Origin of the sequence: Roseimaritima sediminicola (genome assembly GCF_009618275.1) — a bacterium.
In the GTDB taxonomy this organism is placed as follows: Bacteria; Planctomycetota; Planctomycetia; order Pirellulales; family Pirellulaceae; genus Roseimaritima; species Roseimaritima sediminicola.
In genome coordinates this window covers 1-57,671 of the sequence record NZ_WIAD01000008.1, presented here as the reverse complement: position 1 = coordinate 57,671, position 57,671 = coordinate 1, and the positions used below count along the sequence as shown (strand labels likewise).

Here is a 57,671-nt window from a genome sequence, read left to right as displayed (position 1 = left end):
GAACTGGATCGTCTGCGCCGCGAAGTCGGCGATCTGGGACAACATTCCGACGACCGCCTGGTGGCCGTGCGGCTGCGCTCCGCCGAACCGCTTCAGTGGCAGTTGCGGGTGCGGGTGCCGGAGCAGGGGCGGTATCGAGTGGCCTACAGCGCCTGGTGGCCCGCCGATACGGCCGCGCCCCAGTGGTTTGCGGCCGTCGCGTTGGAGCCGGGCGAATCGGTGATCACCGCGCGCATCGGCCCCGATCCGCGAGACGGTCGCTGGAAACTGAGCGTCGTGGCCAGCCACGCCCTGGGCGATCGACGGATGGCGTCGACGCTGGCCGAACCGCTGGCCGACGTGTTTCGCGGTTCGCATCAGGTCATCCGTGCCGGTGTGGATACACAGCCCATCGCCGTGGGCCCGGAGGAATCGATTCGCTTGCTCGAAGACCGCTACCTGGTCGGCGACGGGGCTCAGCGGCTGTACGGCGCGGCGCCGCCGGAGGACGACCAACCCGGCGTGTTCCTCGAGCTGCAGCCCGATATCGCTCCGTTGTGACTGGCGGACTTGTACGCCACAGAAAAATGCGGGAAAGTGTCGGCCCCGTTTTCCGTCTCCGTTCCCCGATCTGCCGCTACTTTCATGCCCCGCGATTTTCTCAAAGGTGTCCAGGACGAATACGACGTTGTGGTGATCGGCAGCGGCCTCGGCGGCATGACCGCGGCGAATATCCTGGGACGAGCCGGCCATCGCGTGCTGCTGCTCGAACAGCATTACAAGCTGGGCGGATTAGCCACCTGGTTCCGGCGGCCCGGTGGGCACATCTTCGATATCTCCCTGCATGGGTTTCCCTACGGGATGGTCAAGAGTTGTCGGCGGTACTGGAGCCGCGACATCGCCGACCGCATCGTCCAGCTGAAGAACATCCGCTTCGAGAACCCGATGTTCTCGGTCCGCACGACCTTCAACCGCGAAGATTTCACACGCCTGTTGACCACCGACTTTGGCGTCGACCCACAGGCGGTTGGCGAGTTCTTCGATACCGCTCGCGGAATGAACTTCTACGACGACCAAACCACGACGACGCGGCAGTTGTTCGATCGCTTCTTTCCCGGCCGGGAAGACGTCATCCGCTTGCTGATGGAACCGATCACCTATGCCAACGGTTCGACGCTGGAAGACCCGGCGATCACCTACGGCATCGTGTTCAGCAATTTCATGAGCAAGGGCGTGTTCATCTACGAAGGCGGCACCGACGACCTGGTCGCTCGGATGGAAAAAGAACTGAAAAGCAACAACGTCGACATTCGGATCCGCAGCGGCGTCGACAAAGTGAACGTCTCCGGCGGCCGCGTCCGGTCGGTCGAAGTCAATGGGCGGACGATCCGCACCCGCGCGGTGGTCAGTAACGCCAATCTGCGGTCGACCATTCTGGACATGCTAGGCGACGACAACCTGGACCCGGATTACGTGCGTGAAACGCAGGCCGTGCGGCTGAACAACAGCAGCACGCAGGTCTACATGGCGCTCAAGCCGGAGGAGACGGTCGATCCGGACAGTGGCGATCTGCTGTTCACCAGTACCGCACCGCTGTTCCGCACCGAAGCGTTGCTCAGCCGCGACATCACCAGCCGCACCTTCAGTTTTTACTACCCGCGCACCCGCCCCGAAGGCAAACAGCGGCATGCGATCGTCAGCAGCACCAACGCGCGGTGGAGCGATTGGGCGGACCTGGACGAAGCGGATTACGAGGCCAGCAAGAAGGATCTGATCGAAACCACGCTCGACGCGCTGGACCGTTACGTGCCCAACATTCGCGAAAAGATCGACTGGGTCGAAGCCGCCACCCCACGGACATTCAATCACTACACCCGGCACCAGCTAGGGGCCAGCTTCGGTACCAAGTTCGAAGGCCTGGCCGTCAGCCGCGCCCTGCCCGAGCAGATCACCGGAATGTACCACGCCGGCAGTGTGGGGATCATCATGAGCGGCTGGCTCGGCGCGATGAACTACGGCGTCATCGTCAGCAACGAAGTCGACCAGTTCCTGTGCGGCGGCTGAACGGCTTCGCCGCGAACATTCTACAGCATCTGCCGGACGTCTGAGGCGAACGTGGGGAAGGCGAATAACGTCGACTTGATCTGATCCGCATCCAAACCATATCGCATCGCCAAGGCGAACAAATTAATTGTTTCCTCTGCACCCGGTCCCAGCAGATGAGCGCCCAGCACTCGCCGGTTGCTCTTGTCGAGAATCACTTTGTAGCCCGCCACCGGTCCGCCGACTTTACGGACACTGCCCCACTGGCTGATCTCTTCACAGCGGATGTCCACGTCGCCGTGGTCCTGTTCAGCCTGCTCGGCCGATAGGCCCACCGAAGCGATCGAGGGTGTGGTGAAGGCGACCGAGGGAACGGCGCCGTACTGGGGAGCGCAATCGGGCTGGTCGCTCCACAGATTATTACCGACCGCGCGGGCTTCTTCATTGGCGACCGGTGTCAGCTTGGGTTCGTCGCTGGCCGCACAGTCTCCGGTGGCAAACACCCGCGGATTGGACTCGCTTTGCAAGTACTTGTTGACCACCACGCCTCGCTTACACCGTTTCACGTTGCCGGCCTCGAGGTTCAGCGATTCGAGATTGGGGATGCGTCCCGCCCCGTGCACGACCAACTGACAATCGATGCGTTCACCGTCATCCAGGACCAACTGGCGCACGCATCCATCGGCGCCTTCGACCTCTTTGGCTTCGCGGTTGAAGCGAAACTCGATGCCGCACCGCTGGGAGTAGTCTTGCAGCAAACGCACGAGATCCGGGTCGAACCCATCGAGCACGCGCTGGCCGCGCTCGGCGACGACGACCCGGCGGCCACTGCGGGCGACGACATGAGCAAACTCCATCGAAACGTAGCCACCCCCGATGAACGTCACGCACGGGGGCAGGTCCTGAAGGTCTAAAAAGTCGTCGCTGTGCGTCACCAAATCTTCGCCGGGGATGTCCAGCGGCCGCGGCACCGCACCGGTGGCGATGACCAATCGCTCGAACTTCAGGACGCGGCCGTCGACATCGATGGATTGTTCGTCGACAAAGCGGGACGAGCCCTTTATCAGTTCGATGCCATGGTTGGCAAAGTCTTCGCGTTTGCCTTCGGGTACGGGATCGGTGAACTGACGCTTGAAGTCGTGCAGAGAACGCCAGTCGATCGCGACATCGGCTTGGCCGAGCAGGCTGCCGCGGCTGCGCCGGGCCGTGTCGAGGATCGCCCCGGCGTTGGTGTACACCTTCTTGGGGTTGCAGCCCCGCAGCGCGCACGTCCCGCCGACTTGACGCGTCTCCACGACCGCCACGCGCTTTCCTTGCTCGGCCGCCCCGGTGGCAATGCTGCCTCCGGAGGGTCCACTGCCCAGGACGATCAGATCAAAAGCTGCTTCGGACATGATGATTGGGGATGGGGTTACGAGGAGGGCGGACCCAAGTAGCGAGGTTTGAAAGGCTGCTGCATATTGCATGCCCGCGAGCGATGAAAACGCTCCCTCCGTAGCCGAACTCGCCAGAGTTTGGACGTAGGGTTGCGGATCCAAAGTCTGGCGACTTCAGCTACGGGGTGGCTGGGGCCTGGGCCGGCGGGGGCTCTTGGTCGATGGCGACGGTGACCGAAGCGGGCGAGACGCGTTCGATCTGCAGCTCCGATTCGACGCCGGTCAAATTCGGTTCGGTGGCCCAGGAATAAATCCGCTTTTGAGGTGGCGAATCGAATTCCAAGGAGACCGCGATCCCGCTGGCGTCAAGCAACGAAAAAGCGGTCTCGCTGCCGCTGATCGTCACTTCCGCATGCGTGGGGTTGGGCTCTTCGATCTGCCAGCCCTCGGCCAGGTTGCGATACTCGATCGGTACCACGAACGTTCGTTGAACGGTGTCGGTGTGGTAGGCAAAGCCGAACCACAACAACATCGCGACCGCCAGCGCGGCCAACTGTGTCCCCAGGCTTCGCAGCCGACGCTGGGCGGGATTCCGCGCCGTCTGCGGTTCACCTCCGCATTCGCAAAAGCCTCCCAGCCGTTCGGCCAAGGTTTCCGGATCCACCGCGTCCAGGCTGCCGTGCTGGGCGAGCGACACCGTGCCGCGTTCCTCCGAGACAACCAACACCAGGGCGTCACAGCAGTCGGCCAACCCCAGAGCGGCGGCGTGTCGCGTGCCGCCCAGCCCCAACCGTTCGACGTTTCGGGTCAGCGGCAGATGGAGGCCCAGCGAGCGGATTCGGCGGCCTTCCACGAGGATCGCTCCATCGTGACCGGGTGAAGCCGAGTGAAAGATACTCAGCAACAACGGCAGGCTGATCTCTGCATCGACCGTGACGCCGCCACGCAGATGTCGATCCAGCGGCTCTTTGCCCGGAAACACGATCAACGCCCCGGTCCGCTCGCGAGACATGTGCGCGACCGCTTCCAAAATCACATCGACCACCTCCTGCGTCCGCGACCTCCCGGCGGGACGATCCCAGAGGGCGAAGGACGTTAACCTTTCAAAGCCGTGGCGGATGTCCTGCTGGAACACCACTACCAGCGCCAGCACCAAGGCAATCGCGCCGTACTGAAACGCCATCATCGTCAGGTACAGGTCTAGGCTGCGGGCGAGCGAAAAGACACCGCCCAGCAACAACAGCACCACACCCAGCGAGCGTGACGCGCGAGTTCGAAACCAACTGAACGCGACGTACAGCAGTACCGCGACGATCAACACGTCGATCACATCGGCCCAGCGAATCGCGTGATGCCACGCCGCACCGCCGCGTGTTGCGCCGGAGGCGTGCTGGGCAAGCGCGATTGCGAACTTGTCGGCAAACCCCATATCGAAAGCGTCTCCTTGATACGCCATGGTTCATTGTATGGCCAATCGTCAATAGACGCATTGGCACGTCATGTGCAACAGCCGTTCGCCCCACCCCCAAGCACCGGGTCGCAGGCGTGCGAGCCGCTGGCAGAAGACCATCCTCAAGCCACGAACATGACCATGCTTCAGACCTACGAAACGCCCTCGGTTTCCGCTTCTTTGCCTCCCCCCACAGACGCCTGTGCATCTACAGACGCCTGTGCCGAAGGCATCCTCGATGCGATCGGCAAGACCCCTCTGATCCGGCTTCGGCATTATCTCGACCACCCGCAGGTTGATCTACTGGTCAAACTGGAGGCGGCCAACCCGGGCGGCAGCGCCAAGGATCGCCCGGCCCGGCAGATGATCGAACAAGCGCTGCAGCGCGGCCGGATCGATCAATCTTCGACCATCGTCGAATCCTCTTCGGGTAACATGGGCATCGGTCTGGCTCAGGTGTGCCGCTACCACGGTCTGCGGTTTCACTGCGTCGTCGACCCCAATGCGCAAGCACAGAACGTCGCGATCATGCGGGCGTTGGGGGCGGAGATCGACCGCGTCGACCAACCGGTCAATGGCGACTTCTTAACGGCTCGGCTGCAACGCGTGCAGCACTTACTGGATGCCCTTCCTGGCGCGTACTGGCCGAATCAGTACGCCAACAAGGCCAATCCGCGATCCCATTTCCTGGGCACGATCCAGGAAATCGATGCGGCCCTCGATGGACAGATCGATTACCTGTTTGTGGCGACCAGCAGCACGGGCACGGCGCGGGGCTGCCGCGACTATCTGCGCAGGCGAGGCCGTCACACCCGGGTGGTGGCCGTCGATGCGGTCGGCAGCGTATTGTTCGGCGGCACCGCGGGCCGGCGGTTTATTCCTGGCCTGGGCGCCGGCCGCGTGCCCCATCTGGCTCGCAATCAACACTTCGACCAGGTCTGCCGCGTCAGCGACTTGGACTGTGTCGTCGGATGTCGGCGGGCGGCCCAGCGCGAAGCCGTCTTGGTTGGAGGTTCGGCCGGCGGAGTGCTGGAAACGATCCGGCGACAACAGGACGAACTGGTCGGCAAAACCTGCGTGGCGATCCTGCATGACTCGGGCACCCGCTATCTGGAAACGGTTTTCGACGACCAGTGGGTGCAGCAGCGGCTGGATTGTTCCGCCGCAGAACTTCAGCGACGCGTGGCCGAACCCACCGGTTCGCCGTCCTTTGCCGAGGACAATCAATAATGCCGACGCAGGTCCTTCCTTCTTCGCCTCCACCTCTCTCAACAGCGATGTCCGACGAACCCACGCCACCGATGCGGGTTGCCATCGTCGGCGGCGGCCCCCGTGGGCTGTACTGCTTGGAAAGTTTGGCAAGCGCCATCACAGCTTCCGCGGTCTGTCGTCCGGTTCACGTGACGCTGTTCGAGCCGACGTCGACGCCCGGTGCGGGCAACGTGTACGCCCCCGACCAGCCGCGGTACCTGCGGATGAACTTTGCGGTGAAACACATCAACGCCTGGTCGCCCGATCGGACCGGCGACCAGCGGCCGTCGCTGTTGATGTGGTTACAGCAGCGTTATCCTCGTTGGGCCGATCCCGACGCAACCTTGCCACGTGCCGTCGTGGGGCGTTACCTCGAGGATTGCTTTGATCGAGTGCTCGAAGGTCTGCCCGGCGGGATGTCCGTCGAAATTCGCCGACAATCGGTCCGGGCGCTGCGGCGCCGCTCGAATCAGTGGTGGGTCTGCAGTGAAGACGAGCCTCGACCCTACGACGAAGTGGTCATGACGGTCGGCCATCAGGGTTGGCGTCGCGGCCGGGCGATGGTGTATCCGGTGGACCGCCAGCTGTCGCCGCTGCGTGTGCCAGCGGGCGCAAACGTAACGATCCGCGGCTTTGCTTTAACTTGGATCGACGCCACGCTGGCCCTGACCGAAGGTCGTGGCGGTCGATTCTTGCGTTCGGCCAACGGATTCATCTACCAACCCAGCGGCTGGGAACCCGCCGCCATCGTGCCGCACTCGCGGTCGATGCGTCCGATGCTGGCCAAAGCGGACGACCGAGAACTGGACGCGTCGCTGCACTGCCGAGGGTTATGGAGCCCGCTGCGGCGAGAGATCGAGGCGTTAGAGAAACCGCCGCAGGGCTTCGATTTTGAAAGCCAGATCTGGCCGCTGGTGCTGCGAGCTGCGGCCGCGGCGCTCGAGCACGTCTCGGCGCCGACGTCACCGGTCGAGTGTCCCCAGCGGTGGTTCGAGCGGTACACGGCCGGACGGATGACCGCGGCGGCGGCCGAACAGTGTATGCGTCAATCCTACGCGATCGCGATCGGAAACCGACAACCCGATGCCGGTTGGGCGCTGGGCGAAGCTTGGCGGCAACTCTACCCGGCGATGGTCGAGCAACTGTCCCACGGCGGATTGGCCGTCGACAGTTGGCCGGCCTTTACGCAAATCGCTCGCGAGATGGAACGGATCGCCTTCGGACCGCCGGCGGAGAATCTGGGCCGCATGCTGGCTCTGCTGGACGCCAAAATCCTGCGACTTGAGCCCACCGGTGATGACGCAAGCGAGGCCATCGAGATCGATGCCGTCCTGGCTTCGCCGCATCAGTGGCCCAATGATTCGCCGCTATCGATCCTGATGCGTGACGGCTGGATTCGTCGCCAGCCCGGCGGCCAGGGCGTGATGGTCGATCGCTGTGGGCGTCCCACACGAGCCGATGGCCGGACCACGCCGGGATTGGCCGTGCTGGGCCGCGTCACCGAAGGCTGTATCATCGGCAATGACACGCTCAGCCGCACGCTGCACCGCCACTGTGCGGCCTGGGCCCATTCCCTCGTCAATCAGCTCCAGCGAAAGCCTCAGACCACATGATGACCGCCTCCGTCGCTCCCTCGATCGCCCAGCTCCGCAACGCCTGCCAGGGCACCCCGCCACTGGACGCCCGTCTCGAACCGTGGATGCAGCAGTTGTTGCTCGCCCGCGGTGAAAACCCATCGCAGGTCGATTCCCCCGCCGACGCCGCGGCCCTGCCCACCGTCTCGCACCTGCTGGACCGCTGGGGCTCGCCGGTGAATGTGCTGCGGACCGAACCGTTCGTTCGCAACATCGAAGCCCTGCGCGACGTCGCGAGGGATCGGCACTTGGATTTCCAGGTCTTCTTCGCACGCAAAGCCAACAAATCCACGGCTTTCGTCCATGCGGCCGACGAAATCGGTGCCGGCGTCGACACGGCCAGCGAGGTCGAACTGACGCAGGTCCTGGACGCGGGCGTCGCATCGGAACGAATGATTTGTACCGCCGCGGTCAAAGACATCGCTTTGATCGCCCGCTGCATCTCGGCCGGCGTGACGATCGCCATCGACAACGCCGATGAGTACCAACGCATCGAAGCCGTCGCGCGTACCGCCCAGCGAACCGCTCGCGTGGCTTTGCGGATCAGCGGTTTCCAGCACGACGGCCAGAAATTATTTTCGCGGTTCGGTGTCGACATCGACCAGGCGGCCGACGTGGTCGCGGCCCTGTGGGCCCAGCCCGACGCCCACCTGGTTCGCCTGGGCGGCGTTCATTTTCATCTGGACGGTTACGACGCCGGCCAACGTGTGACCGCCATCGACGCGTCGCTGAAACTGATCGACCAGCTTCGCACCGCGGGACACCCGATCGAGTTCCTCGACATGGGCGGCGGCTTTCCGATGTGTTACCTGGAAAGCGGCGAGCAGTGGACGGCGTTCTGGCAGCAGCACGCCGAGGCCCTGCGCAAAGAGCGCGACGAGGTCACGTTTCAAAACCATGCCCTGGGGCTGCACGTTCATGAGGGCCAGGTCAACGGGTCGCCGGGCTTGTACCCGTATTGGCAGAGCCTGGTCGGACCGCGGTGGCTGGGCACCGTGCTGGACGCTCCGGCCGATCAGGGCAACATCGCCCAGGCCGTGCGTCGTCGCCAGCTGCAGCTGCGGTGCGAACCCGGCCGCAGCATCCTGGATGGCTGTGGGGTTACCCTCGCCCGAGTCGAGTACCGCAAACGCCACCCCGATGGTTTCTGGCTGATCGGTCTGTCGATGAATCGCACCCAGTGCCGGACCACCAGTGCCGATTTCCTGGTCGACCCGTTGCTGGTCGCCGGACCGGCCCAGCGCGACGAACGAACCGAGCCCGGCGAAGGCTATTTGGTGGGCGCTTATTGCATGGAATCCGAGTTAATCCTGCTGCGGAAAATGCGGTTTAATCAGGGCGTCGGCGTCGGAGACACGTTCGTGTTTCCCAACACGGCCGGATACCTGATGCACTTTCTGGAAAGCCGCTCGCATCAATTCCCGTTGGCCGAAAACGTGCTGTGGGATGGCTGAGGCCCGCGGACGCTTGGAATCCTTCAACACCGGAACAACCTAATAGTGGAAATTCGCGACAAGCTGGCAATCCTGGCCGATGCGGCCAAGTACGACGCATCCTGTGCCAGCAGCGGTGCGAAAACCACGCGTCCCGGAAGCGAGATCGGCAGTACCGAAGGGATGGGTATCTGCCACAGCTATACGCCCGACGGTCGCTGTGTTTCGTTGCTGAAAATCCTGCTGACCAACTACTGCATCTACGACTGCCAGTACTGCGTCAATCGCATCTCCAGCGATACACCGCGAGCCCGGTTTACGGTCGATGAAGTCGTCACGCTGACGATGGATTTTTACAAACGCAACTACATCGAAGGCTTGTTCCTTAGTTCCGGAATCATCCAAAACTCCGACTACACGATGGAACAATTGATCGCGGTCGCGAAAACGCTGCGCACCGATCATCGCTACGGCGGTTACATCCATCTGAAGACGATCCCCAACGCCAGTGACGCGCTGATCCAGGAAGCCGGTTTGTGGGCGGATCGCTTGAGCGTGAATATCGAATTGCCCACCGAACAAGACCTGGTACAACTGGCGCCGGAGAAGAAGAAGCCGCAGATCGTCGAAGCGATGGGCGGCATCCGCGAGAAGATTCAGGAACACAGCGAAGATCGGGCGGCGGGATTCAAAGCCCCGCGTTATGCACCGGCCGGTCAGAGCACGCAGATGATCGTCGGCGCGACGCCCACGCCGGACGTGGAGGTGTTGAAGACGGCGTCGGAACTGTACGGCGACCAGAAACTGCGCCGCGTCTACTATTCCGCATACAGCCCGATCCCGCACGCCGACGCTCGGTTGCCGGGAAAGTCGCCGCCGCTGGTTCGCGAGCACCGCCTGTATCAAGCCGATTGGCTGATGCGGTTTTACGGATTTGCCGCCGAGGAGATCGTGGCCGAAGCCGATCAGAACCTGTCGCTGGACATCGATCCCAAACTGGCTTGGGCATTGGCCAACCGGCATTTCTTCCCGGTCGACGTCAACCGGGCGGCGCGTGAAGAACTGCTGCGAATCCCCGGCATCGGCGTCCGCAGTGTCGATCGGATCCTCTCGATCCGCCGCTACAAACCGCTGCGCGTGGCGGACCTCAAGAAGATGCGAGTGGCTTGGAATCGGACCAAAGTGTTCGTGTTGACGGCGGACTACAATCCCGGTGTTTCCGCGTTGGACAAGGTCGATCTATCGCGCCGCGTCCGGCCGTCTTCGCAACAATTAATGTTGTTCGATGCGGCCAGTTCTGCGCGATCCGGTGAGGTTTGACAAACGCGAGGTCGCGATGCAGTTCGTAACGGTCCAGACATTCGATGACTGGCGCGCGGCGGCCAGAGCGATGTTGCGTTCCGGCGTGCAGCCGAGCGCAGTGCGGTTCTCCGCCCCCGACGGCTCGGCCGATCTCTTCGCCGCCTGCGATGCGGCGGATCCCGAGGCGGCGCCGCCCACTTCTCCCCGTTCGCCCGGTCCTCCCCGTTCGCCCGGTTCGACCACTTCGTCCCGTTCGCCTGCCAGGTCGAGCGAAGCCGCCGCCACCACCGCCGCCGCTGCCCCGCGCGTGCCCAAGGCCTTTTTGGATCTCGCTCGCACAGTCGCTTGCCACCGGGATCCGGGCCGCTGGCAACTGCTGTATCGAACGCTCTGGCGGATCAGTCACGACGAACCGTTCTTGCTGCGGATATCGACCGACGACGATGTGTTGCAACTGCGGCGAATGGAAAAGGCGGTCACGCGGGACGTTCACAAGATGAAGGCCTTCGTGCGTTTTCGAAAAGTCACCGACGACACCGGCGGCGAAGCCTTCGTCGCTTGGCATCGACCGGACCACCAGATCATGCGGCTGGCCGCTCCGTTTTTCTCCCGCCGCTTCCGAGGCATGCGTTGGACCATCCTGACGCCCCATGAATCGGCGACGTGGGATGGGACGCACTTGCAGTACGGCGACGGCGTGCCGGCCAGCGAAGCTCCCGAGGGCGACGAACTGGAACAGCTGTGGAAAACCTACTATGGATCGATCTTCAATCCGGCTCGATTGAAGGTACGGGCGATGAAGCGAGAGATGCCGGTGCGTCACTGGCCCACGCTTCCCGAGGCGGAACTGATCGCCGATCTGCTCAGCGCCGCGCCGGGCCGGGCCGAAGCGATGATCCAGCATCACGAAGGTTTTGCCGATACGGCCACCAAGTTCATGCCCGCCGATCGGGATCTGCCCAGTCTTCGCCAGGCGGCCGCCCGCTGTCACGCCTGTGACCTGCACCGCTGTGCCACGCAAACGGTGTTCGGCGAAGGACCGGCCGGGGCCCAGGTCATGTTCGTCGGCGAACAGCCCGGCGATCAAGAGGACCTGGTGGGACGCCCTTTCGTCGGCCCGGCCGGACAGTTGCTCGATCAAGCCCTCGCGCAAGCGGACGTCGACCGCGGCGAGGTGTACGTCACGAACGTGGTCAAGCATTTCAAGTTTAAACCGTCCCAGCGCGGCAAGCGTCGGCTGCACCAGAAACCGAACTCCCGCGAAATCTTCGCTTGTCGGCCGTGGCTGGAAGCGGAGATTGCGGAAATTCAACCGCAGTCCTTGGTGTGTTTGGGTGCCACGCCGGCGCAGGCGATTTTTGGACGCGACTTTCGCATCTCGCGAAGCCGCGGCAAGGTGTTTCAGACCGAATGGAGCCCGCGGACGATCGCGACTTGGCATCCGGCCGCTATCCTGCGCATGCCCGATGCGGGACGGGCGGCGCAGATGCGTGAGCAATTGATTCAAGACCTTCAACGGGTGGCCGTGCAATGATCGCAGACGCAGCGAAGCCCGCGACAACAAGTCCGCTGGAGGACGTCCTGAGTGTGACGGATCGAGGATTGTACTGCGCGGCCGGTGATTTCTACGTGGATCCGCAGAGGCCGGTGGACCACGCCGTCGTCACGCACGCTCACACCGATCACGCCCGTTGGGGTTGCCGGCGCTACCTGGCCGCCAGCGACAGCGAACATCTGCTGCGGATGCGAATGAACAAAGATGCGGAATTCCAGTTTCTGCCCTACGGCGAAACGATCACGATCCGCGGCGTCCGCGTCTCCTTTCATCCGGCCGGTCACATGCTGGGATCCGCCCAGGTGCGCATCGAACATCGCGGTCGAGTGGCCGTGGCGATGGGCGATTACAAACTGGATGCAGATCCCACCTGTGCCGATTGGGAACCGGTACGTTGCCACCTGATGATCACGGAGTCGACGTTCGGCCTGCCCATCTATCGCTGGAAACCCAATGACGTGACCGCTGGTGAGATCAACGACTGGTGGCGCGCCAATCGTGACGCCGGTCGCTGCAGCGTGCTGTACGGTTACGCCGTGGGCAAGAGCCAGCGGTTGCTGGCGATGTTGGACCCAGCGATCGGTCCAATCTTTACGCATGGTGCCGTCGAAAAGGGCGTAGCGGCGTACCGAGATACCGGCGTCGGTCTGCCGCCGACGAGGTACGTAGGCGCGGTCGAAGGAAAACCGGACTGGAGCGGAGCGATGGTGGTCGCCGTACCCAGTGCGCACGGCACGCCGTGGATGCGGCGGTTCGGTAAGGTCAGCACGGCGATGGCCAGCGGTTGGATGGCGGTCCGCGGTGCCCGGCGGCGACGTGCTCTCGATCGTGGTTTCGTGGTCAGTGACCACGTCGACTGGCCGTCATTGATCGAAGCGGTCAACACGTGTGATCCGGAAACCCTGTGGGTCACCCACGGCTACTCGGCCGTCGTCGCTCGTTACTTTCAATCCCAGGGCCGCCACGCCGTGGTGATCGACGGCCGCTCGCGGAGCGAAGAAGAGGACGAGGCGTCGTCGTCGTCGTCGTCGGATCGGGAGGACAGCGAATGAAACGCTTTGCCGACCTCTTTACCGCCCTGGATTCGACCACCAAGACCAATGCCAAGGTCGCGGCGATGGCCGACTACTTTGCGGCCGCGCCGGCCGATGATGCGGCTTGGGCAACCTACTTCTTGGCCGGGAACAAGCTTCGCCGTTTGGTGCCCAGCAAACTGCTGCGGCAGTGGGCCGCGGCCGAGGCAGGCATCGAAGATTGGTTGTTCGACGAGTCGTATCATGCGGTGGGCGACCTGGCCGAAACGCTGGCGCTGGTCGTGCCGCCGGGCGAGTCCCGGCAGGACCAGTCGCTGACCCACTGGGTCCAGCAGCGGCTGATGACGCTGCGTGGCCGGGAAGAACTGGCGCTGCAGCGAGCCATGGCCGAGATCTGGGCGGAAACGACCGTGGAGATGCGGTTGGTGATCATGAAGCTGATCACCGGGGCGTTTCGTGTGGGCGTCAGCAAACGCTTGGTCACGCGAGCGATCGCCCAGCAGGCCGGCATCCCCACCGATGTGGTCGCGCACCGGTTGATGGGCGACTGGAAACCCAGCGCGGCTTTCTTCCAGCGACTGGTCGATCCCGACACGCTGGATACCCAGGTCAGCCAGCCCTATCCGTTCTGCTTGGCACATCCGATCGATATCGAGAAAGGGCCCGAAAGTGTCGGCGAGGCGAACGAGTTCGTGGCGGAATGGAAATGGGACGGCATCCGCGGCCAAGTGATCCGCCGCCAAGGCCAATCCTTTATTTGGTCGCGAGGCGAGGAGTTGATGGAGAACCGTTGGCCCGAAGTGGAAGCGGCCGCCGAGCAATTGCCCGATGGAACGGTCCTGGACGGAGAGATCCTGGCCGCGAATGCCGACGGAACCGTGCTGCCGTTCGCCCAGCTTCAGCGCCGTATCGGACGTAAAACCGTCGGCAAGAAACTGCTTCGGGAAGTCCCCGTCGTATTCCACGCGTTCGACCTATTGGAAGCGGACGGCCAAGACCTCCGGCTGCAGCCACTGGTCGAACGACGCCGACGCTTGGAGCGGTTGTTCGAACAGGTGGACCATCCGCATCTACGAACGACCGAGCTGATCCGCGGCGAATCGTGGCAGCAGTGGGCCGAGGTGCGCGAAGGATCGCGCGCGCAACACGCCGAAGGATTGATGCTGAAACGTCGCGATAGCCCTTACGACGTGGGCCGCGTCCGCGGCAGTTGGTGGAAGTGGAAGGTCGCTCCCTACACGATCGATGCCGTGCTGATCTATGCCCAGAAAGGCCACGGCCGCCGAGCCAGTCTGTTCACCGATTACACGTTCGCGCTTTGGGATGGCGATACCCTCGTGCCGTTTGCCAAAGCCTACAGCGGGCTGGACGACAAAGAGATCCGTCGGGTCGACCAGTTTGTTCGTCGCAACACCAAAGATTCTTTCGGACCGGTCCGCAGCGTCACGCCGACGTTGGTGATGGAATTGGCCTTCGAAGGGTTGCAGCGTTCGACACGTCACAAAAGCGGTATTGCCACCCGCTTTCCACGAATCGTTCGCTGGCGGCACGACAAACGTCCCCAGGATGCGAATCAGTTGAGCGAACTGCTGCAGCTGTTGCCGGAGGACGCCTGATGCTGCAGCCGACGGCCACAAAAATTCCCGCCGCCCGGCGGATCGATAGTTTCTTCGAACAGGTCGGCTGGAAACCGTTCCGCTTTCAACGTTCGGTCTGGCACGCCTACGAACAGGGCTGCAGCGGTTTGGTGCATTCCGCCACCGGGACCGGTAAGACGCTGGCCGTGTGGCTCGGACCGCTGAAGAAATGGTTGCGGGAGAACCCCGACTCCAGCAAGTGGAACCCCAAACGACCGCCGGCCGCCCGTGTGTTGTGGGTCACGCCGCTGCGGGCGCTGGCCAGCGATACCGAAGCATCACTGCGAGCCCCGCTGGAGGCGATTGGCATGCCGTGGCGGCTGGAGTCGCGCACCGGCGACAGTAAATCCAGTGCCAAAGCACGCCAGCTGAAACGCCTGCCGACCGCCCTGGTGACGACGCCCGAAAGCCTGTCGTTGATGCTGACTCACGAGAAACTGCTGGATCAATTGGCAAATCTCGAGGCGGTGATCGTCGACGAGTGGCACGAGTTGCTGGGTACCAAACGCGGGATTCAGACGGAACTGGCGCTCGCACGGCTGCGTCGGCTGAATCCGGCGCTGCGGATCTGGGGCGTCTCGGCCACCCTGGGCAACCTCCAGGACGCTCAGGAATCGTTGGTCGGGCCGGATTTCGCCGGCCCGGTTCGGCTGGTCGAAGGTTACCGCAAGAAACGGCTCCGGATCGAATCGATCATCCCCGCCAAGATCGAACGCTTTCCCTGGTCCGGACATATCGGCACGCGGATGGTTCCTCAGGTGGCCGAAGCCCTGGCCGAAGTGAAGAGCGCTTTGGTGTTCGCCAATACGCGTTCGCAAACAGAAATCTGGTATCAACACCTGCTGAAGCAACGCCCGGACTGGGCGGGCCGCATCGCGCTGCATCATGGATCGCTGGACACGAGTGTCCGCCGCTGGGTCGAGAACGGTTTGCGCAGTGGCGACCTGCGCGCGGTCGTGTGCACCAGCAGTCTCGATCTGGGTGTGGATTTTACGGCCGTCGACAAAGTGTTTCAGATCGGCAGCCCCAAAGGTGCCGCTCGGTTGTTGCAGCGGGCCGGACGCAGCGGACACCAACCCGACGCGGCCAGCCAGTTGGCTTTTATTCCCACCAATGCGCTGGAGTTGGTCGAGTTGGCGGCGGCTCAGGAGTCGATTCGGCAGGGTCGCCTGGAGGCTCGGCCGCTGCTCAGCAAGCCGCTGGATGTTCTGGCCCAGCACGCCGTGACGATCGCCCTGGGCGGTGGCTTCGATCCCCAGCAATTGCTCGAAGAGGTCCGCACCTGCCGCGCCTACCAATCGCTCAGCGACCAAGAATGGCAGTGGGTGCTGGATTTTATCGTTCGCGGCGGCAAGTCGCTGAACGCGTACCCGGACTTCCACCGCGTGAAGGTCGAAGACGGGCGATACCGCGTGACCGAGCGTCGTACCGCGATGCTGCATCGCATGAACATCGGCACGATCGTCTCCGACGCGGCGATGAAGGTGAAATACCAGAGCGGCAAGACGCTGGGCACGGCCGAGGAGCACTACCTATCGAAGCTCAAGGCGGGTGATCGGTTTCTGTTCGCCGGCCGCTTGGTTTCGCTGGTCCGCGTTCGCGACAACATCGCCTACGTTCGTCGGGCGACGGGCCAACCCGACAGTATTCCACGTTGGGCTGGCAGCCGGATGCCGCTGTCCACGGAATTGAGCGCAGCGGTGCGATCCAAATTGCAGGAAGCTTCGCAGGGACGGCTGGTCGGCCGCGAAATGAAATCGCTGCGGCGTTTGTTTGAACTGCAGCGTCGCTGGAGCCTGATTCCGAACGAACGGCAGTTACTGATCGAACGCATCAAGACCCGTGATGGATACCAGTTGTTTGTGTTTCCGTTCGAAGGACGTCTGGTTCATGAGGGCCTGGCGGCTCTGCTGGCCTACCGAATGACTCGCAAACTGAAGACGACCTTCACGATGGCCTGCAACGATTACGGCCTGGTTTTGCAGAGCCCACATCCGGTGGACTTGGAGCGGCGAATCGAAGAAGGGCTCTTCAGCAGCGAGCGTTTGGTGGGGGATATTCTGGAGAGTCTGAATGCGACCGAGATGGCGAAACGCCAGTTCCGGCAGATCGCCCGCGTGGCCGGATTAATTCACCCCGGCTATCCCGGCAGGCCGAAAAGTCTCAGCCATCTGCAAGCCAGCAGCAACTTGTTCTTCGATGTGTTCCGCGAGTACGACGCGGAGAACTTGTTGCTCGAGCAGGCTCGCCGCGAGGTCCTCGATACGCAGCTCGAAGCCGGCCGGATGCTCGCGGCCCTGGACCGCCTGGAAGACTGCGATGTTCGCATCGTCGACCCGCCCAAACTGACGCCGCTGGCCTTTCCGCTGTTGGTCGACAAGCTGCGCGAGCGGGTCAGCAGCGAGACGTTGGCCGAACGGATCCAGCGGATGCAAACCCAATTAGAAACCGCCGCCGATGCAGTGGCATAGCCAGTGGCATAGGCTTCCAGCCTGTGAAAGCACCACCCAGGGGCCAGGGGCCATGCTACGACCAGTGGCATAGGCTTCCAGCCTGTGAAAGCACCCCTCCCCACGTTCTACAACCGAACATGCAAACCACAGAAACGGAAATCACGGTGGGTACAACGCGGCTGGTGCTGCTGCCCGGACGCGGCGTCTTTCTTCCGAAAGACCGGATCCTGTGCGTCGCGGATCCTCATTTCGGCAAAGAGGCCACGTTTCGTCGTCACGGCATTCCGGTGCCGACCGGCAGTACGCGGGGGACGTTATCTCGCATCGAACGGATGTTACAGGCCACGAACGCGGATCAGCTGGTGATCTTGGGCGACATGTTCCACGCGCCCTCGTCGCTGGCGGCCGACGTGCGGGACGAACTGGAACAGTTTTTTACGCACACCGTTCGCGTGAAGTGTACCTTGGTCCGCGGTAATCACGATGCGCGCTTGACCAGTTTGCCCGAGGCTTGGGGCGTCGAGATTACCGATCCCGGCGCTGGGCACCGGCGCTGTGTGTGGGGCCACGAACCGGCGGCGGTCGACCCGGACGTGGATGCACTGCTGTGCGGCCACCTTCATCCGGCGGTTTCTTACGCGGTGCCCGGCGCGAAACCGGAACGCTTGCCCTGTTTCTGGCTCTCGGGCGGTTGCCTCGTGCTGCCAGCGATTGGTCGATTTACCGGCACCCATGTGGTCCAACCGACCAGCGGCGACCAGACCTGGGCAATCGCCGACCAACAACTGATCCCGCGGCGTTGGTAGTAAGCACGTCGCAACATTTGATTCGGCTTTACCCTCCCGCTGCGCGGGAGGGTGTTGTCGCGGGGTTTCACCGAAAGATTCATGCCGACGTGCTTAGCTTCCGCGACGAACGCTAAAACCGCTGTTTTGCTGTACGCGGTACGATGTTTGCTAAGTTTCGGGTGCTGTGGATCCGCCCGTCGGGGCTGGTCCTGACCCGAACGACCGCAACGGACCGGTACCCCATGCACGCAGGCAACTACGAACGCTGGATGGCGATCGCCATCGATCAATGCGAACGAGCCATCGCGCACCAGCAGAGTCCCTTCGGGGCCGCCATCGTCAGTCCAGACGGTCACTTGGTTGCCGCCGAACACAACGTAGTGGCCGCTCGCAACGATCCCACCGCGCACGCGGAAGTCATGGCGATCCGGGCGGCTTGTCAGGCGCTGGAGGTGGCGAAGCTGCGAGATCACTGGCTGGTCAGCACGGGCGAACCGTGTTTGATGTGCGCTTCGGTGGCAGTCCTCTCTGGCGTCGGTGCGGTGGTCTACGGCGCCGATAACCAGTTCATCGAATCACTGGGGTTCAAAACGGGCGGCGTCCCCTGTGAGGAAGTGTTTCGTCAAAGCGCCGCCGATATCGTTGTCCATCGCGGGGTCGCGCAAGCACGTTGCGAGCAGCTGCTTCGCCAAGGAAGCCGGCGTTGAACCGCGCCAAGCGCGCGCGTCAAGCACGTCGCAACGGACTCCTGGCTGGTCGCTCACCCATTTTTTTCTTTCGATGCGTCGGTTGCATCCCGATGCATTTTCTTTCCTTCTTACCTTCAGGTAGTGATCGTGGCAAAAAAGCATCCCGTGGACCCGAATGCAGAACTGGGCAATGGTGGCGAAGTGCATCAGGTGGCCCAAGAGGGCGATCAACCGATGACCACCAACCAAGGTCTGACGATCGCCGATGACAACAACACCCTGACGGTCGGGCCCCGCGGTCCGCAGTTGTTGGAAGATTTCGTCTATCGCGAAAAGATGACGCACTTCGACCACGAACGGATCCCCGAACGCGTCGTCCACGCCCGTGGCTATGCCGCGCACGGTTTCTTCCAGGCCTACGAATCGCACGCAAAACTCACCAAGGCAGCGTTCCTGCAGGATCCTTCGATCAAGACGCCCGTGTTTTGCCGGTTTTCGACGGTGGCCGGCCGGGCCGGTTCGTTTGATACCGCGCGGGACGTACGCGGTTTCGCGGTGAAGTTCTACACCAGCGCCGGCAACTACGACCTGGTCGGAAACAACATCCCCGTCTTCTTTATTCAGGACGGGATGAAGTTTCCCGACCTGGTTCACAGCGTCAAACCCGAACCCGATCGCGATTTCCCTCAGGCGCAGTCCGCGCACAACACCTTTTGGGACTTCGTTTCCCTGAACCCAGAAAGCATGCACATGCTGACCTGGATCATGTCCGACCGCGCCATTCCGCGATCGTTCCGGATGATGGAAGGGTTTGGGGTGCACACCTTTCGAATGATCAACGAGCAAGGTGAATCGACGTTCGTGAAATTTCACTGGCGTCCCAAACTGGGAACGTTCTCCCTGGTCTGGGACGAAGCGGTGAAGATCGGCGGTGCGGATCCGGACTTCCATCGGCGGGATCTGTGGACGGCGATCGAATCGGGGGACTATCCCGAATGGGAGCTGTGCGTGCAGGCGTTCAGCGAAAAACAAGCCGCAGAGTTTGACTTCGACGTCCTCGATGCGACCAAGGTCATCCCAGAGGAACTCGTGCCGCTGACTCCGCTGGGCAAGATGGTGTTGAACCGCAACGTCGATAACTTCTTTGCCGAAACCGAACAGGTCGCGTTCTGTCCCTCGCACGTGGTTCCCGGTATCGATTTCAGCAATGATCCGCTGCTGCAGGGCCGCCTGTTCTCCTATTTGGACACCCAGCTGTCGCGATTGGGCAGTCCGAACTTTCACCAGATCCCGGTCAATCAGCCCAAATGTCCCTTCGCCAATTTCCAACGCGATGGCCACATGCAGATGCAGATTCCGACCGGCCGCGTCGCCAACAATCCCAACGGGATCGACGAAGGCAGCCCTCGACAGTGTCCCAAGAGCGGCTTCGAGACGCACCCGGCCGAAGAGTCCGGCGCCAAACTGCGGATCCGCCCCGAGAGCTTTGCCGATTATTACTCGCAAGCCCGCTTGTTCTATCGTTCGCTGACCGAACCGGAGCAACGACACATGGCCGGTGGGTTCGCGTTTGAACTGGGCAAATGCGACATCATGGAGATTCGCACGCGGATGCTCGGGCATCTCTACAACATCGATACGGAACTGGCTGATCGCGTCGCCAAGCAACTGGGCATGCAGGGCCAGGAGGATAAGATCGAACCGGTGGTGACGCCACGCGATCCCAAGCCTTCCGAAGCGCTCTCGCAGTACGCCAAAGCTCCGCAGACGCTGAAGGGCAAGAAGATTGGGCTGTTGACGACCGATGGCGTCGACGCCGGCCTGTTGGCAATGCTGCGGAAGACCGCCGAAGAGGAGGGAGCCATGTTGGAGATCGTCGCGCCCAAAGCCGGCCCGATACAAACCGCCGGTGGCAAGGAAGTCATCCCCGACCACTTCCTGGACGGGGCTCCCTCGATCCTGTTCGACTGTGTGGTGGTGGCTCCGGCCGAGGACAACGCCGACCAGCTTGCCCAACAGGCTGCGGCGGTCGACTGGATTCGCAATGCCTACTCCCACCTGAAGGTGATCGGTTACAACCAGGCGGCCAAGCAGGTTTTCCAAGGCGCTGGCGTGGCGACCGAAGGCGAGACGGGCGTGGTCGACATCGGCGGCGGTGAGTTCGACGGGTTCGTCGCGGAGGCGAAAAAGTATCGCATCTGGGAACGCGAATCCAAAGTGCGCCCCGCGATGGTCTGAGCCCGCGCCCCCCGTGGCATAGGCTTCCAGCCTGTGGTTGTCCCAGTGGCATAGGCTTCCAGCCTGTGGTCTCCCAGTGGCATAGGCTTCCAGCCTGTGGTCTCCCAGTGGCATAGGCTTCCAGCCTGTGGTCTCCCAGTGGCATAGGCTTCCAGCCTGTGGTCTCCCAGTGGCATAGGCTTCCAGCCTGTGGTTGTCCCAGTGGCATAGGCTTCCAGCCTGTGGTTGTCCCCGTGGCATAGGCTTCCAGCCTGTGGTCTTCCCGTGGCACAGGCTTCCAGCCTGTACCACATCTTTTTTCTGAATGCGGCTGGTATGCGAGATCCAAACCCAGAGGCGCAGTGGCCGATGAATGACCGGGAGGTGGAAGCGTTTTACCGCACGCTTTCCGAGGCGATGCCCGGCCGCACCGCCACGGCAAAGGGGCCCAAGGACCAACCCAATCCGTTTCGCACGTGCATCTCTTGCATGTGTTCGGCTCAGTCGCTCGACCGCAACACGGCCGCTGCGACGCGAGCCCTGTTTCGCCTTGCGCGGACGCCGCAAAGCATGGCTCGGCTACCGGTCGAAAGCATTGCCGGCGCGATCCGTCCCTGCGGCTTATACAACCGCAAGGCTCAGAACATTCTGGCCTTCTGCAACGCCCTGATCCAACGCCACGAGGGCCGCGTTCCCAATACGCGTGAAGCCCTGATGCAGTTACCGGGTATCGGCCGCAAGTGCGCCGACATCGTGCTGCAGTTTGCTTTCGGCATCGACACCATCGCCGTCGACACGCATGTGTATCGGGTCTGCAACCGGACCGGTTTGGCGCCCGGCACCACGGCCGACAAGACGGCTGACACGCTGTTGGCTCGCACCCCGGGCTGGGCCCTGCCGCAAGCTCACTTCTGGCTGATTCAATTTGGCAAAACCTACTGCACCGCTCGAGCGCCGCGATGTGAAGCCTGTCCGGCCAACACGTGGTGCCGCTACTACCGTCAGTCGAGTGCGGCCAGCAAATAAACTACGGACCATCCCCGGGCCTCGCGGCCCAACCTTTCCGCTGCGTGTCCGGGTGTCGACGCCGGCATTCCTCGAAAGATTCATTCCGACGTGCTTAGATCACTCGGAAGCCTCGCTACGGCGTTTCAAACAATCATCGAAGAATCGCACCGTACACGCTTCGTGCCAACGTTTTCCGTTTTGATCTAAAAACCCCGTGTGCCCACCCGAGGAGGCCAAGGCGGCGAACAGCGGTCCTTCATCGGTCCACTGCCGTTGGTGAAACACATCGTCGTCGACCACCGGATCGTCCTCGGCGTGAATCAACAAAGTGCGGGTTCGAATATCGTCCAGGACGTGGATCGCACTGTTGGCCCGGTAGTATTCTTCGGCACCGTCGAAGTCAAAGAGCTTTGCGGTAAATTGATCGTCCAACTCCCAGACACTCGACGCGTTCTTCGCCGCCTCGAGCTGCTCGTCGCTCAATTTGACATTGGGACGCAGCACTTCGGCGCGTTGCTTACGCAGCAGGTATTGATCGAACACGCGGTTCCAACCCGACCGCAGGTTTCGCGAAGTGACCTCCATGTCCAGCGGCGCCGAGACACTGACGGCGGCCTGCACCGGACAGTCTTCCCCTTCCTCGGCCAAGTACCGCAGCATCGGATTGGCCCCCAGCGAGAACGCCACCATGGCGATGCCTCCCTCGATCCAGTGCGAGTAGTCTTCGCGCAGGTGTTTGACCAATCGCCGGATGTCATCGGTAAAGCCGGGGTGATGAAAGTGCGAACATTCACTGCGCGAGGTGCCCGCCCCGCGGTGGTTCCACAACACGACCGGATACTCGTGCTCGAGCAACCGCAGGCCGATGGATTTCATATAACCGCTGGTCGCCGTCCCACCCATGCCGTGAAACACAATCACCAGCGGTTTGGTACTCGTCGCGGACTTGGGCGGCAGGTAGTGGCCGAGCAACACATCCGGGGGCGTGCGGTCGTCTTCAATGCGAATGATTTCGTGGCCCGGCCACGTGTCCAAATCCAGGTCGACGCGAAGGGCTTTGATCGACAAGGTCTGCATCCAACCACCCCGCCACCAGCGATGCGGCTCGAAGGGTTCCAGGCAGGTCAGCGTTTCGACCGCGCCTTGATGTGTTTCTTGAGCAGACACAGGGATGGATTCCGTTTGCAGTATTGGATCTTCAGTATTGGACTCGACGGATTCTCGCGTGGCCCGATCGCCGGTGCGGCGCCGGATCGAGCAAGACGCTACGGGTCGGCAAACCGGCCAACGTCCTAGTCTAGCGACTGGAAAAGGGGAACGACGCCCTCGACGGCCTGCGAGAGCCGAAGCGATTGGCACGCAATATGCATCTTCCTGGTTCTCTACACGACCGAGCCCATGCCTTGCGTAAGGGCTCGCGCCGCCCCCCTTCACAACTTCGAGAGAAACCGAACGATGCTTGACGAACTGAGAAACGGCTACGAAGACGTCCAGTCTCGTGTCCGCGGAATGACAATGGGCGACCAACCCGACGGCAAGAACGAGGGCGTTGGTCAAATGGAAAACATGCTCGCCTTCGCCGCGGCGATCGGGGCTGGCTTTCTGGCTCGTCAATTGCTGCAGAACAGCTGGCGAGCGGCCTTTCAGCAGGATCCGCCGAAAAACCCCGCCTCGCACGAGGTTGACTGGCAGGACGCCCTGCTGTGGGGCGCCCTATCGGGTGCCATCGTCGGTGCGGCTCGCATCGCTTCGCGACGCAGCGCCTCGTCGGCCTATCGCAAATTCCGCAGCTGAACTTTGCTTCGGCCGGTCGTCGCCGAAACGGCCTCGCTGAGAGTCCGCCCGAGCGACTGCCGAACCGCCATCCGCTTTTTTGTTTAACAACTCCCTTCAAGGACAACTCTAATGAGCACTCAAGTCGCTTCGCATAACACGCTTCTGAAAGTCATTCTCGCGATTCTGCTTCCGCCCCTGGCCGTCTTCATGCACTCGGGGCTGAGCACGCAGTTCTGGTTGAACCTGGTGCTGACGATCGTTGGACTGTGGATCGTGGGAATCATCCACGCCCTGATCGTCGTCCTGTAGCATCACGCGGCGGTCCGCATCATGCGGTGCCGGTTCATGCGGTGCCGGTTCATGCGGTGCCGGTTCATGCGGTGGCCAGCGAGTCGGTGTCCAATCGCAGGTTGTCGATCAATCGCGTGCCGCCCAGGTGCGCGGCGATCAGCGCGATGGGCTGCTCGGGCACGGTGGAGTGAGAGGTCAGGTTATCGGCATCGACTACCGTGGCATAGTCGATTCGGTTGATGCCGCCGGCCTGCAAGACGGCTCGCATGCCGCGTTCCAAGGCGGCCGTAGAGCGTTCGCCGTTTTGGTAGCGCTCAGCCGCCTGCCGCAGCGCGCGGATCAAACTGAGCGCGCGGCTTCGCTGGTCACCGGACAGGTAGCGGTTGCGTGAGCTGAGCGCCAGCCCATCCGCGTCTCGCACGGTGGGGCACACTTCGATATCGACACCAAAGTCCAGTTCGCGGTTCATGTGCTCGAGCACACACGCTTGTTGATAGTCTTTGTGGCCGAAGAAAGCGTGGGTGCACGGCAACACGTGGAACAATTTCGCTACCACGGTCGTGACCCCGCGAAAATGGTCGGGACGATGTTTGCCTTCCAGTCGCAAAGCAACTTTCGGCGGCTGGACATACGTGGAAAAGCCGCTCGAGTACATCTCTTCGGTGTCGGGAACAAACACCGCGTCCACGCCGCATCCCGCCAGCATCTCAAGATCGGATTCCAGCGTGCGGGGATAGCGAGCCAGATCCTCATCGGGCGCAAACTGCGTCGGATTCACAAAGATCGAAGCCGCCGTGGCTTGGCATCGCCGCACCGACCGCCGAACCAAACTCAGGTGGCCTTCATGGAGCGCCCCCATGGTGGGCACCAAACCAATCGCGTCGACGGCGCAGCGTTGCTGGAACATCCAGCGCCGGGCCGCTTCCTTTTCCTTGAAGACCTGCATGATCGACCTATTGTCGAATTGGCGGGGACTCTGTGGTAAAGCCGGTCGGCACTACTGGTCCGACGTCGCCTGCGCCAGCACGTCCTCGTTGACGAAGATCGGCAGCGGCGGGTCGAACGTCACGGCCACGGCGATCGCATCGCTGGGCCGCGCATCGATCTCGATGATCTCGCCGTCCTTCTTCAGTCGCAACTGCGCAAAATAAGTGTGTTCCTGCAGATCACTGATCACCACGCTCTCCAGTTCCGCACCCAGCTCCTCGGCAACGCCGACAATCAAATCATGGGTCAGCGGACGAGGTGGCTGGTATCCCTCTTTGACGCGACGATCGATATTGGTCGCCTCGAAAATACCGATCAGAATCGGAAACTGACGCTCCCCTCCTACCTCTTGCAGATAGATCACCTGGTTGTCGCTGATCTCGCTGATAATGATCCGCGCCAGCTGCATTTGCACGGGCATTGTTCGGCTCTTGTACAAAAGGGGGAAGAGAACGGGTTCGATAGGACGCGGTTGTTAGTATAAGCGCTAGTCCGAACGACTGCACCGCGCCGACGGCGGCCGTCCTCAGAAAAAGACGCCGCCCCGAAGACGCCGCTTCCAAGCTTGGCGCATAAAAAAACCGCGGCGGTGCGAGAACGATACCGACGCGGTCTCGGGGGCAGCTGGCGGGCCGAATCACAGTCCCGCCAAGTGAGCCTCGACGCGAATAACTTCTGATCTAATGAAATTCGATCTTTGGAATCAGGCCCGATTAGGACTTGGATGCGGCCAGGGCTCGCAGTTCTTCCAATTCAACCGAGAGGCGGTGACGCAACGGGCTTTCGCAACGCAACTCATCGAGCAGTTCCTCGGCCTTGTCGAAAGTCTCCTCGTTCCGGTCCGGGTTGTTGATCAGTTTGCGAAAACTAGTTTCCACCTGTGATTCGGTTAGCAAGACTTTCTCCTTCGTGAGTTCGCCAATCAACGGATTGCAGCGCGGCACACGTCAACTGTGTGCCAGCCAAGACGCTTTTGTATGGGTTGTTCAACCGATCTTTCCATTCTAGGCTCCGCCCCTAATGCGCCAACCCTAATAAACGTCGGAGAACGCAGCGCGAGGCCGCGAAAACGGTCATGCATGCGGCGCGCCACGACGTAAGGCGCGCGTTCCTTTCCTTTGAACGCGACGTAGGTCGTAGATCTTTTCTTTGAACCGTTTCTGCGGACCATCCCAGCAAGCTCGCTGCCACTAGCTCAGGTGGGTGGCTTGATGCCTGTCCCGTTGTAGCTCTGAGTCACGGGCTTAGAAGTCTGTCTCACCCTCGACCGCCTTCAGTCGCTCGGCGATCCCCGGAATCAACCGTGCGGCGTTGTCACGGTAGATCTTTCGCAGCACGTCCTCGGGCAGATGCACGCCGTAGATCCTCCACAACCCTTGCGGCGGGAACGCTTTCTCGCTGTAAGGAAAGTACTCGTCACGGGTTTCGAAGAACCGCCAGTAATAGCGGACGCGAACTTCCGGCCAGGGACCATCGGTGCCGAATAACACGCGGTCGGCGTAGCGGATCAGGAAGTCCCGAGCGGTGTACGGTTGCCGGCCCAGTTCGTTGATCCGCGACGAGGGATCGACGTACAGATTGGGATACCGATCCAGCCACCGCGCTAACTTGCTCAAGTCTTCGCCACTGCTGGCCATGTGGGCCGCGATAAAGCGGGTGTTGGGGTGTCGTTCGATCACGCGATTGCGCGCTTCGAAGAGAGCTTCGCGCGTGGGAAAGTCGTCTTCCGGCTGGTCGTTATAGAAACTCCAGTCCGGGTGACGACTCAGTTCCTCCCACCGCTCGTTGGTCTTGTCGATGGGCTGGAAAAACGCCAGTGGATCGGCGGTGTGGATCAGCACGGGCAAGTCCAGTTCGCCGCACGCTTGCCAGATGGGATCCCAGCGCGGGTCATCGACGCGCAACAATTCTCCCGCGGCGTCGCGGTATCCCAGGCCGAACCGCTTGAAAACCTTGACCCCGCTGATCCCACGTTGTTTGGCGCGAGCCAGCGCTTCGGCGGTTCGCTGGGCAAAACCGGGACGCTGGCAAGCCCAGGTTTCCGGCCGGTCTTCCTGCCCATCGCCCTGCCAGTCGATGTTGGCGAACACGGCAAAGCGGTCGCGGTGGTCCTTCCACAAAAACGCCAGATGCTCATCCAGCTGGGAGCCCAGTTTTCCATCCAGCGAACAACACACGGCAATCCGATTGCGATCCATCAGATCGACAAAATCTTCCAGCGCCTGTCGATTGTGTCGTTGCCGGTAGAAGAAGTGCGTGTGGATATCCACCGTCCAGAACCGCGCCCGCTCGATCGCCGTTTCGGGGACCTTCAGTAGCGAGCGCGGACGGAACTCGCGGAGCAGCAGCTCGCGGCCCTCGCTGCCGTCGAGCGGAAGTTCCAGCGGCGGGGTCGCCGCCCCAGAGCTGGCCGTTTCGCCAGCCCGATCCGCAGTCCCGGCGTCGGAGGTCACCCCGTTCTGGGCCGCAGGCGAAGCGTTCGGGGCCGCAGGCGAAGCGTTCGGGGCCGCAGGCGAAGCGGTCTGGGCCGCTGGCGAAGCGTTCTGGGCCTTCGCCGCCGGCACCACGCAGAGCATGCACAACCCGAGGATCGCCCCCCCTACGAGCCGCGCGGCGCGGAGCGTTATAGTGGATCGGGTGCAACCAGCATGGCTGCCAGGCGGGAAATGCAGAACAGCAAACGCATGTTTCGAATGGTCAGGCATCAGTTCTGTGAACCTAAATTAGATCGGTGAAAACGCGTGTCCGGCGATTATACGCAGCATCAGTCCGAAGGCGAACAAGCGGAAGCCGAGCAGCTGAGCCTGCAGGCGACGGTTCCGCCTTCGCAGATCCCGGGCTATCGCCTGGAACGGTTCCTCGGCGCCGGGGCCTTCGGGCAGGTTTGGGTCGGACGCGATCTGAATACCGGGCGGCAGGTGGCGGTCAAGTTCTACATGCACCGCGGGGGCGTGAATTGGTCCTTGCTGTCTCGCGAAGTCAAAAACCTGGTCCAGCTGTCGACCGACAAGTACGTGGTCCAGGTGCTGGAAGTCGGCTGGGACGGCGACCCTCCCTATTATGTCATGGAATACATCCGCAGCGGATCGCTGGAGGATCACTTGGCCGCCAAGGGTCGTCTGTCGGTTCGCAGCGCGGTGGAGATCTTTCGGCGGCTGTGCATCGGATTGAACCACAGCCATGGCAAGGGTGTGCTGCACTGCGATCTGAAACCGGCCAACATCTTGTTGGACGAAGATCACGATCCCCGCTTGGCCGATTTTGGACAGAGCCGGATGTCGCACGATCAGACGCCGGCGCTGGGCACCTTGTTTTACATGGCCCCCGAGCAAGCCGATTTGGATGCCACGCCCGACGCCCGTTGGGATGTGTACGGATTGGGCGCGATCATGTATCGCATGTTGACCGGTTCGGCGCCGCATCGCAACGAACGCCTGGTCCACGAAATGGACACCGAAGGCTCGCTGCCCAAGCGTCTGCAGCGATACCGTGAAACGATCCTGAACGCCAAGCCGCCCAAGCAACATTATGCGCGGCCCGGCGTCGACCGCATGCTGGCGCAGATCGTCGACCGCTGTCTGTTGGCGAACCCGGAGGAACGATTCGCGAACGTCCAACAGGTGATCGAGGCCCTCGAACGGCGTGACGCCAAACGCTCGCGTCGGCCGTTGATGTTGTTGGGCATCGTCGGACCACTGCTGTTGTTGACCGCCACCGGGATCTATGCGGCCCGCAGCATTTCGCAGTCCCGGCAAAAATTCACCACCGCCCTGCGAGCGGCTTCGCATGACAGCAACCAGTTCGCAGCCAAGTTCGCCGCGCGGACGCTGGAAAGCCAGATCCAGAGCTACTTCGATGTGGCGGCCAGCGAAGCGGAACGAGACGAGCTGCACCAGGCTCTCGCGCCGTTGATGTCGGACCCTGAATTCGAACAGATGCTGGACGCCGTGGCCGAGGGCGAAGCGATCTCGGTGCGAGATACGTTTCTCGATTATCCGCCGCGTCAAGCGATCGACCGATTTTTAAAGCAGCGTCTGGACCACCACCTGAATCGACACCGGCTCAATGACCGATCCCCGCACCTGGCGACGATCTTCTTGACCGATGACCGCGGCACGATCTTCGCGATGGGGTACGAGAATCCGGTCCCGCGCGAGAACCAGAGTACCGCCCGAAACTTTGCCTTCCGCAGCTACTTTCATGGCGGCCGCGAGGACCTGCCCCGCGATGTCGATCCCGGCGCGATCGAACCGCTGGACCATACCCACATGTCGCCCCCGTTTCTGAGCACCTCGACCAATCTTTGGAAGGTAGCGGTCAGCACTCCGATTTACTTGTCCGATGACCGCAGCCGCGCCGACGCCGTGTTGGTGATCACGACCAATCTGGGTGAGTTCGAACTGATCCAATCCGACGCCAGCACCGAACAGGTGGCCGTGTTGATCGATTCTCGCCAAGGCGACAAATACGGCACGATCTTGCAACACCCGCTGATGGACCAGCGAGCCGCCCAAGGTTATTCCCTGGCCACGCGCCGGTTTCAATTGTCCCTGCCGCTGCTGGACCAATTGCTCGAGGGCCGGGACGTGGACTACATCGACCCGGTGGCCGACACCGACGGCGGTCAGGCCTATCAGGGAACCTGGTTGGCCGCGGTCCAGCCCGTGGCGCTGCCGCAGTCCGAACGCAACGAGGGCGAACACTCCGAGTTGTTGGTCCTGGTGCAGTACCGCCTGAGCAACGTGACGGCGCCGGTGCAGACGTTGCTGGAATCGCTGTGGCGCGAAGGGGCGATTGCGATGGTTGCGATTGTGCTGGTAATGTTCCTGCTGTGGTACCTGGTCCTGCGGGCCAGCGACCTGCGGGTCGATCGCTTCGACGCCCAAGAAGCCCAAAAGCGTTTGGGCGATACCCTGACCACGGACGAGTGATGAACGTTTCGCCCGATCGATTAAGCGGTGACGCTTCCTGGCGACAAGACGCCGCGGCGTACCTGTGGATGCCGTACTGCCAGATGAAGACGGCCGCGCCGCCCTTGCCGGTCGTGGCCACCGAGGATGTCTACCTGATTCTCGAGGACGGCCGGCGTCTGATCGATGGCATGGCCTCCTGGTGGACGGCCTGCCACGGCTACAACCATCCGCATATTGCCCGCTGCGTCGAGCAGCAGCTTGCCGCCATGCCACACGTCATGTTCGGTGGCATCCAGCATCCGCAAGCGGCCCGCTTGGCGGGGCGTTTGGCGGAGTTGTTGCCCGGTACGCTGAACCGCGTCTTTCTCTGCGATTCCGGATCGGTATCGGTGGAAGTCGCGATGAAGATGGCCGTGCAGTATCACCTGAATCGCGGCCAACGAGGCCGCAGCCGCTTTCTGGCCTTTGCGCATGCCTACCACGGCGACACCACCGGCGCGATGTCGCTGTGCGATCCCGAGACCAGCATGCACGCCCACTTCAGCGGTTTGCTGTTGCAGCAAGCGCATCGCGAATTGCCGCAGAACGAGCACGATCTGGACCGGCTGGACGCTTGGTTGCGCGACAACGCCCCGTCGCTGGCCGCGGTGATCATCGAACCGCTGATCCAAGGCGCAGGCGGCATGCGTTTTCACTCCCCCGAGGTGCTCCGCGGCCTGCGGCGGTTGTGCACCCGGCACGGTGTGCTGTTGATTGCCGACGAGATCGCCACCGGATTCGGACGCACCGGCAGCATGTTCGCCTGCCAGCAAGCCGACGTGGTTCCGGACATCATCTGTTTGGGAAAAGCCCTTACCGGCGGCACCATGTCGCTGGCGGCAACCGTCGCGACCGATGCCGTCTTCGCAGCGTTTTACGATGACGCCCCGGGCCACGCTCTGATGCACGGCCCGACCTTCATGGCGAACCCGCTGGCCTGTGCAGCAGCCAACGCGTCGCTGGATCTGTTCGAGACCGAACCGCGGCTGCAGCAGGCGAGAGACCTGGAGGGCATTCTTCGTGAAGGGTTGCAGCCCTGCGCCGCGTTGCCCTCGGTCGTGGACGTGCGAACGCGAGGCGCCGTAGGCGTGGTCCAGGTCAAACGATTGTCGCGGGTTCCCCAAATCATCGACGCCGGCGTCCGCCGCGGTATCTGGATTCGCCCCTTCAAGGACATGGTCTACGTCACGCCGCCGCTGACGATCGGCCCGGACGTCGCAGGCCAGCTGTGCCGCGCCATCGTCCAGGTCATGCACGAGTGGGACGCGGCGGCATAGGTTTCTGAGCGGCATCGGCTTCCAGCCTGTGGACTCCCCGGCCAGCCCACTCTACGGAGTGTGTCCTTCGATCAGTTTGGCGACGCGACTGATCAGGTCCGCGGCGTCGACCGGTTTGGCGACGAACTCGCTGCAGCCGGCCGCCAGGGCTTCGTTCACCTCCTCGGCCGTTGCGCCGGCGGTCAGGGCGATGATGGGCATCGTATAGCCCTGTTCCCGGATCCGCTGTGTGGCTTCGCGTCCGTCCAACTCGGGCATCTGCATGTCCATCAACAAACAGTCGAACGGTTCTCCCGCCTGTTCGGCTTGGCGTACTGCTACGACAGCTTCGGCGCCGTTGCTGGCCTCGACCACCGTCGCTCCGGCCCGAGTCAGCAAGCGATTGGTCATCAACCGCAGGTCGCGGGCATCGTCGGCGATCAGAACGCGACCGCTGATCCGCGGCAATGGTTGCGTCCCGGCGCGTCTTGGTCGCAGATCATCCGCCGAGACGGTGCATAACGGCTCGGTACTGTCCACCGGCAAGCGCAACGTGAACTCACTGCCCACGCCCTCCTGACTGGCGACCGAGATATCTCCGTCCAATAGATTGGCCAGTCGCTTGCTGATCACCAATCCCAACCCGGTCCCCTCGACGCCCACCATTTTGCGGTCGTGCACCTGCGTAAAGGTCTGAAACAATTTTCCCAGGTTGGCTTCGGAGATGCCGATGCCTGTATCGATCACCCGGAAACAGACGCGGCGTTCGACGCCCTCTTCGATGCCGACGACCACGCGTACGCTGCCTTTGACCGTAAACTTCAGCGCGTTGCCGATCAGGTTGACCAGAATCTGCTCCACCCGCGAACGGTCACTCCGCAGTCGTTCCGGCACGGGCCCTTCGAATTCAATGGTCAGCGGCAGACCGCTGGACTCGCTGCGGTGCCGCATCAATTCCAGAATATCACCCAACATGGGCAGCATCCGGAACCGCGACTTGCGAACCTCCAATCGGCCGGCTTCCACCTTGGAAAGGTCGAGAATGTCGTTGATGATCCGCAGCAAAAAACGACCATTGCGGATCACGGTTTCCAGATGCGTGCGATCAACCTGTTTGCCTTCGCGGAGATCGCGCAGCGCCAAGTCGGCAAAGCCCAGAATCGCTGACATTGGCGAGCGGATTTCGTGGCTGAGGTTCGTCAGGAAATTGCTCTTCGCCTGACTGGCGTCCTCGGCCGCCACGCGCGCGGCCTCGAGGTACGATTCGGTTTCTTTTCGCCGCGTGACATCCGTCAGGTGCATGGCCGCACCGCCATCGACCGGGAACACCCGTGCGTCGTACCAACGGTGGTTCTGCCGCGAGTAGTACTCGGCCGTTTCGCTTTGCTGGCTGCGTCGCACACGGTCCAGAGCCACGAGAAGCGGCCGGTCGCTGGAGGCATCGAAGCACTGTTGATAGGGCCGGCCGATCAGTCCACTGGGCCGGCCGGTCAACTCGCGGGCCGCCGGATTGGCCGCTTGGACCAATCCCTCTTCGTCGAAACTGAGAAACGGGTCGCTGCTCTTCTCGATCACTTCGGTGATGATGGCTCGCGAGGCCATCAGTTTCTGTTCGGTCGCGCGTCGCGCCGTGATGTCTTCGATCAGAGAGATACAGGATTCGGGCCGGCCGTCCAAACCGCGTTTCAAGGAGGTGGTCAGGTTGGCCCAGACGATGTGCCCGTCGCGGTGAAAATACCGTTTCTCGATGCTGTAACCGGGGATCTCGCCGGCAACCATCCGGTTAAACAGCCGCAGGTCTTCGTCTCGGTCGTCCGGATGCGTCAGTTCTTGGAACGTCTTTTGGTTCAACTCCTCCATCGTGTAACCCAGCAGATCCGCGACCTTCTGATTACACTTCAGCCACTCTCCGTCCAGGCCGATATGGGCGATCCCGATCGCTGCGTTCTCGAAGGTGCTGCGATACTCCAGCTCGCTGGCCTGCAGCCGTTCGGCGGCGTGGACCACGTCGGTGATGTCACTTTGAATGCCCACGAAGTGGGTGACGGTTCCGGCCGCATCGGTGACCGGGGTGACGATCAAGTCGTTGTAAAAGGGCGATCCGTCGCGGCGATAGTTTAGGATCGTGACGCGGCAACTGTGCTTGTGAGCGATCGCGTCACGGATTTTTTGCACGACTTCCGGATCCGTCCCCGGACCTTGCAGGAAACGGCAGTTCCGACCGCTGACATCCCGCGGGCTGTAACCGGTTAATTCCTGGAACCCCCGGTTGGCGTAGACGATCGGCATGTCTTCGGCCAAGGCGTCGACGATCAAAAAGCCGTTGCTGGCCGCATCGATCGCCCGCGTTCGCAGCCGCAACTGCTCTTCGGTGAAACGCACGGTGGTCACGTCGTACAGGGTGATCGCGGCCGAGGCGACGCGTTCCAAGTCATCCAACACCGGCGTCACTCGGATCAGCAACGTCAGCGGTTTGTCGAATAGGGTGACGGTGACTTCCTGGGGTTCCACCTCACCGCGTCTGGTCAGCTCCGACATCATCTCGGTGCAAACCGCCTGGATCTTTTGCGGCACGACGTCGTCCAGTTTTACGCCGCGGCCGACATCCAGATCCGTGCGAAACAGCCGCTTGGCACCGCGGTTCCAGCTGGTAATCCGCTGGTTCAAGTCGATCCCGATGATCGCATCGGTACTGTCCTGCACGATCGAGGTCAGACTACGCAGCCGGCTGGCCGTTTCTTTGACGTTCCGCAGGTTCGTCATGGTCAGAATGACCCCGCTGCGATCACGATAGGGCGCGGCCCGCAGCAAGATCGGTTCGCCCCGTCGATCCAACGCTTCGACCTCGACCAATTCGTGTTTGGCTTGCACCTCCCGCACCAAATCAACCAGATGCACCTCTTCTAACGCGTCGGCATAGTCATGCAGCGTCTGATCGTCTTCGCTTCGCCGCATCAGCAGGATATCGGCCGCCGCCGGTGTGACCCGCCGAATATTCAGGTCCGTATCGACCAGTACGATACCAACATCGCTTTCCTTTAAGACGCTCTCCAAGTCGTGCGTGATCTCGGTCAACAACTGCAGGCGACGGTTGCTTTCGGCATTGGTAGCATGCAGTTCTTCGTTGACGCTGTGCAGCTCCTCGTTGGTGCTTTGCAGCTCTTCGTTGCTGCTGGTCAGTTCTTCGTTGCTGGACTGGAGTTCCTCGTTGGTCGTTTCGACTTCTTCGATCGTGGCCTGCAGATTCTCGCGGGTAAACTCCAGCTCCATCTCCAACAATCGCGTGCGTTCGACATGTGTCTCCGAGAGCGATACAGCGTCTGCCTTGCCGCGGGACGAACCGTGACCGTTGCCCATCGCGGCGTGGGCGGGCGAGGTGCTGGACGAATCCTTCTCTGCGCTCGCCACCTCGGTAGAGGAGTCGTCCGCAGGCGGAGGCGAAACCATGGTGGAAAACGTGATCAGGTAGTGAGTCTCGTCGCGGCCGGCGTGCTGAAAGCGTTGCACACGCAGCTGCAGCGTCGTGTCCGCAAACGCAATGGTTTCGCTGACCACGTGCCCTTGCTCGCTGTGGATCTGCTGCAGCGCCACCAGCACCGGCGACTGCAAGACCTCCACGAGCACGTCCTCGACAGTGCCGTGCAACCGGCCGGGACGCAGCTGGACGTAGCGAGTCACGTCGCCAAAGATCTGCAGCAGGCGGTGTTGGTCATCGATCAATAGGCCGGGGGGCGCGTACAGATCCAGAATGCGATCGTAGGAAGCGATCAGCGCCGTGGAGGGCGAACGCGGCGGACTGGGACGCGGCGCCAACCGCTTGTTGGTCAAGGGACGATTGCGGAGCCGCAGATCCAGCGGCATCCGCGTCTCACGCTGCTTTTGAAACAGCCGCCAATGCTTATCCAAACTGACAAAATCGTCGGTCAGGTCTCCGGGCGTTTCGCTGGGCCCCAACCACAACACGCCGCGGGACTTCAAGGCGTGAACGAACATGTTCAGAACGCGTTCCTGGGCTTCGTCGACCAGATAGATCAACAGATTGCGACAGGTGATCAAATCCATGTGGGTGAAGGGCGCATCCTGCAGCACGTCGTGGCGAGCAAACACAATCGAATTGCGGACCGCGCGATTGATTTCAAAGCCCTGGGGCGTCGAGACAAGATACTTTTCCTGAAACTCGCGGGGAATCTCCGCCAAGGATTCCTTGGGGTACAGGCCGCGTTGGGCAAACCGAATCGCGTCGGGGTGGACGTCGGTCGCGAAGATCTTGATTTCAAAATCCGTTCCCGTCCGCTCGCGTTCCTGATGGATCAGCATCGCCACGCTGTAGGCTTCCTGGCCCGTCGCACAACCGGCGATCCAGGCGCGAAACTCATCCCCGTCGGATTTCGCAGCTGCCGCCGTGCGGATCGCCCGTCGCGCCAATCGGTGGTAACCGTCGGGGTCGCGAAAAAACCGCGTCACTCCGATCATCAGATCATCGGCCAGACGCGACAGTTCGTTGGGGTCGGAGTCCAACAGTTCCAGGTACTCGCCCAGTTGCTCCTTTTTGCACAGCATCATCCGACGCGACAACCGCCGCGTGAACGTGCCGTCCTTGTACTGGGTAAAATCGACGCCGCAAGCTTCGTCCAAGCGCTGATAGACCGCTTCCAGGTCCGTATGCTCCATCGCGGGAACCGATTGCGAGATCACCGCGTCGATGGCCGCACCGCCCAGGTACGACACCAGGGCTTCGGCAAGCTCGGCCACCGGGGCGGCGATGTGTACCGTCTCGGTCTTCAGGGCATTCAGCGGCATGCCGTTGAACTGGGCGCTGTCCTCGTCCTGGCACAACACCAAACCGCCCGCCGAATGGACAGCCACGATGCCTTCACTGCCATCACTGCCGGTGCCCGAAAGAATCACTGCCGCCAGCTGGCGGTCCTGCTGCCGGGCCAGCGAGCGAAAGAATTTGTCGATCGGCAGGTTCAACTCGCCGGTGTGCTGCCGATCGCACAACCGCAGGCAACCATCCTCGATCTCCACATGCTTGGCCGGTGGCAGCAAATAAACCGTATTGGGACGCGGCCGAAGCGTCTCGGTGATCTGCTCGGTCCGCATCCGTGTCCGCCGCCCCAACAAATCACGCATGTGACTCTGGTAGTCTGGCGACAGATGTTGCACGACGACGAACGCCGCGCCGGTATCCGGCGGCAGCTGTTCGAACAGCGTCTCTAGGGCCGACAAGCCTCCTGCCGATGCTCCGATCCCCACGATCGGCACGGCGGCAGCACTCACAGGTTCACTTCCGGCTGGATCATCCGCCGGGGCTGGTCGGTCCATTGGCAAAACTATCGCGATTGAATCCAAGCGTTTCAGAGAGTCAACGCCCAGAGCGACTCCCGATCGGCGTTCATTGTACCGGCTCGGCAAGAAAAGTTGAGCGGGTCTACACTTCGGCGGACGGATCACGCCCCTCCGGACGGGCCAGCACATCACCGGGCCGGCGGGGTGGCCAGCACGCAGGCAAGACTGACCGAGCGTCGTCAGCCAGTTTTCACATCCTTAATGCTTTCGCGCTTGCCCTCGTCTACCGCTTCGCCGTCCAGGTCCTCGTCCTCGATGGCCCGCTCGATGCGAACTTCGGCCTCTTCATCATCCGCCTGCTTCGTCTCCAGCACGTCCTGCTCATCGGACTGCGAAGGCGTATAGCGCAGATCGATCAGCATGGGAAAGTGATCGGATCCGACGAAGGGCAATCGCTGCAGCTTGCTGATCGTGAAGTGCGCGGAATGAAAGATGTGGTCCAACGGAAAACGCATGTACCAGTGATCGGCGTGGAAGGTGTTGTAGAAGCCGCGACCCCGCCGGGGGTCCAACAGCCCACTGACTCGCAAAAACAGCCGCGTCGTGGCCGACCAAGCGACGTCGTTTAAGTCGCCACCGATGATCACCGGCCCGTCGTCCTCGGCCAGTTCCTCGCCCCACAAGGTCAGCTCCGCGTCTCGCGGCTTGGCATCGTTGTCGCGGACCGGTTCGGGCGGTCGCGGATGCACTCCGACAAAACGCATCAGTGTTCCGTCGTCCAAGCGAATCTTGGCGTCGATCGACGGGATGTCTTTCTGGACCAAGTGCAACACTTCGTAGGTCACAATCGGCAACCGGGACAGCAACATCATGCCGTACCAGTTGTCGCGAGGTTCGATGACCTGGTGGGGGTAGCTTTCAATCAAGGGCTGAACCGCGTCGATCCAGCGTTGGTCGACTTCGACGACCAACAGGATATCCGGGTCCGCTTGCCGCATGACGTCCATCCAAACATCGAACTGGTCGTTTTCCATTTCCACATTCGTCATCACCGTCCGCAGCGTACGCTCGTCGCGTTTGGGCGACCGACAGAGGTGCGCTGGCGTGACGACGGATTGTTTGGGTAGCAGCGGGGTGTAGGGCAGGATGCGGAAGCCATGCCACAGCGTCAGCCCCACGGCGATCGCCAGGCTGATCCACGCCGGCGGCAGATCCGTCGGGCCCAGCACCCAGAGCAACCAGTAGATTCCCGTCAACATCCAGGCCAACGCCAGAATCTGAACGCGAGGAAAATCCCAACCGCGTACGAACCAGTGCGGGCTGCTGCTTAGATTCAACAACGATCCGCCAACCAATGCGGCCAGCAAAAGGAGGATCAGCCAAGCGATGATCAAGGTGAATGCCATCTGTACAAAATTTCAAACAAGCGGAATCGTTCTGTTTTCTTCGTGATCGTGCGCTCAACGCCAGCGTTGTGAACCTCCCATGATAACGGCCTGTCGACTCCTTGAGCCGTTTAGGCGACATGCCAGCAGCGAGGGTGCAAACGATGTGCCGCAGTGGTACGACGATTGCTACAGCGTTTTGCGATGGTCTTCCTTTGGGATGGCTTTCCAGGCACACGCACACACAGCTGATGAGGCTTCCCCCGGACAGAAAAGCTCATTCGGCATTCCCACTCGTCTTCAGGTGTCCCATGCTCGATCCAGATCGCCGCAACGCGGCAGAGCCCGCGGGGATTGTTGCGCACAGCCATCCCAAGGCGCAGCGGTGGGTACCGGTGGTGGTGACCGTAATCGCGGCGATCCTGGTGATGGGTGTGTTGTATGTGGCCAGCGATCTGTTCGTACCGATCGTGATCGCCGCCTTGGCTTACCTGACGCTCCGGCCGCTCGTCACCCGTATCTGCCAATACGGCCTTCATCAGACCATGGCCAGTGTGCTGGTGATCACGGCAATTTTCTCGGTCTTGGCCGTGATCGTGACCCTGCTGTACTCGCCCGCCCAGAAGTGGATCGAGGCGGCTCCGGAAAGCTTGATTACGGTACGCGAGAAATTTAGCGCCATCGCCGAGCCGCTGACCACGATCGACCGTGCGGATGAAACCATCGACGAGGCCACCACACCGCTGCAGAAAGGCGAACCCAAGCTGACGGTCTCGTACGAGAAACCCTCATTGATCGATGAGACGACCGTGATCAACCAGACGGGCAAGTGGCTGGCGTTTATCGTGGCCGTGGCGGTGCTGACCTTCTTCATGTTGTCGACCGGCGACGATCTGCTGAATCGCATGCTGGGCGTTCTACCGGATCATCACTCGCGGGAAAATGTCCTGGAAAAGATTAGCGACATCCAGGCCAGCGTCGGTCGCTACCTGGCACAGATCACGGCCATCAATACCGGCCTGGGCGTGGCCGTTACGATCGTGATGTATCTGGTCGGCATGCCGACGCCCGTGCTGTGGGGCGTTCTGGCGGCGCTGTTCAACTTTATCCCCTATGTTGGCCCCTTAGCTGCCACGGCGGTCGTCTTCCTAGCAGCCTCTGGATCCTTCGACACCATCGCTGGTTCGGCATTGGCCGCTGTGGCGTTCTGGTTGACTACCGCGGTGGAAGGCCAATTGGTAACGCCAGCTATTCTCGGCCGGACGCTCCGTGTGGGCCCTGTCGTGGTCCTCTTGGCCGTTGCCTTCTGGGGCTTCTTGTGGGGATTTCCCGGAGTCTTTCTCGCGGTGCCTCTGCTGATTGTCCTGCGCAAAGTCCTGGCGGGCTTCGAGGCAACCCATGCGTTTGCCGTGGTCCTGGGCGAAGCGGAGCGCCCGCACCTGGACGATGACGAGGCGTTGCAAGAGGACAAGACGATCGCCGAAGTCGTGTGAACAGGCCGGTCGGCAGAAATACTGTGCCGGGTGCCATTGCGCCGGTTGAGTCGATCACACCGCCGGTTGGCACGATCATTGCAAAAGATCTCCGTCGTGAAGAGACGCCTTGTTGGCGTCCGTTGACCCTTTTCGCTTCTCGACATTGGAGAATGACACCATGACACACCTTTCTTTCCTCAAGCCCGTACTCGGCGGCCTGGGCGGCACCCTCGCCCTACTCGCCCTGTGCACCGCACCGCTGTCCGCGGCGGACTCGATCCAAACCGGCGACGGGTTGCTTCAGGTACAGGCCGAACTGCCCCAGGAGGTTCGCAGCGGCGAATCGTTCCATTACCAGGTGACGGTGAAGAACACCTCGGACAACATTGTCCTGCACAATGTCAAGCTGAAGCAGGCCAAAGCCAAAGGCCTGACCATCGAATCGGTTTCGATGCAGCAGCAGAATCAAAAGCAAAACAAGAAAGCTGCGGAGGAAAAAGGCGGCGGCAAACAGATGACGATCAAAATGCTGCAGCCCGGTGAAAGCCGTACCTTCCAGGTCAAAGCCACCGCGGACGAAGAAGGCGAACTGAAAAGTTGCCTCGAAGTCACCTCGTACACCCCGGCTCTGTGCCTGACCAGCAAAGTGGTCAAGCCGCAGCTGGAATTGACCAAGTCGGCCCCCGACAAAGTCAATCGCTGTGAAGTGATCGAGCTGCGCTACACGCTGAAAAATGGCGGAACCGGCGATGTCGGCGCCATCGAAGTCACCGATTCGCTGGGCAGCGATCTGGCTACCATCGAAGGTGAAAGCGATCTGAAGTTCAACGTCGACGGACTCGGCGCCGGCGACACCCGTGAATTCGTCGCTCGGGTCTACGCCAAGAAAGCCGGTGAGTTCTCCAGCCGCGCCCAGGCCAAGGCCCAGGACAGCGACCTGAGCTCGCGCAGTAAAGAAACCACGACCAAGGTCGTCGCCGCCGATCTGGCTGCCCAGCTGAGCGGACCCAACCGCCTGTACGGCGACGAACTGGCCCGCTTTGATGCCCGCGTAACGAACACCGGGAACGTGCCCGCCGAAGATGTCGAGATCGAAGTGATGGTCCCCGAAGGCGCTCGCCTGGTGAACATCAGCGATCCCGAAATGAAGAGTGGCCAGAGCTCGCAAAACGGCCAGTCCAACCAGGGCAACAACAACCAAAATCAGCCAACGCCTGCAAACGATCAGAAGCAGAACGATCAGAAGCAGAACGATCAGAAGCAGAACGATCAGAAGCAGAATGATCCTCAGGCGAATATGCGAGCTGAAATGCTGACGATCGACCGCCTCGAAGCGGGTCAGACGGTGGCCTTTGAGTACGCTCTGCGTCCCAATGATCTGACGGAGATCCCCACCAAGATCAAAGCCACCTACGTCTGCTCGGTGGGTCCTGCCGAAGATCAGGCAAAGGCCACTGCCAAAGCGACCAGCACCGCGATGACGACCGTTAAAGTCGTTCGCCTGCCGGCCATGCAACTGATGGTCATCGACGATGAAGATCCGGTCGACAAGGGTGACAATGTCGTCTACTCGATCCGCGTCTGGAACGAAGGCGATGCTCCCGATCAGAACGTTCGCTTGACGGCCGAGCTGCCGGATGGACTGGAATTTGTTTCGGCCAACGGTCCGACCAACCAGAGCCAGAACGGTTCGACCATCGAATTCGAACCGGTCAAGGAAATGGCCCCTGGCGACCGCGCTGATTTCCGCGTCGAAGCCAAAAGTACGGGTGCCGATTCGGTTCGCTTTACGGTCAACCTGACCAGCGATCTGCTCAATGAAAAGGTGACCGCCGAAGAACCCACGCGGTTGTTCCAGCGCTAACCTCCGCTTCGCCGCTTCCCGCGGCAGCGTAAACAAGTACGGCATCAGGCCGTTCGGGATTCCCGGACGGCCTTTTGTCGTGCGCCACCGGCCATCGCCTTTGAACGTTTGGCACAGCGATTGCACCTCTTGACTACCAGAACTCCAGGCCCTACCGCGGCCGCTTTCCCAAAAACCTATCGAAACCTCGAGCTGATACGATGATTGCTGTACCGTTCATTCAAACCAACCACGGCGTCTCCTACCCGGTGGTCGGTGTCTCGCGCGTCCATCAAAACGAATTGCTGGGCGACGACGACGAGGTCCCACCTTTACGCGGCGGCGAAAAGATCCGCCAATTGGTCCGCCTGCGCGTGCGTCCGTCCGCCAACTGGCCCGTCCAGGTCCGCCAAGTCTGAACTCGCGCGGGCGGGCCTGGCGGCGAACCAGCCGCTGTGGCGCTGGTTTGCCGGCGCTACAGGGAACCGTCGGGCCGACCGTTCTGGTCCTCGTCAAAACACATCAGCTCAATTGGCTGAAAGTTGACATGACGGATCGCCGCACCGGCGTTGTAGAACTCTTTACCCTTGAACAGAAAACGATTTAGCGCACGGTGCGTGTGCCCAAAGACGACCCGGCGGATCGAATCCGACCACGGCGCTTCCTGGCGATGCAGCCAGCGGTCCAGTCGCAAACAGGTACGACGGCGGCGGTGCGCCGTCATGGCCACGGCTTGGTGCAGTCGCACCGAGACGGCCGCATCGTATAGGCGGCTGGCCCGAGGATGCGCCGTAGGTTTGTCTTGCCAGGTACGGCGGTAGCGGGCAAAGCATTGATCGCTGCCCGTCCCTTCGATCACGTCGCCGTGCAAGAACAAGGTATCGTCGGCGACCAACGCATCCAGGCCGCTTCGAAATCGCTCGCGGCCCTCTGACCATTCGTCCAGCCGTTCTCGAAACCGGCCGTGCGCATCGTGGTTGCCGTTCAGAAACACAAACTGTTTCTCGGGGTAGCGCTCGTAGTACCGCTGCAGCCACCGGAGGGCGGCGTCGATCGACTCCCCTTCGTGACCGACCTGACTCCAGCGAAAATCAAACAGGTCGCCGCCCCAGACGCAGACGTCGCTGCGTTGGATCACGCGGTTGATCAACCACTCGTGTTGGTGCACCATCGAACGGGCACTGAAGCAGTGGAGGTCGGATACAAAGCAGAACCGCAACGGCGTTCGCTGATGGTCGGGCCAGGAGGCAATAATCGGTGCGGATTCACTCATCAAAGGTTCGTCGTTGTGGCAGTTCGCCTATTCGGCCAGACGGATTCCCGAGAATTGCCACCTCGCATCCGGCGGAAAAAAATTGCGGTAGCTGGGACGCAGATGACCGCGAGACGACGCCACGCTGCCGCCTCGCAGTACATACTGATTGCACATGAATTTGCCATTGTATTCCCCGATGGCTCCGGGCGGTGGGCGGTAACCCGGGTAGGCGTGGTAGGCGCTGGCGGTCCACTGCCACAGGGTTCCGCACATGTCGCCGGCGGCCTGCGTCGGGTGAAGCGCGTGGCCCTGCCGCACGAGATCGTCTGCAAACTGGCCCTGCGATTCAGTCCTATCCTCCTCATCCTCTGCGGCCAGACGGCAACAGGCGTACTCCCATTCGAATTCCGTAGGCAGCCGTTTGCCGGCCCACCGGGCATAGGCATCGGCTTCGAAATAACTGATGTGACAAACCGGCCAGTCGTCTTCCACCGGCACGAGGCCGGCCAGGGTAAACATCTGCCACCGGTCGTCCCGATGCCGCCAGTACAGCGGCGCGTCCCAACCTTGACGTTGGACCGTATCCCAGCCCATCGACAACCACAACTCGGGGCGGCGGTAGCCATCGTCTTGCATAAAACGCCGGTACTCGCCGCAGGTGACCAAGTCGGCTGCGATCCCGAATTCCGGCAGCAACACCCTGTGCCGCGGCAGTTCGTTGTCATAGCAAAAGGTCCGGCCGGGATGCCCAACCTGGCCGTGCGTCTCGCCGAAGCGATGCCACCGACCGCTCGCCGGTGCAGCGGGCGCAAATGGCCGTGCTTCGAAGCTGGGTAGCAGCGGATTGGTCGCGAACGCATGCTTGATATCGGTCAGGATCAATTCTTGGTGTTGCTGCTCGTGATTCAACCCCACCACCAGCGTATCGCGGTGCCGCTCCACAAATTCAGGCTGCTGCATCCGCTCCAGCAAGGCCTCGTCGACGTACCGCCGATACCGCCAGATCTCGTCCAAACCGGGACGCGACTGGGTGCCGCGCCGCGGCCGCGGAAACTGCTCGCCGACGCTGTTGTAGTAGGAGTTGAACAGATAACGAAACTGCTCGTGGTACTCTTCGTACTGGGGGTCGGATCTCAGAATGAACGTCTCGAAGAACCACGTCGTATGCGCCAGATGCCAGCGAACCGGGCTGGCATCGTCCATCGACTGGACCATGCAGTCTTCGGGCGTCAGCGAAGCGGTGATCCGCTGTGTGAACTCGCGAACACCTCGGTACTGGCTCGAGAGCTGCTGCGGGGGTGAAACAACCGTACTCATTGCATTTCCTCCCCAAGCACCAGGTGCAACAGCGCGAACTGCTGGGCGTCGTCGGTCCAGTAGCGATGCATTTGAAAGCCGTGCGGTTCGGCCAACCGGGCGAATCCGTCGACTGTGTATTTATGAGAATACTCCGTCAGGATTGGTTCTTCGCGTGCGAACGAAATCTCCTCCGCACCGATCGTTACCACTTGATCGCGACGACTGACGATCGAGATTTCGACGCGGTGTTGTCGGTCGTTGTACACGGCGCTGTGCTCGAACCGCGACAGATCGAAGTCGGCTTCCAGCTCCTGATTGATGCGGTTCAGCAGGTTCAGACTAAAGCGTGCGGTGACGCCCTGGCCGTCATCGTACGCCCGCAGAATCGCCCCGACATCCTTCTGCAAATCAATTCCGATCAACAGGCCACTGCCACGCTGCAGCAGGCGGGACATCGATCTCAGGATATGAGACGCTTGGTCCTGGGTAAAATTGCCGATCGTCGAACCGGGAAAGTACAACGCCACATGCGAATACGGCGAGGCGGGTTGGGGAAGCGCAAAAGGTTGGGTGAAATCGGCTACGACCGGCAGAACCTCCATCTTGGGATACTGCGACCGCAGACGCTCGGCGGTCCGCAGCAGATGTTCTTCGGAGATGTCGACCGGCACGTACGCCACCGGATCGACCAACGCGTCCAACAGGATCTGTGTCTTGACCGAACTGCCGCTGCCGTATTCCACCAACATCACATCCCGATCGATCTGCTGGGCAATCGAACCGGCATGTTCCTGCATGATGGCCAGCTCGGTGCGAGTCAGATAATACTCGTCCAAGTCGCAGATCTGATCAAACAATTCCGATCCGGCTTCGTCGTACAAATACTTGCACGGAAGCATCTTCGGTGTCTGTCCAAGTCCGGTCAGTACATCTCTGCGAAACGCCTCGGTGCTGAGTGTTTGTTCGATCATCAAGCCGTTGATCCTAGTTGGAAAGGGAACGCTGCCGGCCTCGTCACTGGATCGTCAAAGAGCATTGTAACGAAAGGAGATACAGCGCAGGTGAAGGAAAAAGAGCAGCCGAAAAGCAGCGAATTGCATGCCAAGCCACGCGTTCTTTGGCGGCTTACCGCGGTGGACATTCCATCGGTTATCTTGGGTTTCTATCGCCCAATCGAAGCTGTACGCATGGTTCCAAGAACCGCGCGCAAGGCTTTAGAAACCGCGCGCACGACTTCTAGCGCTTGCCGGCCAGCGATAGTGCCCCAGCGCCTCAGCGTTGAACCACCACTTCCTTACACACGGGGTTGCAAGCCATGAACAAGTCCGACGACGAACTGGCGGCGGAAGTCGCTGCGCTTCGAGAAGAGCTCGCGGAGAAGGAAGCCGAAATCGACAAGATGGGCGAGATCCATCAGACCTTGCTGCCCGATCGCAGTCCCATCATCCTAGGCTTCGACATCGCGACCAGTCATGTCGCCCCCGAGAAAGCCGGTGGCGACTACTACGACTTCATCCCCAGCGAACTACGCGATGACCTCTCACCCGATGACAACGCCAGTTGGTTGATCATTTTGGCCGACGTGTCGGGGCACGGTCCGGCCGCCTCGGTGATCATGGCCATGGTGCACAGTGTGCTGCATGCCTACGACGGCGCCCGACAGAACCCGGGCGACGTGTTGTCCTACATCAACGAACAACTCTCGACCAAGGAACTGGAGCATTTCGTGACGGGCCTGTTGATCGTGATCAACCCACTGGATCCGGTCGAAGGTCGCTTTACCATCGCCATCGCCGGCCACCATCCGCCCCTGCTGCGACACGCCGACGGCCGCGTTGCGGCGCTGCCCTGCGAAGCGGGATTGCCGTTGGCCGTCGACGAGGCCACGACCTATCGCCAGTTTGATTTCGTGCTCCAAGAGGGCGACGCGGTGCTGCTGTTCACCGACGGTTTGATCGAACCGATGAACGCCGATGGCGAGGAGTTCGGGATGGACGGCGTCATCAAGGCCTTCGAAGATTGTCCTGGGACCGCTGCGGAAACCGTTCGCTGTCTCAACCGAACCCTGGCCCGGCACCGCGGCAGCGAAGACCAACCCGATGACAAAACGCTGGTCTGCATCCGCCGAACACCAGTGGCATAGGCTTCCAGCCTGTGAACCAAGTGGCATAGGCTTCCAGCCTGTGAACCAAGTGGCATAGGCTTCCAGCCTGTGAACCGAGTGGCATAGGCTTCCAGCCTGTGAACCAAGTGGCATAGGCTTCCAGCCTGTGAACCGAGTGGCATAGGCTTCCAGCCTGTGAACCGAGTGGCATAGGCTTCCAGCCTGTGAACCAAGTGGCATCGTCACGGTTGTTCCAGACATCTATCCGCCACCGCCCCCGTGGAAAGGTATGTCGACAGAAACGCGTTGTCATCTCCGTGGCAATCAGCCCACCGGCCTTCCTGCCCGCAGCCCTCACACCGCCGCGGACATTCGTTTGCCGAATCGTTCGACCGCAGCCGAACCGACCAGCGGATGCAGCCGCAAACGAAACACGGCCTTGCCGCCGGCAGCCAGGTTGATCAGGCGCCCCGCGGCCGCCTCTTCGTCTCGCGTGTTGGGCAAGTTGGCGGCCGGTTCGATACCGACCACATAGCCGTCGGCCAGGGCCGCTGGATTCTTCCAAACCACCAGATGCGGCAGCGTCTGCGTGTCGTACTCGACCCCCCAGCCCAGTTGCCGATCGCCGGATCGCAACATCGCCGCCGACCAATGGTCCTCGACACAGCGGGGCGTCACGAAGTAAACCCGTTCGGCGTAACCGCTCTCCGGCTTGCCGATGTTTTGCCACCGATCCAGCTCTGCGTTGGATTGGTCGTCTTTGCCCTGGACTTCCTTGCTGGCCACGACCACCTCGGCACCTTCGCCCAGAACCGGCGGTCCGAGGTTGACGTGATACAACATCTGGGCGGTCGCGGGGCGGGACAATCCGTTGGTGACCGTGTCTTCAATTTCGATCGCGGCTTCGCCGGCCGTGACGGTGATCCGGCTGCGCAGCTCGAGCCGTTTGACGAACAGCCGAGCCTCGGTGACGGCGCCTTCCAGACTCAGCGTGCCGGCTTCGGCATCGACGTGAACGTGCAGGTCGCCGGCGGGAAGGTTGGCGATTCGCCCGTGCAGCGGATACTGCAGCTGGCCGGCCTCGTTCCACTGTGGCGCGCCGTTGCTCTCCAGCCCGCACCGCACCAACAACTCATCGAATCCTTCCAGCCAACCGATGCCGCTGGGATCGAATACGGGAACCAGCGCCGGATGCACCGGACCGCGGACCGGCGAATCCCAACCGAACCGTTTGCCGCCCGCTTCGACTTGCCAAACGCCCATCCCGCGTGTTGGCAACACGATGACTCGCACCGCACCGGTATCGATTTCCACCAGTTCCACGCCGGCGGACGCTCCTTCGGTGAAGCGGCCGCGTCGTACCCGAATCGTGCCCCGCGCGGTCTGGCATTCGGTCGCACAGAGACTCGGCTCTCGTTCCCAAACCACGCGGCGTGAATGCACCAGTTCGCTGTCGTCGGTCATGTTGTCCTGTCATGGTTTATGGGGCTGCGTCCCACCACCATTGATGTCGACCAGCGGGACGAAAGCGGTCGTCGGGTCGGGCCGAAGCCAGCGAGTCGTAGGTCTCGATTTTGCCAGTCCAGACACTGGCTGGATCGACCGACACGCCACCGCTGGCGACGATCACGTGATGACGCGTATTGCGATGGCGGACAGTATGCATCACCGCGATCGATTCAACAACTCGCGGCGCCGGCAGCTCCGCAAGATGGCCATTAGCGTCCACGGCCAGACCACCCAGGACCTGTTCGAAAGCGGCCGTGCCGAGCTGGTGCCGCGCCAGTTCGGCGATGGCCGCCACGTGGTACACACCCTCCAGCACACTGTAGATCGGGTACCGCTGGGCGATGGCCGGAAAACTGCGGTTGAATTCCTTGACGAACTGGCGGCTGCGCAGGTCCACCTTTGCCGCATGGCGACCGCCTAGCGCATCCGGCCGCTGATCTTCACTTACCAGACGCAGCCCGCGCCCCGACAACTGAAACACCTCCCGCCGGGAATCGCTGCGGATCTTGACCGGTTGGGATGTGAACCACAGTCGCAGCAGTTGGCCATCGGGCGGTCCCTGCTGGATCGTTTGCGTGATGACATCCAAGTAGTTGGGAACGCCCGTGGGCATGGGGTGTTTTCCCAATGCCAATTGTTTCATGTGACGATCGGCTTCGACCAACATCCAGGCCAGCGGTCCGTCGCCAGCGGTACCGAAGACGGTCACCTCTTGCTGGCCCAGCGCCTGCTGCATGGCCTGAGCGGCATCGGCGATCGGAATCGCGTCGCTGCGGATCGCCGCGGCGGTTTGCAACGAACGTGCGATCCCTTGATCGCTGGGATCGATCGTGCACCCGAATGGCTGCTCCTGCACAGCGGATCGCACGACCGCCGCAACCGCCGGCAACTGCAGCGTTGCAGCGCCCGTCTTGCGATCCCGCGGCCAACCCCCAGACGAATCGATTCCGCCGACCGGACCGGCCAAAAGGATGTCCACTCCGTTGCGGTCGATCACCACGTACTCGACTCGGCTCAAACCGCCCAGGTTGTACAGCGATTCAGTCGGCGGCCAGCCCAGGATTTGTCGCCGCCGCCACTCCGCCGCCATCCGCTTCAGCGACACGCAGCGCATCGGCGAGGCTGCTTTCCAAGACGGTTCATCTGTCGCGGCCCCGTCCCCGGACAGGAGGCCCGCGATCGCGTCCACCGATACCGAATGCGGATCGACTTCGATGTCCTTGACCAGCCCTTTGGCATCCACCACGATCCCGCCAGCGTAGGGAGCCATCGTGCTGGGACCGCCCAGCTGTTCCCAGGTCTCGGGCGCGACCGTTCGCTGGATCAACTCCATCAACTGCGTGAAGTCCGCCACCGTTCCGCCACCGGCGACTCCGGCCCCCGGACGGACTTGTGGGCCAGACGTCACGTCGGCCGCGGCATGCGGAACCGCGACGGCTCGACCGCCGGTCTCGGGTGCAGCGTCTTGCGCACCGGCAGACCACGTCCCCGTGTCCAAGCTGATCAGCGAGATAACCAGAACGCACCATAAGCGGCTAGGAACCATCGGTTGTTCCTCGAGGAGAAAAGGGCATCGGCAACGTTCCTTCGTTCTATCAGATCGCCCGCCGATGCCGCAAATTTCCCACCGCCAAACGAATCTCAAATCTCCTGACTCCGGCGGAATCTATGTATGGCTCGGAGCGATAGAATGCAACGTTTTCTCCCCTCTCCCCCGCTGCGCCGCGAGCGTCAGCGAGTGAAGCAGTGGTGGGAGAGGGGCCGGGGGTGAGGGGGCTCGGGTGCAACGCAATGGCTCTTGTCGTACGATCCCCAGGGCCGTGCACCGCATCGAGATACGGCAATGGTGCTGCTGCTCTGCATTCCCCCTCACCCCCAACCCCTCTCCCCCGGAGCCTGACTCGCTTAGGCTCGCCAAGCTTCGGGGGAGAGGGGAGAAAACGACATTGTTCGTACATAGATTCCGTTGGAGTCAGCAAATCTCAAATCTCAGCCCCCATTCAAAACCCACCGCCGGGAATAAAATCATCGGGACCGGGTTCCCGCGGCGCGGGCGGGGCCGCGGGCGGCTGGTTCAGCGCGTACAACGGCAGGTGACGGTAATAGACTTCCAGGCAGTAGATCGCCAGACACGTGGTATAGAGCCGGCCGCCGGAGCTGCCCCAACGACTGCCCTGCGGCGACCAACTGCCGGCTTCCGAACCGGCACGGACCTGGGCGCCGGTCAACTGCGGCTTCATCCGCGCGTTCCACGACGACCACGGCTTGCCGCCATAGTGATGCAACACCTGCGTCGCGTAGTACCAGTAGTAGTAGTTGCCTTCGTCGATATCGAAGTTGTATTTCGCGACGATCGTCTCGACCGCTTCGACCAGCGCCGGATGGTCTCGTTGCCAGCCCAGGTACTGCCGGCATAGCAGCCCCTCGGCGGTCATCGTCGGCGAGGGCGTCCCTCGAGCCTGGTATGAGTAGGCCGCCCCGTCGTAGGCCTGGACCGTATCGAGGTACTCGTCGACCTTGTACATCACTTGGGGATCCACATCCAAACCGCCGCTGCGAGCACTCTCGAGCGCCATGACGAACCATCCGGTGACCGAGAGGTCGGCCCCTTGGCCGGGCTCGTAGCGCCAGCCGCCGAGCTCGCTCTGGGCCGCTTCGGCGTAGTCGACCGCCTTCTGAGCCGGTTCGCGGAGCCAGGAGTCCTGGGTCATCGCGTACAGTTCGCACAGGGCGATCGTGCACTGTGCCTGCGCATAGGCGCGAGCGTGACGAACGCGCGTGCCCTTGGCAAAAAATCCTTCGCGATCCTGTTGCTTGAGCAAAAACTTGGTGCCGCGTTCGACTTCCTTGGCATAGGGGCCGGACTTATGCGTATTGCCATCGCCCTGGAAAGCCAATAGCGCCATCGCGGTGGCGGCCGCCTTGTTCTCGCTGCTCGCTCCGTCCATGTACGGTCCGGTCAAACTCCACGACCCGTCGCGTCGCTGTTGGCGTTGGAGCCATTTAAGTCCCAGTTCGACCGCTTCGACTGTACTTTCGTCACCACCGTAGGCGGCCAACAGCGCGCTCTTCATCGCTCCGCTGCGTCCGGTCACCATCGGCTTGATCGGCAGATTTCCCGCCATGATCGGAACTTCCATCGCCTCGATCGCTTCGGGTTCGGGCAGATCGATCGCCGGAATTTCGCTGGGCATCGGGACTTCCACCGGCGTGTCGACCGGCTGTTCGTCAAAGGACTCGACCATCGAGTCCATCGGATCCTCCATCGCGAACTCCGACAGTTCGTCGCTGTCGGACGGTTCCGATGCCGGGCCAAGGGTCAGCACGACGCGGCCCAGTCGTTGGCCCGCGGGCGAGGCCAGCAAGGCCAGCAGCAGCAGCACGATCAGATGGATAACCAGCGAGATCAGCCACGACGGAGCTTCTCGAAGCGTCTCTTCGACCAGGTCGGCTTCTTCCTCGGTCGCTTCGCTTTCCTCGGCGACTTCGCCCAGCTCACCCTTCCAGCGAATCCCCTTGGCCGCGCCGACTCCGGTGGCGGGAGCCATGGCCGCGGCCGATTCCGCAGCCACGGCCCCGCGCGGCGGGCGAACCGCCACCGGCGTCACGGCCGGCGGAGGCGGCGGAGGCACCGAGCGGCGGGGTGCTGGACCGGTCGCGTGTTCGGGATCTTTCGCGATCGGTGTCGGCGGCGGAGTTCGCTGGACCGCTGGTGGCCGCGTCTGAGTTGGTGGCGGAGGCGGCTGCTCCTCGACGGAGCGAACCGGCGGCGGAGACGCCGGCCGGCTCGAGGGCGAATACAGCTCCAGGGCTTGCTGAGCCGAGGCGGAAGGCGGTGGCGTATAGCCCCCCTGGGCGGACGGCGGCGGAGGCGCTACGGGCCGGTTCGAAGCGGCGGCAGCCGGGCGGTAGACTTCCGGTTCGGAGTCAGATTGCGATCCGGCCAAAACTGCGGCCTCCGAAGCAACAAAAAGAAAAGCGGCCCTTCCAGCCAACACAACCCAGCCGTTCCAGCCAACACAACCCAGCCGTTCCAGCCAACACAAAGCAGTTCAGCTTTCTCAGCCGACAGCGCCCCCCCGGCCGCCTCGACCGACGGATCGACCGCGAGGACGGGCGAGGAACACTTGTTCTAGTATAGGGAACGGCAAGCGAATAAGTAAAATTCCCGGCTTTGAAAGCTCGGTAAAGCGGCACCGGTGCTGCGGAAAGCAGGGAAAACGCGGTGTGCGCGGCCGCCATCGGCGGGCGATCAAGAAAAAAATGCCAGCCGCGCTCGATGCGGTTGACAAACCCGGACGAACAAGAGATAGTTCCTGCAGTGCTGACGAGAGCAGCACGTTCAACGCCGCGGGGTGGAGCAGCCCGGTAGCTCGCGAGGCTCATAACCTCGAGGTCGTCGGTTCGAATCCGGCCCCCGCAACTTCTCTGTGGGATAGGCATCCCGCCTGTCATCCGCGGCAAAATCCAAAGCCGACGTTGGTCTTCGAGACCGACGTCGGCTTTTTTTGTGTTATCCCCTGCTCTCGGATACACTTCCGTCGCTGTGCTTGTGGCTTGTCCCCGCTAGGGTTTGACAATTGCCGACATGCAGGACTCTTTGCTGCCCAGGACAATGAACCATGCCTGATTTCACACCGACGCAAGGCAAATACCTTTCCTACATCCATGCCTACACCGTTGGCTTCGGATTGCCGCCAGCGGAATCAGAGATCGCCAAAGCGATCGGTGTGTCTGCGCCATCGGTACATCAGATGCTCAAGACGCTGCAGCGCAAGGCGTTGATCCATCGCGAGCGGGGTGTTGCCCGTTCGATCAAAATCTTGGCCGACGAATCCACGATTCCCCAATGGTCGGGTGGAACGATCACTCGCGTCGAGACGAGGTGGGTGAGCACGCGGTCGCAACGTCGCTCGGCACGTTCGACCCGTTTGGCCAGATCGGTTGCACGTTCCAACCAGCGGAGCACGGATCTTTACGTTTTCAAGATAACGCTGGTCGGATCCAAACCGCCCATTTGGCGACGCATCGAGACCAGAGATGTCAGCTTGGCAAGGTTGCACCAGCTGATTCAAACCGCGATGGGATGGACCAATTCACACCTGCACCAGTTTCGTATCGGCGAGCAGTACTACATGGATTCGCGTGGTGCTGACTCTGACCCGGACTGGGTTGAGTCCTACGATGGCATCACAGTGGCCAAGCTGGTCTCCCAACATGGCACCAAACTCAAACTGCGGTACGAGTACGACTTCGGCGACGGGTGGGAGCACAACGTGGTTCTCGAAAAGATAACCAGGCCAGCGGACGGCGCTAGCTACCCGCGTTGCACCGGCGGCAGACGAGCGTGCCCGCCAGAGGACGTTGGCGGCCTTTGGGGCTTCTATGAGTTTGTCCAAGCGGTGAACAACCCTGAGCATCCAGAACACGAAGAGAAGCTCGAGTGGTATGGAGATTTTGATCCCGCTGAGTTCGACAAAGACGAAGCGACTGCCGCCATGCAAATCAAGTTGCCGTCTTGGTGACACGTCGCCCCGCTTCCTTGCGGCGGCTGGGCAACCGCAGCCTGGTCACCCTTGGCAGCGTATCGATGCGTTGGGTGTATCCTTCCAGAAGTTCAGTTGTCATCATGGAATCGTTGCCTGATGAATCAGTCTTTCAACCGCACGCACCAGAGAACCCCGGTGCGTGCGTTTCTTTTGCGCTGACGAAACTGCGAACCCAACGAAGCCAAGATGACTCTATCTCTCTGCGATCGGCCGGTGGGGTTCTGGCGGCGCGGGCTTTCACGCCTTCGGGCGTTCGCTGGCCCGTGTTCCGTGGACAGGTTCTAAAACGAACACCGGCGGAAGTAGCTCAGTGGATAGAGCATCAGGCTGTTAACCTGACTGTCACGGGTTCGAATCCCGTCACGCACCAACGCTTCGACTGCAAAGTCAAAGCTCCCGGGCGCGAAAGCGTCCACCATGAAGCTGGCGGGCAGTCGATTGCTACGCCGAATCAGCCGCAAGAACGATCGCGGCAGTGGATCAGGCAACGAATCCACGCGGTGGTTCCAGCGGCAACACGATGACTTCGCCCTGCAGGTCGGCAGACGAATCATCCAGCAGTATCGGACGAAACTGAAAACGAACGTTTTGGCGTGGCCGCACGGCCAGCCGAAGGGTTCCAATTCAGCGGATGCCGATCACGCTCGATGGTTCAGAGCCAACTTCCGCGATGGTTTCGTGGGATTCAGCGAACAATCGATTGCCCAATAGCCTCCTTCTCCGTGGGATAGGCTTCCAGCCTGTCATTTTCCCTTGTCTTCACGCAGGCTAGAAGCCTACGCCACGTATCATGTTCAAGAAGATTCACATCCGCAGCTACGAAGTCGGGCTGCGATTCCGAGACGGCGAATTCGTGGGTCTGCTCGGTCCGGGAACGCACTTCGTATTCACCCGTTTCGGCAAGATCGAGGTTCGTATCGCCAGCAAGCGAGATCCGTGGCTGGTCGACGAGCAACTTGACGTGATTGTGAAGTCGGGTGCGTTGGCCGGCAAGGCTGAGGTCATCGACTTGCAGGACCACCAGCGAGCGTTGGTGTGGATCGATGGTCGATTCAGCCGCGTGCTTGGCCCGGGACTGTACGCCTACTGGATTGGCGTGCGTGATGTTCGCCTCGAAGTCGTCGAGATCGAAACCGTTCGTTTCGAGCACCAGGATCTCGCATCCATTGTTCGCGGGAACGACGCGACTCGTTGGCTCGACGTTTGCAAGGTCGATCGCGACCACGTTGGCGTCTTGTTTCTGGATGGTCGCTATGTCGACGAACTGTCACCGGGTCTGTACGCCTTCTGGAAGGAGGCGGCCGATGTGCGGGTCGTGGAACTCGACATGCGCGAGTCGCAAATCGACGTGAGCGGTCAAGAGATCTTCACCGCCGACAAGGTAACGCTGCGCATCAACGCGATCATCACTTACGTGGTGAAGGATGCTCGTCGCGCCGTGAGCGCCTCGACGGACGCTCGTCAGTCGCTGTACCGAGAGACGCAGCTCGCGTTGCGATCTGCGGTTGGCGCACGCGAACTCGACGGGTTCCTTGGCGCGAAGGACGATCTGATCGAGGAACTCGAGGCCAGCGTCCGCGATCGCGCCACCGTGCTCGGCTTGGAAGTTGTCTCGGTAGGTATTCGCGACGTGATCCTTCCTGGCGACATGAAGGACTTAATGAACAAGGTGACCGAGGCCAAGAAAGCGGCCGAGGCCAACTTGATCTCACGCCGTGAGGAAACCGCTGCGATGCGCAGCCAAGCCAACACGGCGAAGCTGCTGGCCGACAACCCCACGCTGATGCGACTGCGGGAGCTGGAAGTCCTGCAAACGATCGCCACCAGCGGCAACATGAACATCGTGCTCGGCGAGAAGGGCCTGGCCGATCGCGTCGTGAACCTGCTGTAAACCATAAACGCCCGCGGCGGAGTCACCCGTCGCGGGCGTATTTTGCTGGTAGTGGATGAGGCAACGAGTCCCGCAGCTTTGGATTCGTGCCCTCATCCACTACATTGCCATAATGAAAACCGACCAAACACTCATTTCGACGAGCAAATTCCTCAGTCTCATTCTCAGGCATCAACCTGAAGCCATCGGCATGACGCTCGATGCGGAGGGTTGGCTTGACATCAACGCACTCATCGCGGCAGCAAATGAGCGTGGCACGAGGCTGACACTCGAAGTGCTCCACGAAGTCGTCGCGACGAACGACAAGAAGCGGTTTGCACTGAGCGACGATGGCCTCCGCATTCGCGCCAGCCAAGGTCATTCGGTTGCGGGCGTCGATTTAAAACTCGAGGAGCAGAATCCACCTGAATCACTCTACCACGGAACGGTTGCAGCATTTGTTGAAAGCATTCGAGCCAGTGGCCTGAAGAAGCGGTCTCGCAATCACGTGCATCTGTCAGCCGATGAAGCGACGGCAACCAAGGTAGGTTCGCGGCGAGGCAAACCCGTTATCCTCCGTATCGACGCTGGGGCCATGCATCAAGACCGACACCAGTTTTATTTGTCGGCCAATGGTGTTTGGCTGGTCGATGCAGTGCCGACAAACTACTTGACTTTTCCGAGGTAATTCTTTGGCGAGCAATTTGGAGGTCGTCAAAGGAGATCTTCTCGATCAAGACGTTGATGTAATCGTCAACGCTTGGAATCGCAACATCATTCCTTGGTGGTTGTTACTACCACAGGGAGTTTCAGGGGCGATCAAGCGGCGCGGCGGGTACGCTCCGTTTCGCCAGCTTGCAAAGCACGGGCCGATCCCGCTTGGCGGAGCCGTATTCACCGGTGCGGGGAAACTGCCGTTCAAAGGGATCATTCACGTGGCCGGCATCAGCATGTTGTGGCGTTCAAGTGAAAAATCAATTCGTGATTCATGCCGCAACGCCTTAGCATTGGCCGAGGAATGCGGGTTCGACTCCATCGCACTGCCGCTGATTGGTGCAGGCACGGGGGGCGGGTCGGCTGACGCGGTTCTCGATATGATGAAGGATGAACTTGCAAAAGTCAGCTTTCGAGGTCGAATCGCCATCGTGCAATTTGAAAAAACGTAAACAGGGGAGCTGATCGTCAAATGCACATCAACATTCAGGTCGGTGATGTTTTGGAATTCGCCGCGGATGTTTTGATTTCCACAGCGAACCCTTGGCTCAATCTATCGGGAGGCGTGAACGGAGCAATCCTCGCGGCGGTCGGGCCTTCGATTCAGGAGGAACTTCATTCGTACCTTAGGAGTCGGGGCGTTTCAGCAGTGCCCGCCGGAACGGTAGTGCGAAGCCAACCGGGAAATCTACCATTTGAGTGCATCTTGCACGCGGTCGCGATTGATCCCTTCTATGACTCGTCGATTGAGCTGGTCCGCCAAACCATCCGCAACGCTCTGGCGATGGCGGTTCAGCTCGGTGCTAAGTCGATTTCATCACCAACGCTCGCCACCGGCTATGGCCCCATGTCGATCCCTGATTTCGGAACGGCTGTTGTACCGCTGACCAACGATCCTCGCTTCGATCCACTTTCGTTGACTGTGGTGGTCCGTTCAGAAGAACACCGAGCCGATCTGTCCAAAACGATTTTTGTTACAGGCCACCCGTCCCGGAGTTGAATTCAATCGAGCGCAACGATCTGTCCTGGAGAAGATTTAGTGAAACGCGACGCCATCATCGGATGCATCTTGGGAACCGCCGTGGGCGATGCTCTCGGCTTACCCTACGAAGGCGTCTCACCGCAAAGAGCACCTCGGCTACTAGGGCCTCCCGATCGCTATCGGTTCCTGATGGGGCGCGGCATGATCTCCGACGACACCGAGCACACCTGCATGGTGGCCCAGTCGTTGATCGAAGCTCGCGGCGACGTTGACGTCTTTACCAAACGTTTCGCGAATCGGTTGCGGTGGTGGATCTTGGCGCTGCCGGCGGGTGTTGGCAAAGCGACCGCTCGTGCCGGCATCAAACTCTGGTTGGGAGCGAGGCCCGCCAACGCAGGCGTCTTCTCCGCAGGCAACGGCCCAGCGATGCGAGCGGCGATATTTGGTGCGGTGTTTGACGACGTGGGGCTGATGCTTGAAATGGTGCGAGCCTCCTCACGGCTGACGCACCGTGATCCGAAAGCGGAGTACGGAGCGATTGCTGTGGCGTTGGCAGCGAAGCACGCGCGGGATCACGAAACCATCGATGCGAACCTTTGGCTCGATCAAGTTGTCGATGCAGTCGGCGACGATGGAGTCGAGTTAATGGATCTGCTTCGCAAAGCGATCCAGAGCGTCCAGGCTGGTGAATCCACACTTGATTTTGCTCAAGGCTTGGGGCTGGACAAAGGCGTCACCGGATACACCTACCACACTGTTCCAGTCGCGATCCACGCTTGGCTGTCACACCCGAGCGACTTCCGCCAAGCCGTGACCGCAATCATTTGCTGTGGAGGCGACGCCGACACGACCGCCGCGATCGTCGGCGGCATCGTTGGCGCTGGCGTCGGTGGTGAGGGAGTTCCCAAAGAGTGGGTGAATGGCCTGTGGGAATGGCCTCGCAGCGTAACATGGATGCGTTCACTCAGCGAATCATTGGCCGACACGATCGCTGGAGAATCGACCACCGTCACGAAATCTCCCTCCATCAATCCGCTCGGCGTGCTACTTCGCAATCTGCTCTTCCTGCTCGTCGTCCTCTTTCACGGTTTCCGCCGGCTCGCTCCGCCATACTGAGGGAGGATTGCAATCCCCCGACCAACACCAGCTACCTACGCAACTCCAACTACCACAAAGAAAGAATCCATGGCGTTCTAAGCACGTCGGCATGAATCTTTCGGTGAACCCCCGCGACAACACCCTCCCGCGCAGCGGGAGGGTCGGGCTCTTAGGCCCGGGGAGGGCCT

45 protein-coding genes and 2 tRNA genes (1 of these 47 running past the window's edge) are annotated in these 57,671 nt (G+C 61.5%); 30 read left to right on the top strand and 17 right to left on the bottom strand.

What is annotated here, in order from left to right; translation table 11 throughout:
- Both GE027_RS06640 and GE027_RS06635 read left to right on the top strand, forming a co-directional pair.
- Positions 1-540: the 3' portion of a hypothetical protein gene (locus tag GE027_RS06640; protein WP_153556400.1), read on the top strand. It extends 150 nt beyond the left edge of the window; 540 of the gene's 690 nt are visible here — the last part of the coding sequence; its start codon lies beyond the left edge, outside the window; it ends in the stop codon at positions 538-540.
- Positions 541-624: 84 nt separating this feature from the next.
- Positions 625-2,043: a phytoene desaturase family protein gene (locus GE027_RS06635; RefSeq protein ID WP_153556399.1), complete on the top strand. Its 1,419-nt coding sequence runs from the start codon at positions 625-627 to the stop codon at positions 2,041-2,043.
- Positions 2,044-2,063: 20 nt separating this feature from the next.
- Here GE027_RS06635 and GE027_RS06630 read toward each other — a convergent pair whose 3' ends face one another.
- Positions 2,064-3,416, bottom strand: coding sequence for a dihydrolipoyl dehydrogenase family protein (locus GE027_RS06630; protein WP_153556398.1), 1,353 nt, complete (start codon positions 3,414-3,416; stop codon positions 2,064-2,066).
- A 160-nt stretch (positions 3,417-3,576) separates the two neighbouring features.
- Entirely contained in the window at positions 3,577-4,854 is a 1,278-nt protein-coding gene (locus GE027_RS06625; RefSeq protein WP_153556397.1) for a diadenylate cyclase, read from the bottom strand.
- Between the two features lie 129 nt (positions 4,855-4,983).
- Here GE027_RS06625 and sbnA point away from each other — a divergent pair, with 129 nt between their 5' ends.
- The 12 genes from sbnA (at position 4,984) to GE027_RS06565 (ending at position 21,867) form a co-directional block, all read left to right on the top strand.
- Positions 4,984-6,078 carry a 2,3-diaminopropionate biosynthesis protein SbnA gene (gene sbnA, locus GE027_RS06620; protein ID WP_237607348.1) on the top strand — a complete coding sequence of 365 codons (1,095 nt, stop codon included), beginning with the start codon at positions 4,984-4,986 and terminating at the stop codon, positions 6,076-6,078.
- A gap of 47 nt (positions 6,079-6,125) precedes the next feature.
- Positions 6,126-7,712, top strand: a complete 1,587-nt coding sequence (locus GE027_RS06615; RefSeq protein ID WP_162006602.1) for an FAD/NAD(P)-binding protein — start codon at positions 6,126-6,128, stop codon at positions 7,710-7,712.
- The gene (locus tag GE027_RS06610; RefSeq protein WP_237607347.1) at positions 7,709-9,187 is read left to right on the top strand and encodes a Y4yA family PLP-dependent enzyme; all 1,479 of its coding nucleotides are present in this window, start codon (positions 7,709-7,711) and stop codon (positions 9,185-9,187) included. Before GE027_RS06615 ends, GE027_RS06610 begins: the two co-directional genes overlap by 4 nt.
- Before the next feature lie 45 nt (positions 9,188-9,232).
- Positions 9,233-10,486 carry a putative DNA modification/repair radical SAM protein gene (locus GE027_RS06605; protein WP_153556395.1) on the top strand — a complete coding sequence of 418 codons (1,254 nt, stop codon included), beginning with the start codon at positions 9,233-9,235 and terminating at the stop codon, positions 10,484-10,486.
- Positions 10,452-12,002: a UdgX family uracil-DNA binding protein gene (locus tag GE027_RS06600; protein ID WP_237607346.1), complete on the top strand. Its 1,551-nt coding sequence runs from the start codon at positions 10,452-10,454 to the stop codon at positions 12,000-12,002. The genes GE027_RS06605 and GE027_RS06600 overlap by 35 nt, the downstream gene beginning before the upstream one ends.
- The gene (locus tag GE027_RS06595) at positions 11,999-13,075 is read left to right on the top strand and encodes a ligase-associated DNA damage response exonuclease (protein ID WP_153556394.1); all 1,077 of its coding nucleotides are present in this window, start codon (positions 11,999-12,001) and stop codon (positions 13,073-13,075) included. Before GE027_RS06600 ends, GE027_RS06595 begins: the two co-directional genes overlap by 4 nt.
- Complete coding sequence (locus GE027_RS06590; RefSeq protein WP_153556393.1) at positions 13,072-14,673, top strand: ATP-dependent DNA ligase; 1,602 nt, start codon at positions 13,072-13,074, stop codon at positions 14,671-14,673. The genes GE027_RS06595 and GE027_RS06590 overlap by 4 nt, the downstream gene beginning before the upstream one ends.
- Positions 14,673-17,165: a ligase-associated DNA damage response DEXH box helicase gene (locus tag GE027_RS06585; protein ID WP_153556392.1), complete on the top strand. Its 2,493-nt coding sequence runs from the start codon at positions 14,673-14,675 to the stop codon at positions 17,163-17,165. The genes GE027_RS06590 and GE027_RS06585 overlap by 1 nt, the downstream gene beginning before the upstream one ends.
- 119 nt (positions 17,166-17,284) lie before the next feature.
- Complete coding sequence (gene pdeM, locus GE027_RS06580) at positions 17,285-17,953, top strand: ligase-associated DNA damage response endonuclease PdeM (protein ID WP_153556391.1); 669 nt, start codon at positions 17,285-17,287, stop codon at positions 17,951-17,953.
- A 143-nt stretch (positions 17,954-18,096) separates the two neighbouring features.
- Complete coding sequence (locus tag GE027_RS06575; RefSeq protein ID WP_153556390.1) at positions 18,097-18,642, top strand: nucleoside deaminase; 546 nt, start codon at positions 18,097-18,099, stop codon at positions 18,640-18,642.
- A gap of 129 nt (positions 18,643-18,771) precedes the next feature.
- Positions 18,772-20,862, top strand: coding sequence for a catalase (locus tag GE027_RS06570; RefSeq protein ID WP_237607345.1), 2,091 nt, complete (start codon positions 18,772-18,774; stop codon positions 20,860-20,862).
- Between the two features lie 315 nt (positions 20,863-21,177).
- Complete coding sequence (locus GE027_RS06565) at positions 21,178-21,867, top strand: endonuclease III domain-containing protein (RefSeq protein WP_202617343.1); 690 nt, start codon at positions 21,178-21,180, stop codon at positions 21,865-21,867.
- Positions 21,868-21,966: 99 nt separating this feature from the next.
- On the opposite strand, the gene GE027_RS06560 is transcribed toward GE027_RS06565, so the two are convergent.
- Positions 21,967-23,016 (bottom strand): YheT family hydrolase, encoded by a 1,050-nt coding sequence (locus tag GE027_RS06560; RefSeq protein ID WP_237607344.1) that lies wholly within the window; start codon positions 23,014-23,016, stop codon positions 21,967-21,969.
- 288 nt (positions 23,017-23,304) lie between these two features.
- On the opposite strand from GE027_RS06560, the gene GE027_RS06555 reads away from it, so the two are divergent.
- Positions 23,305-23,643: a DUF4235 domain-containing protein gene (locus GE027_RS06555; RefSeq protein ID WP_153556389.1), complete on the top strand. Its 339-nt coding sequence runs from the start codon at positions 23,305-23,307 to the stop codon at positions 23,641-23,643.
- 111 nt (positions 23,644-23,754) lie between these two features.
- Entirely contained in the window at positions 23,755-23,934 is a 180-nt protein-coding gene (locus tag GE027_RS06550; protein WP_153556388.1) for a YqaE/Pmp3 family membrane protein, read from the top strand.
- 64 nt (positions 23,935-23,998) lie between these two features.
- Here GE027_RS06550 and panC read toward each other — a convergent pair whose 3' ends face one another.
- The 4 genes from panC to GE027_RS06530 form a co-directional block, all read right to left on the bottom strand.
- Positions 23,999-24,862 (bottom strand): pantoate--beta-alanine ligase, encoded by an 864-nt coding sequence (gene panC, locus GE027_RS06545; RefSeq protein WP_153556387.1) that lies wholly within the window; start codon positions 24,860-24,862, stop codon positions 23,999-24,001.
- A 51-nt stretch (positions 24,863-24,913) separates the two neighbouring features.
- Complete coding sequence (locus tag GE027_RS06540; protein WP_153556386.1) at positions 24,914-25,324, bottom strand: bifunctional nuclease family protein; 411 nt, start codon at positions 25,322-25,324, stop codon at positions 24,914-24,916.
- A 292-nt stretch (positions 25,325-25,616) separates the two neighbouring features.
- Complete coding sequence (locus GE027_RS06535; protein WP_153556385.1) at positions 25,617-25,799, bottom strand: hypothetical protein; 183 nt, start codon at positions 25,797-25,799, stop codon at positions 25,617-25,619.
- Positions 25,800-26,147: 348 nt separating this feature from the next.
- The gene (locus tag GE027_RS06530) at positions 26,148-27,479 is read right to left on the bottom strand and encodes an amidohydrolase family protein (protein ID WP_153556384.1); all 1,332 of its coding nucleotides are present in this window, start codon (positions 27,477-27,479) and stop codon (positions 26,148-26,150) included.
- A gap of 165 nt (positions 27,480-27,644) precedes the next feature.
- On the opposite strand from GE027_RS06530, the gene GE027_RS06525 reads away from it, so the two are divergent.
- Together GE027_RS06525 and GE027_RS06520 are read left to right on the top strand one after the other, a co-directional pair.
- Positions 27,645-29,834, top strand: coding sequence for a protein kinase domain-containing protein (locus GE027_RS06525; protein ID WP_153556383.1), 2,190 nt, complete (start codon positions 27,645-27,647; stop codon positions 29,832-29,834).
- The gene (locus GE027_RS06520; RefSeq protein WP_153556382.1) at positions 29,834-31,132 is read left to right on the top strand and encodes an adenosylmethionine--8-amino-7-oxononanoate transaminase; all 1,299 of its coding nucleotides are present in this window, start codon (positions 29,834-29,836) and stop codon (positions 31,130-31,132) included. The genes GE027_RS06525 and GE027_RS06520 overlap by 1 nt, the downstream gene beginning before the upstream one ends.
- A gap of 51 nt (positions 31,133-31,183) precedes the next feature.
- Here GE027_RS06520 and GE027_RS06515 read toward each other — a convergent pair whose 3' ends face one another.
- Complete coding sequence (locus GE027_RS06515; RefSeq protein ID WP_237607343.1) at positions 31,184-36,391, bottom strand: PAS domain S-box protein; 5,208 nt, start codon at positions 36,389-36,391, stop codon at positions 31,184-31,186.
- Positions 36,392-36,639: 248 nt separating this feature from the next.
- Entirely contained in the window at positions 36,640-37,806 is a 1,167-nt protein-coding gene (locus tag GE027_RS06510) for an endonuclease/exonuclease/phosphatase family protein (RefSeq protein ID WP_153556380.1), read from the bottom strand.
- Between the two features lie 290 nt (positions 37,807-38,096).
- Between GE027_RS06510 and GE027_RS06505 the strand changes: the two genes are divergently transcribed.
- The 3 genes from GE027_RS06505 to GE027_RS06495 all read left to right on the top strand — a co-directional run bounded on the left by GE027_RS06505 (position 38,097) and on the right by GE027_RS06495 (position 41,522).
- Positions 38,097-39,278, top strand: a complete 1,182-nt coding sequence (locus tag GE027_RS06505) for an AI-2E family transporter (RefSeq protein WP_237607342.1) — start codon at positions 38,097-38,099, stop codon at positions 39,276-39,278.
- Between the two features lie 160 nt (positions 39,279-39,438).
- A complete protein-coding gene (locus tag GE027_RS06500; RefSeq protein ID WP_153556379.1) occupies positions 39,439-41,124 on the top strand; it encodes a DUF11 domain-containing protein in 1,686 nt (561 codons plus the stop codon).
- Between the two features lie 200 nt (positions 41,125-41,324).
- On the top strand, positions 41,325-41,522 hold the full coding sequence (locus GE027_RS06495) for a hypothetical protein (RefSeq protein ID WP_153556378.1): 198 nt from the start codon (positions 41,325-41,327) through the stop codon (positions 41,520-41,522).
- A 56-nt stretch (positions 41,523-41,578) separates the two neighbouring features.
- Here the strand turns inward: GE027_RS06495 and GE027_RS06490 are convergent, their stop codons facing one another.
- Genes GE027_RS06490 through egtD form a run of 3 tightly spaced genes read right to left on the bottom strand, consistent with a single transcriptional unit; the run spans position 41,579 to position 44,556 of the window.
- Positions 41,579-42,376 (bottom strand): metallophosphoesterase, encoded by a 798-nt coding sequence (locus tag GE027_RS06490; protein WP_153556377.1) that lies wholly within the window; start codon positions 42,374-42,376, stop codon positions 41,579-41,581.
- Between the two features lie 27 nt (positions 42,377-42,403).
- Positions 42,404-43,675, bottom strand: coding sequence for an ergothioneine biosynthesis protein EgtB (gene egtB, locus GE027_RS06485; protein WP_153556376.1), 1,272 nt, complete (start codon positions 43,673-43,675; stop codon positions 42,404-42,406).
- Entirely contained in the window at positions 43,672-44,556 is an 885-nt protein-coding gene (gene egtD, locus GE027_RS06480; protein ID WP_237607341.1) for an L-histidine N(alpha)-methyltransferase, read from the bottom strand. Before egtD ends, egtB begins: the two co-directional genes overlap by 4 nt.
- 416 nt (positions 44,557-44,972) lie before the next feature.
- Between egtD and GE027_RS06475 the strand changes: the two genes are divergently transcribed.
- Positions 44,973-45,800 (top strand): PP2C family protein-serine/threonine phosphatase, encoded by an 828-nt coding sequence (locus tag GE027_RS06475; protein ID WP_153556374.1) that lies wholly within the window; start codon positions 44,973-44,975, stop codon positions 45,798-45,800.
- A gap of 315 nt (positions 45,801-46,115) precedes the next feature.
- Here GE027_RS06475 and GE027_RS06470 read toward each other — a convergent pair whose 3' ends face one another.
- The 3 genes from GE027_RS06470 to GE027_RS06460 all read right to left on the bottom strand — a co-directional run bounded on the left by GE027_RS06470 (position 46,116) and on the right by GE027_RS06460 (position 51,217).
- Positions 46,116-47,225 carry an aldose 1-epimerase family protein gene (locus GE027_RS06470; RefSeq protein WP_153556373.1) on the bottom strand — a complete coding sequence of 370 codons (1,110 nt, stop codon included), beginning with the start codon at positions 47,223-47,225 and terminating at the stop codon, positions 46,116-46,118.
- A 16-nt stretch (positions 47,226-47,241) separates the two neighbouring features.
- Complete coding sequence (locus tag GE027_RS06465; protein ID WP_153556372.1) at positions 47,242-48,816, bottom strand: DUF1598 domain-containing protein; 1,575 nt, start codon at positions 48,814-48,816, stop codon at positions 47,242-47,244.
- 454 nt (positions 48,817-49,270) lie between these two features.
- Positions 49,271-51,217, bottom strand: a complete 1,947-nt coding sequence (locus GE027_RS06460; RefSeq protein WP_202617342.1) for a prenyltransferase/squalene oxidase repeat-containing protein — start codon at positions 51,215-51,217, stop codon at positions 49,271-49,273.
- Positions 51,218-51,619: 402 nt separating this feature from the next.
- Between GE027_RS06460 and GE027_RS06455 the strand changes: the two genes are divergently transcribed.
- Positions 51,620-51,693, top strand: a tRNA-Met gene (locus tag GE027_RS06455).
- Positions 51,694-51,892: 199 nt separating this feature from the next.
- Positions 51,893-52,795, top strand: coding sequence for an IS1096 element passenger TnpR family protein (locus tag GE027_RS06450; protein WP_153556371.1), 903 nt, complete (start codon positions 51,893-51,895; stop codon positions 52,793-52,795).
- Here GE027_RS06450 and GE027_RS23570 read toward each other — a convergent pair.
- Positions 52,776-52,898 (bottom strand): hypothetical protein, encoded by a 123-nt coding sequence (locus GE027_RS23570; protein ID WP_261344035.1) that lies wholly within the window; start codon positions 52,896-52,898, stop codon positions 52,776-52,778. The two genes, GE027_RS06450 and GE027_RS23570, sit on opposite strands and share 20 nt — an antisense overlap.
- Positions 52,899-53,115: 217 nt before the next feature.
- Between GE027_RS23570 and GE027_RS06445 the strand changes: the two genes are divergently transcribed.
- A tRNA-Asn gene (locus tag GE027_RS06445) sits at positions 53,116-53,189 on the top strand.
- 110 nt (positions 53,190-53,299) lie between these two features.
- Here the strand turns inward: GE027_RS06445 and GE027_RS23565 are convergent.
- Positions 53,300-53,422, bottom strand: coding sequence for a hypothetical protein (locus GE027_RS23565; RefSeq protein ID WP_261344034.1), 123 nt, complete (start codon positions 53,420-53,422; stop codon positions 53,300-53,302).
- A gap of 187 nt (positions 53,423-53,609) precedes the next feature.
- Here GE027_RS23565 and GE027_RS06435 point away from each other — a divergent pair, with 187 nt between their 5' ends.
- The 5 genes from GE027_RS06435 (at position 53,610) to GE027_RS06415 (ending at position 57,501) form a co-directional block, all read left to right on the top strand.
- On the top strand, positions 53,610-54,710 hold the full coding sequence (locus tag GE027_RS06435) for a slipin family protein (RefSeq protein WP_153556369.1): 1,101 nt from the start codon (positions 53,610-53,612) through the stop codon (positions 54,708-54,710).
- A 112-nt stretch (positions 54,711-54,822) separates the two neighbouring features.
- Positions 54,823-55,377, top strand: a complete 555-nt coding sequence (locus GE027_RS06430; protein WP_153556368.1) for an RNA 2'-phosphotransferase — start codon at positions 54,823-54,825, stop codon at positions 55,375-55,377.
- 4 nt (positions 55,378-55,381) lie between these two features.
- Positions 55,382-55,855 (top strand): macro domain-containing protein, encoded by a 474-nt coding sequence (locus GE027_RS06425; RefSeq protein WP_202617341.1) that lies wholly within the window; start codon positions 55,382-55,384, stop codon positions 55,853-55,855.
- A 20-nt stretch (positions 55,856-55,875) separates the two neighbouring features.
- Positions 55,876-56,403, top strand: coding sequence for a macro domain-containing protein (locus GE027_RS06420; RefSeq protein ID WP_153556367.1), 528 nt, complete (start codon positions 55,876-55,878; stop codon positions 56,401-56,403).
- Between the two features lie 39 nt (positions 56,404-56,442).
- Positions 56,443-57,501 (top strand): ADP-ribosylglycohydrolase family protein, encoded by a 1,059-nt coding sequence (locus GE027_RS06415; RefSeq protein ID WP_153556366.1) that lies wholly within the window; start codon positions 56,443-56,445, stop codon positions 57,499-57,501.
- Positions 57,502-57,671: the final 170 nt, after the last annotated feature.

Bases quoted from the DNA above. Each gene is read 5' to 3' on its own strand.
- GE027_RS06635 (WP_153556399.1), top strand. From the start codon at position 625: ATGCCCCGCGATTTTCTCAAAGGTGTCCAGGACGAATACGACGTTGTG.
- GE027_RS06630 (WP_153556398.1), bottom strand. From the start codon at position 3,416: ATGTCCGAAGCAGCTTTTGATCTGATCGTCCTGGGCAGTGGACCCTCC.
- GE027_RS06625 (WP_153556397.1), bottom strand. From the start codon at position 4,854: ATGGCGTATCAAGGAGACGCTTTCGATATGGGGTTTGCCGACAAGTTC.
- sbnA (WP_237607348.1), top strand. From the start codon at position 4,984: ATGACCATGCTTCAGACCTACGAAACGCCCTCGGTTTCCGCTTCTTTG.
- GE027_RS06615 (WP_162006602.1), top strand. From the start codon at position 6,126: ATGTCCGACGAACCCACGCCACCGATGCGGGTTGCCATCGTCGGCGGC.
- GE027_RS06610 (WP_237607347.1), top strand. From the start codon at position 7,709: ATGATGACCGCCTCCGTCGCTCCCTCGATCGCCCAGCTCCGCAACGCC.
- GE027_RS06600 (WP_237607346.1), top strand. From the start codon at position 10,452: ATGCGGCCAGTTCTGCGCGATCCGGTGAGGTTTGACAAACGCGAGGTC.
- GE027_RS06595 (WP_153556394.1), top strand. From the start codon at position 11,999: ATGATCGCAGACGCAGCGAAGCCCGCGACAACAAGTCCGCTGGAGGAC.
- GE027_RS06590 (WP_153556393.1), top strand. From the start codon at position 13,072: ATGAAACGCTTTGCCGACCTCTTTACCGCCCTGGATTCGACCACCAAG.
- GE027_RS06585 (WP_153556392.1), top strand. From the start codon at position 14,673: ATGCTGCAGCCGACGGCCACAAAAATTCCCGCCGCCCGGCGGATCGAT.
- pdeM (WP_153556391.1), top strand. From the start codon at position 17,285: ATGCAAACCACAGAAACGGAAATCACGGTGGGTACAACGCGGCTGGTG.
- GE027_RS06575 (WP_153556390.1), top strand. From the start codon at position 18,097: ATGTTTGCTAAGTTTCGGGTGCTGTGGATCCGCCCGTCGGGGCTGGTC.
- GE027_RS06565 (WP_202617343.1), top strand. From the start codon at position 21,178: ATGCGAGATCCAAACCCAGAGGCGCAGTGGCCGATGAATGACCGGGAG.
- GE027_RS06555 (WP_153556389.1), top strand. From the start codon at position 23,305: ATGCTTGACGAACTGAGAAACGGCTACGAAGACGTCCAGTCTCGTGTC.
- GE027_RS06550 (WP_153556388.1), top strand. From the start codon at position 23,755: ATGAGCACTCAAGTCGCTTCGCATAACACGCTTCTGAAAGTCATTCTC.
- panC (WP_153556387.1), bottom strand. From the start codon at position 24,862: ATGCAGGTCTTCAAGGAAAAGGAAGCGGCCCGGCGCTGGATGTTCCAG.
- GE027_RS06540 (WP_153556386.1), bottom strand. From the start codon at position 25,324: ATGCCCGTGCAAATGCAGCTGGCGCGGATCATTATCAGCGAGATCAGC.
- GE027_RS06530 (WP_153556384.1), bottom strand. From the start codon at position 27,479: ATGCTCTGCGTGGTGCCGGCGGCGAAGGCCCAGAACGCTTCGCCAGCG.
- GE027_RS06520 (WP_153556382.1), top strand. From the start codon at position 29,834: ATGAACGTTTCGCCCGATCGATTAAGCGGTGACGCTTCCTGGCGACAA.
- GE027_RS06510 (WP_153556380.1), bottom strand. From the start codon at position 37,806: ATGGCATTCACCTTGATCATCGCTTGGCTGATCCTCCTTTTGCTGGCC.
- GE027_RS06505 (WP_237607342.1), top strand. From the start codon at position 38,097: ATGCTCGATCCAGATCGCCGCAACGCGGCAGAGCCCGCGGGGATTGTT.
- GE027_RS06500 (WP_153556379.1), top strand. From the start codon at position 39,439: ATGACACACCTTTCTTTCCTCAAGCCCGTACTCGGCGGCCTGGGCGGC.
- GE027_RS06495 (WP_153556378.1), top strand. From the start codon at position 41,325: ATGATTGCTGTACCGTTCATTCAAACCAACCACGGCGTCTCCTACCCG.
- GE027_RS06490 (WP_153556377.1), bottom strand. From the start codon at position 42,376: ATGAGTGAATCCGCACCGATTATTGCCTCCTGGCCCGACCATCAGCGA.
- egtB (WP_153556376.1), bottom strand. From the start codon at position 43,675: ATGAGTACGGTTGTTTCACCCCCGCAGCAGCTCTCGAGCCAGTACCGA.
- egtD (WP_237607341.1), bottom strand. From the start codon at position 44,556: ATGCTTCCGTGCAAGTATTTGTACGACGAAGCCGGATCGGAATTGTTT.
- GE027_RS06475 (WP_153556374.1), top strand. From the start codon at position 44,973: ATGAACAAGTCCGACGACGAACTGGCGGCGGAAGTCGCTGCGCTTCGA.
- GE027_RS06470 (WP_153556373.1), bottom strand. From the start codon at position 47,225: ATGACCGACGACAGCGAACTGGTGCATTCACGCCGCGTGGTTTGGGAA.
- GE027_RS06465 (WP_153556372.1), bottom strand. From the start codon at position 48,816: ATGGTTCCTAGCCGCTTATGGTGCGTTCTGGTTATCTCGCTGATCAGC.
- GE027_RS06450 (WP_153556371.1), top strand. From the start codon at position 51,893: ATGCCTGATTTCACACCGACGCAAGGCAAATACCTTTCCTACATCCAT.
- GE027_RS23570 (WP_261344035.1), bottom strand. From the start codon at position 52,898: ATGACAACTGAACTTCTGGAAGGATACACCCAACGCATCGATACGCTG.
- GE027_RS06435 (WP_153556369.1), top strand. From the start codon at position 53,610: ATGTTCAAGAAGATTCACATCCGCAGCTACGAAGTCGGGCTGCGATTC.
- GE027_RS06430 (WP_153556368.1), top strand. From the start codon at position 54,823: ATGAAAACCGACCAAACACTCATTTCGACGAGCAAATTCCTCAGTCTC.
- GE027_RS06420 (WP_153556367.1), top strand. From the start codon at position 55,876: ATGCACATCAACATTCAGGTCGGTGATGTTTTGGAATTCGCCGCGGAT.